Origin of the sequence: Photobacterium sp. NCIMB 13483 (genome assembly GCF_003025475.1) — a bacterium.
Classification (GTDB): Bacteria; Pseudomonadota; Gammaproteobacteria; order Enterobacterales; family Vibrionaceae; genus Photobacterium; species Photobacterium piscicola.
On record NZ_PYLV01000030.1, the window covers coordinates 1 to 51864 of the forward strand.

45 protein-coding genes, 5 tRNA genes and 1 pseudogene are annotated in these 51864 nt (G+C 41.8%); 30 read left to right on the forward strand and 21 right to left on the reverse strand.

The genetic code is table 11. The features are described from left to right. Positions 1–13: 13 nt before the first annotated feature. From C9I86_RS17745 to orn, 6 genes are all read right to left on the reverse strand, one after another. Positions 14–90, reverse strand: a tRNA-Met gene (locus tag C9I86_RS17745). A 71-nt stretch (positions 91–161) separates the two neighbouring features. Next, a tRNA-Gly gene (locus tag C9I86_RS17750) sits at positions 162–237 on the reverse strand. A 51-nt stretch (positions 238–288) separates the two neighbouring features. Continuing rightward, positions 289–364, reverse strand: a tRNA-Gly gene (locus tag C9I86_RS17755). Between the two features lie 51 nt (positions 365–415). Further along, positions 416–491: transfer RNA gene (locus C9I86_RS17760), tRNA-Gly, on the reverse strand. Positions 492–513: 22 nt separating this feature from the next. After that, a tRNA-Met gene (locus tag C9I86_RS17765) sits at positions 514–590 on the reverse strand. Between the two features lie 131 nt (positions 591–721). Next, on the reverse strand, positions 722–1267 hold the full coding sequence (orn, locus tag C9I86_RS17770) for an oligoribonuclease (RefSeq protein WP_080158673.1): 546 nt from the start codon (positions 1265–1267) through the stop codon (positions 722–724). A 72-nt stretch (positions 1268–1339) separates the two neighbouring features. Here orn and rsgA point away from each other — a divergent pair, with 72 nt between their 5' ends. From rsgA to C9I86_RS17785, 3 genes are all read left to right on the forward strand, one after another. Next, positions 1340–2392 (forward strand): small ribosomal subunit biogenesis GTPase RsgA, encoded by a 1053-nt coding sequence (gene rsgA, locus C9I86_RS17775; protein ID WP_080158674.1) that lies wholly within the window; start codon positions 1340–1342, stop codon positions 2390–2392. Between the two features lie 226 nt (positions 2393–2618). Further along, positions 2619–3485 (forward strand): archaetidylserine decarboxylase, encoded by an 867-nt coding sequence (gene asd / locus C9I86_RS17780; RefSeq protein WP_107277089.1) that lies wholly within the window; start codon positions 2619–2621, stop codon positions 3483–3485. A 242-nt stretch (positions 3486–3727) separates the two neighbouring features. Continuing rightward, positions 3728–4453: a carbonic anhydrase gene (locus C9I86_RS17785; RefSeq protein WP_107277090.1), complete on the forward strand. Its 726-nt coding sequence runs from the start codon at positions 3728–3730 to the stop codon at positions 4451–4453. Between the two features lie 287 nt (positions 4454–4740). Here C9I86_RS17785 and epmA read toward each other — a convergent pair whose 3' ends face one another. After that, positions 4741–5712, reverse strand: coding sequence for an elongation factor P--(R)-beta-lysine ligase (epmA, locus tag C9I86_RS17790; RefSeq protein ID WP_080158677.1), 972 nt, complete (start codon positions 5710–5712; stop codon positions 4741–4743). Between the two features lie 551 nt (positions 5713–6263). Between epmA and frdA the strand changes: the two genes are divergently transcribed. Genes frdA through frdD form a run of 4 tightly spaced genes read left to right on the forward strand, consistent with a single transcriptional unit; the run spans position 6264 to position 9589 of the window. Further along, complete coding sequence (gene frdA, locus C9I86_RS17795) at positions 6264–8087, forward strand: fumarate reductase (quinol) flavoprotein subunit (protein WP_080158678.1); 1824 nt, start codon at positions 6264–6266, stop codon at positions 8085–8087. Next, positions 8087–8827: a succinate dehydrogenase/fumarate reductase iron-sulfur subunit gene (locus tag C9I86_RS17800; RefSeq protein ID WP_080158679.1), complete on the forward strand. Its 741-nt coding sequence runs from the start codon at positions 8087–8089 to the stop codon at positions 8825–8827. The genes frdA and C9I86_RS17800 overlap by 1 nt, the downstream gene beginning before the upstream one ends. A 2-nt stretch (positions 8828–8829) precedes the next feature. Further along, positions 8830–9213, forward strand: coding sequence for a fumarate reductase subunit FrdC (frdC, locus tag C9I86_RS17805; protein ID WP_080158680.1), 384 nt, complete (start codon positions 8830–8832; stop codon positions 9211–9213). A 10-nt stretch (positions 9214–9223) separates the two neighbouring features. Continuing rightward, complete coding sequence (frdD, locus tag C9I86_RS17810) at positions 9224–9589, forward strand: fumarate reductase subunit FrdD (RefSeq protein WP_080158681.1); 366 nt, start codon at positions 9224–9226, stop codon at positions 9587–9589. Positions 9590–9730: 141 nt separating this feature from the next. On the opposite strand, the gene efp is transcribed toward frdD, so the two are convergent. Then, a complete protein-coding gene (efp, locus tag C9I86_RS17815) occupies positions 9731–10297 on the reverse strand; it encodes an elongation factor P (protein WP_045038111.1) in 567 nt (188 codons plus the stop codon). A 33-nt stretch (positions 10298–10330) separates the two neighbouring features. Between efp and epmB the strand changes: the two genes are divergently transcribed. From epmB to C9I86_RS17830, 3 genes are all read left to right on the forward strand, one after another. Then, entirely contained in the window at positions 10331–11353 is a 1023-nt protein-coding gene (epmB, locus tag C9I86_RS17820) for an EF-P beta-lysylation protein EpmB (RefSeq protein WP_107277091.1), read from the forward strand. Between the two features lie 463 nt (positions 11354–11816). Further along, positions 11817–12719, forward strand: a complete 903-nt coding sequence (gene rimK, locus C9I86_RS17825; RefSeq protein WP_107277092.1) for a 30S ribosomal protein S6--L-glutamate ligase — start codon at positions 11817–11819, stop codon at positions 12717–12719. 420 nt (positions 12720–13139) lie between these two features. Beyond that, the gene (locus tag C9I86_RS17830; RefSeq protein WP_080158684.1) at positions 13140–13595 is read left to right on the forward strand and encodes a molecular chaperone GroEL; all 456 of its coding nucleotides are present in this window, start codon (positions 13140–13142) and stop codon (positions 13593–13595) included. A 935-nt stretch (positions 13596–14530) separates the two neighbouring features. Here the strand turns inward: C9I86_RS17830 and groL are convergent. After that, the gene (gene groL, locus C9I86_RS17835) at positions 14531–16174 is read right to left on the reverse strand and encodes a chaperonin GroEL (protein ID WP_080158685.1); all 1644 of its coding nucleotides are present in this window, start codon (positions 16172–16174) and stop codon (positions 14531–14533) included. 42 nt (positions 16175–16216) lie between these two features. Beyond that, entirely contained in the window at positions 16217–16507 is a 291-nt protein-coding gene (locus tag C9I86_RS17840; protein ID WP_036788874.1) for a co-chaperone GroES, read from the reverse strand. A 207-nt stretch (positions 16508–16714) separates the two neighbouring features. Between C9I86_RS17840 and C9I86_RS17845 the strand changes: the two genes are divergently transcribed. Further along, a complete protein-coding gene (locus C9I86_RS17845) occupies positions 16715–18070 on the forward strand; it encodes an MATE family efflux transporter (RefSeq protein ID WP_080158686.1) in 1356 nt (451 codons plus the stop codon). An 81-nt stretch (positions 18071–18151) separates the two neighbouring features. Here the strand turns inward: C9I86_RS17845 and C9I86_RS17850 are convergent, their stop codons facing one another. After that, the gene (locus tag C9I86_RS17850) at positions 18152–18646 is read right to left on the reverse strand and encodes an FxsA family protein (protein ID WP_080158687.1); all 495 of its coding nucleotides are present in this window, start codon (positions 18644–18646) and stop codon (positions 18152–18154) included. A 448-nt stretch (positions 18647–19094) separates the two neighbouring features. On the opposite strand from C9I86_RS17850, the gene aspA reads away from it, so the two are divergent. The 4 genes from aspA to C9I86_RS17870 all read left to right on the forward strand — a co-directional run bounded on the left by aspA (position 19095) and on the right by C9I86_RS17870 (position 23386). Continuing rightward, complete coding sequence (gene aspA / locus C9I86_RS17855; RefSeq protein ID WP_080158688.1) at positions 19095–20555, forward strand: aspartate ammonia-lyase; 1461 nt, start codon at positions 19095–19097, stop codon at positions 20553–20555. A gap of 113 nt (positions 20556–20668) precedes the next feature. Then, positions 20669–21976: an anaerobic C4-dicarboxylate transporter gene (locus C9I86_RS17860; protein ID WP_080158689.1), complete on the forward strand. Its 1308-nt coding sequence runs from the start codon at positions 20669–20671 to the stop codon at positions 21974–21976. Positions 21977–22114: 138 nt separating this feature from the next. Beyond that, complete coding sequence (locus C9I86_RS17865) at positions 22115–22618, forward strand: thioredoxin family protein (protein WP_080158690.1); 504 nt, start codon at positions 22115–22117, stop codon at positions 22616–22618. A 123-nt stretch (positions 22619–22741) separates the two neighbouring features. After that, the gene (locus C9I86_RS17870; RefSeq protein ID WP_080158691.1) at positions 22742–23386 is read left to right on the forward strand and encodes a response regulator transcription factor; all 645 of its coding nucleotides are present in this window, start codon (positions 22742–22744) and stop codon (positions 23384–23386) included. An 84-nt stretch (positions 23387–23470) separates the two neighbouring features. On the opposite strand, the pseudogene C9I86_RS17875 reads toward C9I86_RS17870, so the two are convergent. Together C9I86_RS17875 and C9I86_RS17880 are read right to left on the reverse strand one after the other, a co-directional pair. Beyond that, positions 23471–25336: pseudogene (locus C9I86_RS17875) on the reverse strand (PAS-domain containing protein); the annotation flags it as partial. 199 nt (positions 25337–25535) lie between these two features. Continuing rightward, the gene (locus C9I86_RS17880; RefSeq protein WP_107277094.1) at positions 25536–26714 is read right to left on the reverse strand and encodes a 3-phenylpropionate MFS transporter; all 1179 of its coding nucleotides are present in this window, start codon (positions 26712–26714) and stop codon (positions 25536–25538) included. 359 nt (positions 26715–27073) lie between these two features. On the opposite strand from C9I86_RS17880, the gene acs reads away from it, so the two are divergent. From acs to fis, 9 genes are all read left to right on the forward strand, one after another. Next, complete coding sequence (acs, locus tag C9I86_RS17885; protein WP_107277095.1) at positions 27074–29023, forward strand: acetate--CoA ligase; 1950 nt, start codon at positions 27074–27076, stop codon at positions 29021–29023. A 513-nt stretch (positions 29024–29536) separates the two neighbouring features. Continuing rightward, positions 29537–29989 carry a type II 3-dehydroquinate dehydratase gene (aroQ, locus tag C9I86_RS17890; protein WP_080158695.1) on the forward strand — a complete coding sequence of 151 codons (453 nt, stop codon included), beginning with the start codon at positions 29537–29539 and terminating at the stop codon, positions 29987–29989. A gap of 26 nt (positions 29990–30015) precedes the next feature. After that, the gene (accB, locus tag C9I86_RS17895; RefSeq protein WP_080158696.1) at positions 30016–30477 is read left to right on the forward strand and encodes an acetyl-CoA carboxylase biotin carboxyl carrier protein; all 462 of its coding nucleotides are present in this window, start codon (positions 30016–30018) and stop codon (positions 30475–30477) included. Between the two features lie 15 nt (positions 30478–30492). After that, positions 30493–31836, forward strand: a complete 1344-nt coding sequence (accC, locus tag C9I86_RS17900; RefSeq protein WP_080158697.1) for an acetyl-CoA carboxylase biotin carboxylase subunit — start codon at positions 30493–30495, stop codon at positions 31834–31836. Between the two features lie 195 nt (positions 31837–32031). Beyond that, positions 32032–32313, forward strand: coding sequence for a YhdT family protein (locus C9I86_RS17905; protein WP_080158698.1), 282 nt, complete (start codon positions 32032–32034; stop codon positions 32311–32313). After that, entirely contained in the window at positions 32306–33760 is a 1455-nt protein-coding gene (gene panF / locus C9I86_RS17910) for a sodium/pantothenate symporter (RefSeq protein WP_080158699.1), read from the forward strand. Before C9I86_RS17905 ends, panF begins: the two co-directional genes overlap by 8 nt. 165 nt (positions 33761–33925) lie before the next feature. Next, positions 33926–34810, forward strand: a complete 885-nt coding sequence (gene prmA, locus C9I86_RS17915; RefSeq protein WP_080158700.1) for a 50S ribosomal protein L11 methyltransferase — start codon at positions 33926–33928, stop codon at positions 34808–34810. Positions 34811–34986: 176 nt separating this feature from the next. After that, a complete protein-coding gene (dusB, locus tag C9I86_RS17920; RefSeq protein WP_080158722.1) occupies positions 34987–35952 on the forward strand; it encodes a tRNA dihydrouridine synthase DusB in 966 nt (321 codons plus the stop codon). 23 nt (positions 35953–35975) lie between these two features. Beyond that, on the forward strand, positions 35976–36272 hold the full coding sequence (fis, locus tag C9I86_RS17925; RefSeq protein WP_005372656.1) for a DNA-binding transcriptional regulator Fis: 297 nt from the start codon (positions 35976–35978) through the stop codon (positions 36270–36272). An 838-nt stretch (positions 36273–37110) separates the two neighbouring features. On the opposite strand, the gene C9I86_RS17930 is transcribed toward fis, so the two are convergent. Continuing rightward, positions 37111–38289 carry a MalY/PatB family protein gene (locus tag C9I86_RS17930; protein WP_107277097.1) on the reverse strand — a complete coding sequence of 393 codons (1179 nt, stop codon included), beginning with the start codon at positions 38287–38289 and terminating at the stop codon, positions 37111–37113. Positions 38290–38355: 66 nt separating this feature from the next. Next, a complete protein-coding gene (gene malX / locus C9I86_RS17935; RefSeq protein WP_107277098.1) occupies positions 38356–39933 on the reverse strand; it encodes a maltose/glucose-specific PTS transporter subunit IIBC in 1578 nt (525 codons plus the stop codon). Positions 39934–40217: 284 nt separating this feature from the next. Between malX and malI the strand changes: the two genes are divergently transcribed. Beyond that, on the forward strand, positions 40218–41246 hold the full coding sequence (gene malI, locus C9I86_RS17940; protein WP_107277099.1) for a Mal regulon transcriptional regulator MalI: 1029 nt from the start codon (positions 40218–40220) through the stop codon (positions 41244–41246). A gap of 69 nt (positions 41247–41315) precedes the next feature. On the opposite strand, the gene C9I86_RS17945 is transcribed toward malI, so the two are convergent. Next, positions 41316–41597, reverse strand: coding sequence for a pyrimidine/purine nucleoside phosphorylase (locus C9I86_RS17945; protein ID WP_036788928.1), 282 nt, complete (start codon positions 41595–41597; stop codon positions 41316–41318). A gap of 176 nt (positions 41598–41773) precedes the next feature. Between C9I86_RS17945 and C9I86_RS17950 the strand changes: the two genes are divergently transcribed. Continuing rightward, the gene (locus C9I86_RS17950; protein WP_080158704.1) at positions 41774–41980 is read left to right on the forward strand and encodes a hypothetical protein; all 207 of its coding nucleotides are present in this window, start codon (positions 41774–41776) and stop codon (positions 41978–41980) included. Here C9I86_RS17950 and zntR read toward each other — a convergent pair. Continuing rightward, positions 41977–42447 (reverse strand): Zn(2+)-responsive transcriptional regulator, encoded by a 471-nt coding sequence (gene zntR / locus C9I86_RS17955; RefSeq protein WP_080158705.1) that lies wholly within the window; start codon positions 42445–42447, stop codon positions 41977–41979. The genes C9I86_RS17950 and zntR overlap by 4 nt on opposite strands. Before the next feature lie 226 nt (positions 42448–42673). On the opposite strand from zntR, the gene purH reads away from it, so the two are divergent. Together purH and purD are read left to right on the forward strand one after the other, a co-directional pair. Continuing rightward, the gene (gene purH / locus C9I86_RS17960) at positions 42674–44266 is read left to right on the forward strand and encodes a bifunctional phosphoribosylaminoimidazolecarboxamide formyltransferase/IMP cyclohydrolase (protein WP_080158706.1); all 1593 of its coding nucleotides are present in this window, start codon (positions 42674–42676) and stop codon (positions 44264–44266) included. A gap of 109 nt (positions 44267–44375) precedes the next feature. Continuing rightward, a complete protein-coding gene (purD, locus tag C9I86_RS17965) occupies positions 44376–45662 on the forward strand; it encodes a phosphoribosylamine--glycine ligase (RefSeq protein WP_107277100.1) in 1287 nt (428 codons plus the stop codon). A gap of 83 nt (positions 45663–45745) precedes the next feature. On the opposite strand, the gene C9I86_RS17970 is transcribed toward purD, so the two are convergent. Further along, complete coding sequence (locus tag C9I86_RS17970) at positions 45746–46420, reverse strand: DUF1481 domain-containing protein (protein WP_080158708.1); 675 nt, start codon at positions 46418–46420, stop codon at positions 45746–45748. Positions 46421–46463: 43 nt separating this feature from the next. Continuing rightward, a complete protein-coding gene (gene hupA, locus C9I86_RS17975) occupies positions 46464–46736 on the reverse strand; it encodes a nucleoid-associated protein HU-alpha (protein ID WP_036788936.1) in 273 nt (90 codons plus the stop codon). Positions 46737–46964: 228 nt separating this feature from the next. Between hupA and C9I86_RS17980 the strand changes: the two genes are divergently transcribed. Then, entirely contained in the window at positions 46965–48023 is a 1059-nt protein-coding gene (locus C9I86_RS17980) for a CNNM domain-containing protein (RefSeq protein WP_080158709.1), read from the forward strand. Between the two features lie 119 nt (positions 48024–48142). Here the strand turns inward: C9I86_RS17980 and brnQ are convergent, their stop codons facing one another. Together brnQ and C9I86_RS17990 are read right to left on the reverse strand one after the other, a co-directional pair. Further along, a complete protein-coding gene (gene brnQ / locus C9I86_RS17985; RefSeq protein ID WP_107277101.1) occupies positions 48143–49447 on the reverse strand; it encodes a branched-chain amino acid transport system II carrier protein in 1305 nt (434 codons plus the stop codon). 582 nt (positions 49448–50029) lie between these two features. Then, positions 50030–50620 carry a YjaG family protein gene (locus C9I86_RS17990; protein WP_080158711.1) on the reverse strand — a complete coding sequence of 197 codons (591 nt, stop codon included), beginning with the start codon at positions 50618–50620 and terminating at the stop codon, positions 50030–50032. Between the two features lie 67 nt (positions 50621–50687). Between C9I86_RS17990 and C9I86_RS17995 the strand changes: the two genes are divergently transcribed. After that, positions 50688–51599 carry a D-2-hydroxyacid dehydrogenase gene (locus C9I86_RS17995; protein WP_107277102.1) on the forward strand — a complete coding sequence of 304 codons (912 nt, stop codon included), beginning with the start codon at positions 50688–50690 and terminating at the stop codon, positions 51597–51599. Positions 51600–51864 lie beyond the last annotated feature (265 nt).

The window sequence follows — 51864 nt, forward strand, 5'->3', positions numbered from 1 at the left end:
TTAAAAAGAGAATTGGTTGCGGGGGCCGGATTTGAACCAACGACCTTCGGGTTATGAGCCCGACGAGCTACCAAGCTGCTCCACCCCGCGTCCGATTTTTTTCACCATTAAAGTTTGGTGACAACTATTTTTGTTTACCGCCTAAGCCATAAACAATAATTTGGAGCGACACACGAGGTTCGAACTCGTGACCTCAACCTTGGCAAGGTTGCGCTCTACCAGCTGAGCTAGTGTCGCATGGCTAGGTCTTTCACCTAACGTTCACCGCTTACGCTATGAACTACAAATTGGAGCGACACACGAGGTTCGAACTCGTGACCTCAACCTTGGCAAGGTTGCGCTCTACCAGCTGAGCTAGTGTCGCATAGCTAGGTCTTTCACCTAACGTTCACCGCTTACGCCATGAACTACAAATTGGAGCGACACACGAGGTTCGAACTCGTGACCTCAACCTTGGCAAGGTTGCGCTCTACCAGCTGAGCTAGTGTCGCATCACATCTCTTTAAAAAGAGTTGGTTGCGGGGGCCGGATTTGAACCAACGACCTTCGGGTTATGAGCCCGACGAGCTACCAAGCTGCTCCACCCCGCGTCCGATTTTCAACAAAAGGAAACAAACTCGTTATCTCCTTTCGAGGCTGCGCATTATACGACTAAAACTACGGGATGCAATAGTTCTTAAACCAAAAAACGCAGATTATTTTCTAACTGCTTATTTTCACATCAAATATTGAAAATATGCTCACGATAATAGCGTAACTCAGCAATAGAATCATGAATATCATCTAATGCTAAATGGCTACCTTGTTTAGAAAAGCCATCCAGTAGCTCAGGCTTCCATCGGCGAGTTAATTCTTTAAGTGTACTCACGTCAAGATAACGGTAATGAAAATACTGTTCAAGCTTCGGCATATGCTTATATAGGAAGCGACGATCTTGCCCAATACTATTACCACAAATAGGTGAAGCGCCTTTAGGTACCCATTGTTCTAAGAAATCGATAGTTTGAGCAACGGCTTGAGCTTCTGTAATCGTACTTTGACGAATACGCTCGACTAAACCACTATTAGTGTGTGTGTTTGTGCACCAATCATCCATTTTTTCTAATTCAGCTTCTGGCTGATAAATAGCTAAAACAGGGCCTTCTGCCAACACATTAAGCTGTGGATCTGTCACAACTGTAGCGATTTCAATGATTTTATGAGTTTCTGGATCTAATCCGGTCATTTCCAGATCTATCCAAATAAGGTTCTGATCGCTGATTGTCATTCGATATTGCCTCTTTTGTGACTAAACCATGTATGATAATACCGAAAGCCAACCAAACAGAACGATATTCTTGTGGCAAAAAAGAAAAAACTTACTCAAGGTCAGAGCCGACGCGTTCGCTCTAACCAAAATAAGCGCCTAGATCGCGCTAAAAATGAAGTCCAATGGGATGAAGCCCTGTTGGAAAATGCCCGTGAAGGGCTGGTCATTACTCGTTTTGGTCAACACGCTGATGTTGAAGATCCACAAACGGGTATTATTCACCGTTGTAACCTACGTCGTAGTATTCAGAGCCTTGTTTCTGGCGATCGCGTCGTATGGCGTCCCGGTGTTGAAGCATTGCAAGGTATTGCTGGTGTTGTAGAAGCGGTACATGAACGCAAATCAATGTTGACTCGCCCAGACTATTACGATGGTGTAAAAGCTGTAGCTGCTAACGTTGACCGTATTGTGATTGTGTCATCAATATTGCCAGAGCTATCGCTTAACATTATTGACCGCTACATTATTGCAGCAGAAACTATCGGCATTAAGCCATTAATTGTGGTCAATAAAGTTGACTTACTTACACCAGAACAACGGGTTGACGTTGAACGTAAATTAACGCAATACCAAAACATTGGTTATAGCGTACGTTTAGTCAGTACTGATACGGGTGAAGGGCTTGATGATCTTAAAGTTGATTTACAAGATCATGTCAGTATTTTTGCTGGCCAATCTGGTGTAGGTAAATCAAGTATGGTTAATGCTCTGATGCCGGAAGTTGAAGCGGATATTGGTGATGTTTCAACAAACTCAGGTTTAGGCCAACACACCACAACCGCAGCAAGGTTGTATCATTTCGCTGATGGCGGTGATTTAATTGACTCACCGGGAGTGCGCGAATTTGGTTTATGGCATTTAGAGCCTGAACAGATTACAGAGGCTTTTGTTGAATTTCGTCAATATTTAGGTGGCTGTAAATTCCGTGACTGTAAACACGGCAATGATCCCGGTTGTATCATTCGCGAAGCAGTTGAACGTGGTGATATTAGTCGCGATCGCTATAACAGTTATCATAAGATTATTGAAAGCATGTCGGAAAATGTGGCAAATCGCCAATTTTCACGCAATAAGCCAAACTGATAACCAAGATAAAGCCTAAACGAAATTTATTTTTATTTAGGCTTATTTTTTATCTGCTGCGATCCAAATTAGCACCGACAAGCCTAACTTATCCACGACCTCGGTAATGCCAGAATAACTGACATTATTAAAATAGTTCGGTATTATTGCGGGTTGACGTTATTCTTCCAAATAAGCAAAGAATAACTAACTTATTGATTAATTAATATTTACTGGAAGAATAATTGTGTTAGATAAGATTAAGATTGGCCTTCAATATAGTCTACCGAAACATGCTTTAACCCGTCTTGTGGGTAAACTGGCGGCTTTTGAAGGTGGAAAACTCACCACTACCATTATTCGTTGGTTCATCAAGCAATATAACGTCAATATGGCAGAAGCGCGTAATCCTGATCCGAGTGCCTATCCAACCTTTAACGCTTTTTTTGTGCGTGAACTCATGGAAGGGGCTCGTCCAATTAATAACGACCAGTATATCATTAGCCATCCTGCAGATGCTTGCGTGAGCCAATTAGGCCCGATTAAAGCTGGACGTTTATTCCAAGCTAAAGGCCATTATTTTGATGCTTGTGAACTACTTGGTGGTGATCGTACATTAGCGGATGAATTTATTGATGGTGAATTTGCAACACTCTACCTTTCACCAAGTGACTATCACCGTGTGCATATGCCATGTGATGGTGTATTACGCCAAATGATTTATATTCCCGGCGATCTCTTCTCTGTAAACCCACTGACCGCAGCTAACGTGCCAAATTTATTTGCGCGTAATGAACGTGTGGTGTGTGTATTTGAAACTGAATTTGGTCCATTAGCTCAAGTGCTAGTTGGAGCAACGATAGTGGGCAGTATTGAAACAGTGTGGGCGGGAACGGTAACACCACCAACGGGCCCTGAAGTTCGCCGCTGGGATTACCCAACCACGGGTGAACAAGCGATCAGTTTAAAGAAAGGTCAAGAAATGGGTCGTTTCAAACTGGGTTCTACCGTGATCAATTTATTTCCTAAAGACAGCATCCGTTTTGTAGAAAACATGCAGCCTCGTCAAGTTACGCGCATGGGACAACCTTACGCTGAATATTTAGTTAAATAATATAAAGATATTGAGATACGGAGTGAACATTACTCCGTATTCTCATTAACACCCAATACTGAACATCATTATTCCGATAAGTGCCATTATCTCATTTATATTACACCTGCAATTTAGCTCTATTCCCCCATCGTATTTTCAATATCAAATCAAAAGATTACTATGTTAACGTTAGTCCATCGTCTCACTGTTCAAGTGCTACGATTAGGTCGAGATAATTCGCATACTCAAAGGTAATCATCATGAAAAAAAATACAGTATCAGCGTTAGTACTCGCATTGGCGACTTGCTTCTCTCTTTCTGCACACGCCAATGCCGCATGGGGATATGGCGATCAACAAGGTACTGAACATTGGGTTGACAGTTACCCTGCTTGTGGTGGCGAAAACCAAAGTCCGATTGACATCCAATCACCAATTCAAGCCCAAACACAGCCATTACAAATTAACTATGATGGCAAAATCACCAGCTTAACCAATAACGGTCACACGATAGAAGCCAATGTAAGTGGCGATAATACCTTGGTGATTGATGGTGATACGTACACGCTTAAACAGTTTCATTTTCATACCCCCTCTGAAAACTATATTGATGGCAAACAATATCCGTTAGAAGCGCATTTTGTTAACGTTGATGCCAGCGGCCATATTGCGGTTATTTCAGTAATGTTTGAAAATGGACCTCGTGCAAATAATGAATTAACCACCTTATTAAAAACCATTCCAACCAAGGGTGAAACAATTGACTTTAACGGTGATCTGACCCCTAACGCACTACTGCCACGTGAACGTCAGTATTTTCGTTATAATGGATCGTTAACGACACCGCCATGTACAGAAGGTGTTCGTTGGTATGTTATGCAAAGTCATCTCACCAGTTCTGCCGCTCAAATAGAACAGCTTAATCAAATGATGGGAGACAATAATCGTCCATTACAACCCATCAATGCGCGGATTGTGATCGACTAACAAATAACTGTAAATGATAATCAGTTGCAATAACAACAAGGGAGCGGTATAGTTGTTTTACGGTTAAAACGCCTTGAAATCCAACTCGTCGTTTAGCTTAATCATTATTACGCCAAATCAGATCTTCGATATAAAATGCACGTTCCCTCAGTATGAAACGAGTGATTAATCATTACTAATATCAACTGGTGCATACTGGATATTTGATGACAAAAAAGCACGGTTATCATTACCGTGCTTTTTTACGTCTACATCTTTGGAATCAAGCTGTAAGATAAGAATAATATTTACGCTATTTCAATCGGGAAAGCGGTGACTTGATCAATATGATCACGCTCTAATGCCAGCATAATCACGCGATCGATACCTAATGCAACCCCAGCACAATCAGGAAATCCAGCCCGTAATGCTTCAACAAGGTGCATGTCAATCGGCTGAGGTTGTAGCCCCATGCTAATTCGTTTTTGGTTATCATCTTCAAAGCGCTGTAACTGCTCATCACCATTAGCAAGTTCATGAAAGCCATTGGCTAATTCTATGCCTTTGAAATAAACCTCAAATCGCTCAGCCACACGTGAATCTTGCGGATTTATCTGCGCCAAAGCTGCTTGCGATGCGGGAAAGTCATACACAAAAACTGGTACTTTTTTACCGATTTGAGCTTCAACACCAACGCTAAATAATAACTGTAGTAAGGTATCGCGATCTTGCTCTGGTTCTGCAATATCCGCCAACCCAAGTCGAGCAGCAACGGCTTTTAACTCAGCCATAGAACCATCAAGTGGACACACCGCTAACACGTCAATAAAGGCTTGTTGATAGGTCATTTTTTCTGCAGCGCCACAGCCTAATACTTGTTGTAACAACAAATCCATCTCAGCCATTAACTGATGATGATCAAACCCAGGTCGATACCACTCTAGCATTGTAAATTCAGGATTATGATAACGCCCAGATTCTTCATTACGAAATGACTTACAAATCTGGTAAATAGCACCACTGCCCGCTGCCAGTAAGCGCTTCATGTGAAATTCAGGACTGGTCATCAAATACAACGTTTGGCCAGCAGCATAGCCAGGGCCGACAAATTGGGTTTTAAACGCATGTAGATGTACATCCGTTACCGTCGCCTGACTCATCGCAGGTGTATCCACTTCAATAACATCACGATCGGCAAAAAACTGACGAATAGTCGCGAGTAAAACCGCTCGCTGTTTTAATTGAGAGATCTCTGCGGTAGGTTGCCAAGGCTGAGACATAGCCGTTTCTTCTTATATAAAAGGAAATAATGACCTGATTTTAACAAAGTCACGATCTTAACCAAGTATTGCTCTAATTATATTTGCTTATAACCACGAATGATTATGAATATAAATGAACAGCATTAATAAAAAGTCATATTATTATCATCAAAATAGACACTGCCCCCCTCTCGACTTTCATAGTAATAACAAATAACACACAACCACTAGCGTAATAATCGAATTAAACATCCATTCTGTGCAGCCTATGGCTTATTAAATCTTTTGCCACCAAGCATTACAACGACATCATGAAACACATTATTAATGAGCCATAAACAATTGACGCCAAAGAAAACAAACTGTTAACAATGAATAAACATGAAAATTTGTGACAATAATCACAAAGTCTGTAATCAGATTACATTTTTTGATTATTTCGTTAAAAAGACGCGTCTACATCATATTTTCTCTTAATGAGGTTTCATAAAATACGCGCTGGATTTCAAGGATAGGTACGCATGACGTACCTTTTCATTTTTTTACCGTCTTACCTTCGGAGGATAGCTGTGAAGACTATTACCACAGATATCGCTGTAATTGGCGCGGGTGGTGCAGGCCTACGTTCTGCCATCGCTGCTGCAGAAGCAAACCCAGAACTAGAAATTGCACTTATTTCAAAAGTCTACCCAATGCGCTCGCACACAGTTGCAGCTGAAGGTGGCTCTGCTGCTGTTATCAAAGACGAAGATAGCTTTGATAATCACTTCAACGATACCGTTGGTGGTGGTGACTGGCTATGCGAACAAGATGTGGTTGAATATTTCGTAGAGAATTCAACCCGCGAAATGATTCAAATGGAACAATGGGGCTGCCCATGGAGCCGTAAAGAAAACGGTGAAGTGAACGTACGTCGTTTTGGTGGTATGAAAGTTGAGCGTACATGGTTCGCGGCAGATAAAACTGGCTTCCATATGCTACACACCCTATTCCAGACTTCTATCAAATACCCACAAATCAAACGTTACGATGAATATTTCGTGGTTGATCTTCTAATTGAAGATGGCGAAGTTCAAGGTCTAATTGCGATTCACATGGCAGAAGGTGAGCTGGTTTGTATTAAAGCAAAATCAGTGATTCTAGCTACTGGTGGTGCAGGTCGCGTTTACCACTGTAATACTAACGGCGGTATTGTAACAGGCGACGGTATGGCAATGGCGTTCCGCCACGGTGTACCACTACGTGATATGGAATTTGTTCAATACCACCCAACAGGTTTACCAGGCACTGGTATTTTGATGACTGAAGGTTGTCGTGGTGAAGGCGGTATTATCGTTAATAAAAACGGTTACCGTTACCTACAAGATTATGGCATGGGCCCTGAAACACCAGTAGGCGAGCCAAAAAACAAATACATGGAACTGGGTCCTCGTGACAAAGTTTCACAAGCATTCTGGCATGAGCAGCAAAAAGGCAACACTATTCAGCACCCACTAGGTGATGTAGTAATGCTTGATTTACGCCACCTTGGTGAAGAGTACTTACATGAGCGTCTACCGTTCATCTGTGAACTCGCTAAAGCATACGTAAACGTTGATCCAGCAAAAGAGCCAATTCCAATTCGCCCAACCGTACACTACACCATGGGTGGTATTGAAACTAACGGTACCTGTGAGACCCGTATTAAAGGTCTATTTGCTGTTGGTGAATGTGCTTCTGTTGGTCTTCACGGCGCTAACCGCCTAGGCTCAAACTCACTGGCTGAGTTTGTAGTATTTGGTCGAGTTGCGGGTGAACACGCAGTTAAACGCGCTGAAGAATTCAAAGGTTGGAACGATGCTTCAATCAATACCCAAATAGACGCAGTACAAGCACGTATTGATGCCCTAATGGCACAAGAAGGTGATGAAAACTGGGCTCAAATCCGTACTGAAATGGGTCACACCATGGAAGCGGGTTGTGGTATTTATCGTCAACAAGATTTGATGCAAGCAACCATTGATAAGCTAGCAGAACTTAAGCAACGCTTTAAACATATTAGCATTCAAGATAAAGGCCAAGTCTTTAACACTGACCTGCTATATGCCATTGAAGTGGGTTACGGTCTTGATGTTGCAGAAGCAATGGCACACTCAGCGATTCTACGTACAGAATCTCGTGGTGCGCACCAACGCTTAGATGACGGTTGTACTGAACGTGATGATGTAAATTTCCTAAAACATAGTTTGGCATTCTACAACAATGGCGATGCGCCAATTATTGATTATAGCGATGTGAAGATCACGAAATCACAGCCAAAAGCGCGTTTATATGGTGCGGAAGCTGAAGCTCACGAAGCACATGAAAAAGCGCAGCAAGCAGCACAGTCAGAAGCTCAAGAGGAAAAGGCATAATGTCAGACAATCGCATTCAAAAAGTTGAAATTCTGCGTTATGACCCAGCGACAGATGCAGAACCGTATTTACAAGCATTTGAAGTACCGTTCAATGAAACGATGTCAGTACTTGATGCGCTTGGTTACATCAAAGACCACCTTGATAAGCATCTAAGCTACCGTTGGTCTTGCCGTATGGCGATCTGTGGTTCATGTGGCATGATGGTTAATGGCGTGCCTAAGTTGGCTTGTAAGAGCTTCCTGCGTGATTATCCTAATGGCGTTAAAATCGAACCATTAGCTAACTTTGCCATTGAAAAAGATTTAATTGTCGATATGACTCCCTTTATTGAGCGTCTTGAAGCAATTAAGCCTTACATTATCGGCAACGATCGTACGCCTGAAGACGGCACGAACCTTCAGACACCAGAGCAAATGGCAAAGTACAAGCAATTTGCTGGCTGTATTAACTGTGGCCTTTGCTACGCAGCATGCCCACAATTCGGTTTAAACCCTGAATTTATCGGTCCTGCTGCACTAACACTTGCACACCGTTATAACCTTGATAGCCGCGACCATGGTCAACATGAGCGTATGGAATTGATCAACAGTGAAAATGGTGCATGGGGCTGTACATTCGTGGGTTACTGTTCTGAAGTATGTCCAAAGAGTGTTGATCCAGCAGCAGCTGTAAACCAAGGCAAAGTGGAATCATCAAAAGATTTCGTTATTGCAATGTTGAAGCCTCAGGAGGCATAAGGATGAGCAACCGTAAACCTTACGTTCGTGAAATGACGCGTACTTGGTGGAAAGACAGTTCTTTCTACCGTTTTTACATGCTGCGTGAAGCAACTGTATTACCGCTAATTTTCTTTACTATCTGCTTAACCTTTGGCTTAGGTTGTTTAGTAAAAGGTCCTGAAGCATGGCAAGGTTGGCTAAACTTTATGGCTAACCCTATTGTGATCATTCTAAATATTATTGCGTTAGCAGGAAGTTTATTCCACGCACAAACGTTCTTTAGCATGATGCCGCAAGTGGTGCCAATTCGCATCAAAGGCAAGAAACTCGATAAGAAAATTATCGTTCTTGCACAGTGGGCAGTTGTTGCTGTCATCACTGCCATTGTTTTAGCGCTAGTTTAAGGAGCCGCTCGTGATTAATTTACATCCAAAACGTTCCGATGAGCCAGTATGGTGGAGTTTATTTGGTGCCGGTGGTACTTGGTTTGCAATGATCACGCCAGTCACTATTTTAGTGCTTGGCATCATGGTTCCACTGGGTATTATTAGCCCAGAAGCCGTTAGCTACGATCGCGCTGCAGATTTCGCAACCAGCTTTATTGGCGCATTATTTGTGATTGCAACCCTATCACTACCAATGTGGCATGGTATGCACCGTCTACACCATGGTATGCATGACCTTAAGTTTCATACTGGTGTTGTAGGTAAAATCGCTTGTTACGCTGCTGCGTTCTTAGTGACTGCCCTATCAATCATCTTTGTGTTCATGATTAAATAATCACTGATACACAATCTAAAAAAGCACCGCTTGCGGTGCTTTTTTTATGGCTGTTATTTAAAGATTTAAAACATCATAACCCTGAATTTCAGCCAACAAAAAAGGCCGCCAAAGCGACCTTTTTTAAAGCTCAATATGAATTTACTTCACACGGCTTACGTATTCACCTGAACGAGTATCAACTTTGATAACCTCGCCAATTGCGATGAATAAAGGAACACGTACTACAGCGCCTGTAGTTAGTGTCGCTGGCTTACCACCAGTACCTTGTGTATCGCCTTTAAGACCAGGATCAGTCTCTGTTACTTCAAGCTCAACAAAGTTTTGAGGAGTAACAACGATAGGGTTACCGTTCCAAAGCGTTAGCGTACACGCATCGTTTTCTACTAACCATTTCGCATTATCACCAACAGCTTTAACGTCTGCTGCGATTTGCTCAAATGTTTCATTATTCATGAAATGGTAGAATTCACCGTCGTTGTATAGGTAATCAAGTTCAGTATCGATTACGTCCGCAGCTTCAACTGATTCGCCTGATTTAAACGTTTTTTCAAGAACTTTACCTGAAATAAGTTTACGGATTCGTACGCGGTTGAACGCTTGACCTTTACCAGGTTTAACAAATTCGTTTTCGATAATGACACACGGTTCATTATCAAGCATAATTTTCATTCCGCTGCGGAATTCATTGGTGCTGAAAGACGCCATTCTAATCCTCTTAACATCTTCGAGTTGTATTTAATGTCACATATCATACCCCGAAACGTGCCATCTGTTGAGCAAAACTGGCTGAATGATCTAGCTAATGCGATATCTGATCCCTTAAAGCTACTCAATTGGCTTAAAATTGATCCAACACCTTGGCAAAAAGGCCTCGCGGCTAAAAATTCATTCGCACTTCGCGTTCCTGTAAGTTTTGTCGAAAGAATGGAAGTTGGCAACCCATACGATCCATTGTTGCGCCAAGTACTGCCGCTAGAGCAAGAATTTGAGGTTCATCCAGGCTACTCAACCGATCCTCTTGATGAACAAGATAACCCCATTCCAGGGCTATTACACAAGTATCACAATCGAGTGTTGATGATCGTTAAAGGCGGTTGTGCAGTAAATTGTCGTTATTGTTTTCGACGCCACTTTCCTTATCAAGATAACAAAGGCAATAAAACCGTCTGGCAGCAAAGTATTGATTACATCGCAACCCAACCACACATTAACGAAGTGATCTTATCTGGTGGTGATCCACTAATGGCTAAAGATCACGAATTAACATGGTTGCTCGAGCATATTGCCGCAATTCCACATATTAAACGGTTGCGTATTCACAGCCGCTTACCCGTTGTGATCCCACATCGCATCACACCAGCACTGTGTGAGTTATTTGCTAGCAGTCGTTTACAAATTATCATGGTGACCCATATTAACCATGCCAATGAAATCAATAATCAGCTAACCTCGGCGATGACACAGCTCAAGCAGGCTAAGGTTACCTTGTTAAACCAAAGTGTGCTCCTTAAAGGGGTTAATGACTCCGTCACAGCGCTAACAGACCTCAGCGAAGCCTTATTTGATGCTGGAATATTACCGTACTACTTACACGTACTGGATCACGTACAAGGCGCTGCACACTTCTTTGTCAGTGATCAACAGGCACGTATCTTAATGGCCGGATTAATCAATAATGTTTCGGGCTATTTAGTTCCAACATTAACCCGTGAAATAGGCGGTAGAAGCAGCAAAACCCCACTCGATCTTCACCTTGAATAACCGCTATTGATTGATATTCTTGCCCTTCGCCACCTAATTTCTCTGATTATTGCATCGAATTAATGCTGACTTGTTATTACGAGTCAGCAAAATCTCCACCTCAATATTAGCGAAAAACTCACAACGTACAGCTTTTCTAGCTAAAAACACCAAAAACATACACTTGTCTTTTTGCCTATAATAGGCCATACAATAAAGCGACGTAACCCATTGTTTTATAATAACCGTACAGCTTGTACAGCTTTACTAGCTATATATCTCAAAAGCTATTAGCCTATGATATTACTTTTAATTATCTACCAATTTTATTACACTTCACCATTAAAAAAAATCATCGTGGCAGATCTCGATTTTTTACTGATTTACGTGCATAGTCGCGCCTCATACAGCAGCCCTTTATCGTATTAGGCGTTCGCCAAACGTCGTCGCTGCTGCCAACTCGCTCCCTAACATGAGTATCGCAATGAAAATTGGCATTTTGTCACAGGACGCAAACTTATATTCAACCCGCCGTTTGCGTGAGGCTTGTCAACAACGAGGCCATGAAGCGGTTATTATCAATGCCCTTCGCTGTTATATGAATATCAACTCAGTTCAACCATCAATTCATTTTGAAGGTACTGATCTTATTGGCTTTGATGCCATCATTCCCCGTATTGGCTCAGACATTACCTTTTATGGTTGTGCTGTATTACGTCAATTTGAAATGATGGATGTGTTTTCTGTAAATCAATCTATTGCGATTTCACGCTCTCGTGACAAACTACGTTCATTACAATTATTGAGTCGCCAAGGTGTTGGCATGCCAATTACAGGTTTTGCAAGTAAGCCTGATGATGTATTGGACTTGATTAAAATGGTTGGCGGTGCGCCATTAGTTATCAAACTATTAGAAGGCACTCAAGGCATTGGGGTCGTACTTGCGGAAACTCAAAAAGCAGCGGAAAGTGTTATTGAAGCATTTATGGGCTTAAAAGCTCACATCATGGTTCAAGAATATATAGAAGAAGCTGGCGGTGCAGATATTCGTTGTTTTGTGATTGGCGATAAAGTTATCGCTTCAATGAAACGTCAAGCAGCAGAAGGTGAGTTCCGTTCAAACTTACACCGTGGTGGTAGCGCATCATTAGTTCGCATTACACCCGAAGAACGTAAAACGGCTATTGCTGCAGCAAAAGCTATGGGGCTCAGTGTCGCTGGCGTTGATTTATTACGATCTAAACGCGGACCACTGATCATGGAGGTAAATTCCTCTCCTGGTCTAGAAGGTATTGAAGCAGCAACAGGCAAAGATATTGCAGGTATGATCATTGATTATATTGAAAAAAATGCAGGAAAGAGCCGTCGTCACCTACAAAATCAATAAATTACAATCATTATGAATTTAATAAGCAGCCCTCACATGGCTGCTTTTTTTATCATTTAGCTAATAACGATCATGTTTTTAAAAGTAAAACAGCTAAAAGGTGTACATTTTCAATATCTTATTGTAAAAGAAAATGACCTCCATAAGTCATTGATATTAATCAAAAAATAACCGTACAGCTTTTTTTGCTTTTTACTCGATGAACTAAAGCTTTAGATTTATGATGTTACAATTACTCAGTATTGCTATATTATTCAAAAAAATCCGCTTCAATACCGCCCTCAAAAAGACTGTTATCGATAATAAATGTGATCTTTAAAACACTCAGTAATCAAGGTGTTGATTAGTACTACCTCGTACAATCGAATTACGTTAACGTATAAGCCATATAGTGTTCATAAAACAAAGAAAGGATAAGTAATGATTGATTTTAATTATGCCGTTGAAATGGTAGAAGATGAACAGGCATATAGTATGGGGCAGGTAAATACTAATGACGTTCCAGCTGAAGCGCTTACCACTTACACCCAGCTACTTTCACAATTACTGCAACAGCCAGAACAAGGTAAGCGTTATGCCGGCTTTGGCTTTGAAGGCGCAGAAAAATTAGCATTCAGTGCCTTACAAATTACAGAGCACGATCAAATTGGTGCAGGAATGGTCTATAACCCAGATGATAATGGTGACAATTTTGTTTTAATTGGCCGTGTCTTCTTTAGCATCAAAGAAAGCAAGGTTTCATTCAACATGGAACCAAATGCTGATGATGTGCTAGTACAAGGTGATGTTGATTTACGAGGTTACATTCAATCATTTGTGATTTGCTTTATGGCTGCATGGGTCGCTTTAAATCAAGAACATCTACCTAACGAGTAAAAGCTATCTTTTCTCGCATACATATTTAGATTGCCTCTGTTTATTACAGGGGCTTTTTTATGCCGACAAGATTGACTGTCACCGTTGAGCGAATTTCAATCAACATGTACAGCGATATGTGATGATATCAGCTTTTTTATGTACTAATTTAAACATTCCAACTTAACAACTCAATACACAGTTAACTCTTTGATTATAAACAATAAAAAACACGTACAGCTTTTCATGCTTTTTACCACGTGAACTGTCCTTAAGCATGTTGTATTAACTTAGTCGCTATTACCTCTCTGTGAATAATTACATTTACCCCCGTTTTTAACCAGCACTATGAAATTTTAATATAATTTTGTACAGTTCAACTAAATACCTTATTAGCAACTAAAAGCAATACAACTAGCATATTATTATATAAATACAAAATGTAATTAATTAATCAAATATATATATTTAGTTAAAAACTTGAGTAAATTATCAAATAGCATCTAAAACAACTTAAATAATGATAAACAGCAAAAAGATTAAATTAACATATAAAGCTGAGCTTCATTTTATTTTATTTTTTATCCATATACTTAGTCCAATCATCATCCGTTTTAATTTATTAAGCACTTGGCTCTATCTCTATAATAAAGAAATATAATTACGCCTAACCATTAAAACACGATCACCTTTTAATCAAAAAAACAGCTAATAGGTGCACTAATTATTAGAATATTACATTATTACTTAATAACACTATAAGTAATTGTTTTTAATTGATTTTATTTTTGTGCAGCTTTTCGAGGAATATTCCCAATGAACTGTGCACATAAGATAGGTAACAATAAATGAAAGAAGACAAAATAATGGCAATAAAAAAGTCGAGCTATGCTCGACTTTTTTATGACGCGAATTTTTATAACAAAGAGACCGTTATCTCTACTGTTATAAATGGATTACATCATACCGCCCATGCCACCCATACCGCCCATGCCACCCATATCAGGCATAGAAGGAGCATCAGAGGCTTTATCAGTGATCATTGCTTCAGTAGTGATCATAAGACCCGCTACAGACGCTGCAAACTGAAGTGCTGAACGGGTTACTTTTGTAGGATCAAGAATACCCATATCAATCATATCGCCGTATTCGCCCGTTGCAGCGTTGTAACCATAGTTACCTTCACCAGCACGAACGTTATTAGCAACAACAGACTCTTCATCACCCGCATTCTTCACGATTTGACGAAGTGGTGCTTCCATTGCACGAAGTGCTACGCGGATACCCACATTCTGCTCTTCGTTATCACCAACAAGGTTAACAACTTTAGATGCAGCACGAATAAGTGCTACACCACCACCTGCAACCACACCTTCTTCAACCGCAGCACGAGTTGCATGTAATGCATCTTCTACGCGATCTTTCTTCTCTTTCATTTCAACTTCAGTTGCTGCACCGACTTTGATAACAGCTACGCCGCCAGCAAGTTTAGCGACACGCTCTTGAAGTTTTTCTTTGTCATAGTCAGAGGTTGCATCTTCGATTTGTTGACGAATTTGTGCAACACGACCTTGAATCATGGTTTCTTCACCAGCACCATCAATAATAGTAGTGGTTTCTTTAGTGATAGTAATACGCTTAGCTTGACCAAGATCTTCTAGTTGAACTTTCTCAAGCTCTAGACCAATCTCTTCAGAGATAACAGTACCCGATGTTAGGACTGCAATATCTTGTAGCATTGCTTTACGACGATCACCAAAGCCAGGCGCTTTAACAGCAGCAACTTTAACGATACCGCGCATGTTGTTCACAACCAATGTTGCTAGCGCTTCGCCTTCAACGTCTTCTGCAACGATAAGTAGTGGACGAGAAGCTTTAGCTACGCCCTCTAGTGCAGGAAGAAGTTCACGAATATTTGAAACTTTCTTATCAACCAATAGGATAAATGGGCTTTCTAAATCTACAGAGCCCGCTTCTTGGTTGTTAATGAAATACGGTGATAGGTAACCACGGTCAAACTGCATACCTTCAACAACATCTAGCTCGTCTTGAAGTGCTTGACCTTCTTCAACCGTAATAACACCGTCACGGCCTACTTTTTCCATTGCTTCTGCAATAAGGTTACCAACAGTTGTGTCAGAGTTTGCAGAGATAGTACCTACTTGCGCGATTGCTTTAGTATCAGCACAAGGAACAGATAATGCTTTTAGTTCTTCAACCGCAGCAATAACCGCTTTGTCGATACCACGCTTAAGATCCATTGGGTTCATACCCGCAGCAACAGCTTTTAGACCTTCAGCAATAATTGCTTGAGCAAGTACTGTTGCTGTTGTTGTACCGTCACCCGCCGCGTCATTCGCTTGCGAAGCCACTTCTTTAACCATTTGTGCGCCCATGTTTTGGAACTTGTCTTCCAATTCAATTTCACGCGCTACAGATACACCATCTTTAGTGATAGTGGGTGCACCAAATGATTTATCAAGCACAACATTGCGACCTTTAGGCCCTAATGTTACTTTTACCGCATCAGCCAGAATGTTGACACCTTCTAGCATTTTAATTCGTGCGTCGTTACCAAACTTAACGTCTTTAGCAGCCATCTTGGGATTTCCTTTCTTAATTCTTAATTTAATGTGATCGGATTATTCAACGATTGCCATAATGTCATTTTCAGACATGATAAGAACTTCTTTACCGTCAATTTTTTCAGTCTTAGTGCCGTAGCCTTCTGCAAAAATAACCACGTCGCCCACTTGTACATCTAGTGGTTGTACGGTGCCATTTTCTAGAATGCGACCTTTACCTACAGCAAGGATTTTACCGCGAGTAGATTTTTCAGCCGCAGAACCAGTTAACACGATGCCACCGGCAGACTTAGATTCAACTTCTTGGCGTTCAACGATAACTCGGTCGTGTAAAGGACGAATGTTCATTGGTCGTCTCTCCTGATAATTAAGGTAATGTCCATGATTTGAAGCCAACAAGCACTCACTTGTATGACTTTCTATATGGTTAAGATGTTGGGTCTAATTTCTAAATCCCAAGGTTAAGAGCGCTTTTTTTTGTTATTTATTTGAGAAATTTTGCCCGATCACACACTTTGCATTAGGGTATGCAGGCATCCTTATTTTGAGACCATTATGGCAACATTACCCAAGTCAGATAAACATGGATTATTATCGGCTCCCATTCATGACGCATTACGACGTTTAACCGTGCCAATGGTGTTTGGCATGATCGCGATTTTAATGTTCAACTTAGTTGATACTTTCTTCATTTCACGATTGGGCACCAATGCACTCGCCGCCGTCAGTTTTACCTTTCCCGTCACTTTTGGCTTGAACTGTATCACTATGGGAATGAACGTTGGCATATCAACCAGTATTGGACGCATGCTTGGTCAAGGTGATAATCACAGTGCCGCACGTATAACCACTCACGGATTGTTACTGAGTCTATTGTTGATGATCATAGGATCGATTATCGGTTTGCTCACTATTAAACCGTTATTTACTTTAATGGGTGCGTCAGCTGAGTTATTGCCCATTATCGAACAATATATGACAGTGTGGTACATCGCGATCCCATTACTGGTGATCCCGATGGCTGGCAATAGTGCTATTCGTGCCACTGGCGATGCCAAAAGTCCCGCCAAGATCATGGTGATCGCGGGGGTCATGAACGGCTTATTAGATCCATTATTGATCTTTGGTTATGGTCCGGTTCCTGCTTTAGGTGTAAAAGGTGCTGCTATTGCCAGTGGCATAAGTTGGGTGTTTGCGCTTATTGTTTCACTACATCTGCTTTATAACCGCGAAAAATTACTGATTGTTCCGCAATGGCATGCATTAAAAAGCGATTGGCAGCAAATATTACACATTGGTGTACCTGCTGGTTTATCGACAGCCCTAAATCCACTTTCTGGCGCCTTATTAATGGCGATGCTAGCAAGCCAAAGCACAGCTTCGGTGGCCGCTTATGGCGCAGCAATGCGAGTTGAATCATTATTAGTGATAGTGATGATGGCACTTAGCTCTGCATTAATGCCTTTTATGGCACAAAACTTAGGCGCACAAAAGCCACAGCGCGCATTTAGTGCATTATTTGCCGCAATGCATTTTGCTATTGGATTTCAACTACTGGTATTTGTTGCAATGGTGCCTCTGAGCATGCCACTGGCTGCACTTTTTTCAAAAGATGCCATGGTTCAAAATCAGCTGTGGCATTACTTATTAGTGGTGCCTGCAAGTTATGGATTACAGGCAATTTGTATGTTGCTAATTAGCGCCCTCAATGCGCTACACAAAACCATTAATGCTCTATGCTGGAATCTATTACGACTCTTTGTGTTATTAGTGCCTCTCGCATGGTTTGGCAGTCATCTTTATGGTACCAAAGGGCTCTTTATTGGTATCGCCATCGCCAATATGATCAGCGGCATTGGTGCTTATTTATATGCTCGAAAACTACGAAAAAAACAGCTATCACTTGCTTAATTAATATGAATAGCATGAATAAAAAAAAGCAGCCATGGCTGCTTTTTTATTAATACTATATTTGTTTATTTAATGTTGCGGCTACGGTAAACGATGCTGGGAATTGTTATTATCATGATTATCTGTGCGCTCATATTCACCATCAAATACATCACCATTAGCAGCATCATTTGAATGACGATGATGTGAAAAACCGCCACCAAAATGAGTAAAGTTACTTTTTAACGTGACTTTTTGCATTAATAATTGTGCTACTTTAGCCCGTGACGGCGGCAATAATAAAACTAAACCTAACGCATCAGTCATAAATCCAGGTGTTAATAATAAAACACCCGCAACCGCAAGCAACATCCCTTCGACAATTTCTTGGGTTGGCATTTCGCCTTGTTGCAACTTGTTTTGAACCGACGTTAACGTCGCAATACCTTGGCTTCTCACTAACGAAGCGCCAATCACTGCGGTAAAAAAAACAATGGCTATTGTTGGCCATAATCCCAATAAGCCACCCACTTGAATGAATAAGCCAATTTCAACCATTGGCACCACAATAAACAGTAACATTAGTAGTGGAAACACACCCCGCCCCTTATCTTTAAATGATTTTATGCTGATGCTCTACCATAGACATTACCTGATTATCCGTTTAATTACTCATGACAAATTTCATTCTTCACTTCAAATATGTTAACAAATGCAACAAAAACACAATTTGAGTTGGTTCCAAAAAATACAAAGCCACACCTACAATTTGTTCACATCTTGTCGTTTTTATTCATTTTACGTGTAAAATGACGTGCTACTGTTAACAGAAAGTGTGAAAGAGATCGCGTTTCTGTGCAAAGATTAACAAGCCCTCGTAAAAAGTGATCTGGATTATGTTTTTAGCGGTTGAGGGGAGTATTATCGGCACCAATTAAGGTGTCAGGTATGATCATCTCGCCACAACTTTGCGACAATGGATTATCGCTACAACTGTTGGCTTACTTATTGATTTTAATTATGAAGTTTTGCAAAGGGCTATATTATGTCTCAGATGATTGATCTTGAAAAAAATAAAGCAACAATCAATGTCGCAACTCGTATAGAAGAAGATTTACTTGGCGAACGCCATGTTCCTGCAGATGCTTACTGGGGTATTCATACTCTACGCGCAATTGAGAACTTCAATATTTCTAACACAACAATTTCTGATGTTCCTGAATTTGTACGTGGTATGGTTTTCACCAAAAAAGCAGCAGCAATGGCCAACAAAGAGCTTGGCGCTATTCCTTCTGACATTGGTAATTACATTGTTCAAGCCTGTGATCTTATTCTTGAAAGCGGCCGTTGCATGGATCAATTCCCATCAGACGTTTTCCAAGGTGGTGCTGGCACATCAGTCAACATGAACACCAACGAAGTTATTGCTAACCTTGCACTTGAAATCATGGGTGAAGAGAAAGGTCGTTACGACATCGTTAACCCAAATGATCACGTAAACAAATCACAATCTACTAACTGTGCTTACCCAACAGGTTTCCGTGTTGCCGTTTACAACAGCATCATCAGCATGTTAGAAGCACTAGATTACCTAAAAACAGCATTTGATGTTAAAGCAACTGAATTTGCTAGTGTATTGAAAATGGGCCGTACTCAACTTCAAGACGCAGTGCCTATGACGGTAGGTCAAGAATTCCATGCTTACGGCGTACTACTAAAAGAAGAAATCAAAAACCTTCAATACACAGCACAACTACTACTTGAAGTTAACCTTGGCGCAACAGCGATCGGTACTGGTCTAAACGCAGCAACAGGTTACCAACAACTATCAGTTCAACGTCTTGCTGAAATTACAGGTTTACCTGTTGTTGCTGCAGAAGATTTAATCGAAGCAACATCAGACTGTGGCGCTTACGTAATGGTTCACGGCGCACTAAAACGTACTGCCGTTAAATTATCTAAAATTTGTAACGACTTACGTTTACTTTCTTCAGGCCCACGTACTGGTCTAAACGAAATTAACCTACCTGAAATGCAAGCGGGCTCTTCAATCATGCCAGCGAAAGTAAACCCAGTTATCCCTGAAGTGGTTAACCAAGTTTGCTTTAAAGTTATTGGTAACGACACCACTATTACTTTTGCAGCAGAAGCGGGTCAATTACAGTTAAACGTAATGGAGCCCGTTATTGGTCAAGCGATTTTCGAATCAATTAGCCTACTTAAAAATGCATGTATCAACCTACGTGATAAGTGCATCGAAGGCATTACTGTTAATAAAGAAGTTTGTGAAAGCTACGTCTTTAACTCAATCGGTATCGTTACTTACTTAAACCCATTCATTGGCCACCACGAAGGTGACATTGTTGGTAAGATTTGTGCTGAAACCGGTAAGAGCGTACGCGAAGTCGTGCTTGAGCGTGGATTGCTGACTGAAGAGCAATTAGATGATATCTTCTCTATCGAGAACTTAATGCATCCTCAATATAAAGCTAAACGTTATAACTAAACACGTTAACGCCTGAGAATACCAGCGGATTGTCACTTGATTATCCGCTTTTTTTTTGCAACTAAATCCTCTTTTTGATTTTTATCTTTTAAACTTTAGACAGGAAAAATTCTATGACTGGAATTGAACTCTTGGTCGTTCTGGGCTTTATTTATTTAGGTTCGAGAATTGGCGGTATTGGTATCGGTTTTGCCGGCGGTGCTGGTGTGTTGGTGTTATCACTCGTTTTTGGTATGCCCACCAGTGAATCATTAATCCCTATCGATGTTATTCTTATTATCATGTCAGTAATCACCGCTATTGCAGCAATGCAAGTTGCCGGTGGTATGGATTGGCTAGTAGAAATTGCTGAAAACTTCCTTCGAAAACACCCTAAACGCATCACTTTCTATGCACCTATCGTTACTTATTTGATGACAGTATTAGCAGGTACTGGACACACGGCTTTTTCAACACTTCCTGTTATTGCCGAAGTAGCTAAAGGCCAAGGCATTCGCCCTTCACGTCCCCTTTCTATTGCCGTTATTGCATCACAGATCGCGATCACTGCTTCACCTATTTCAGCAGCTGTGGTGTTCTTCTCTGGTATCCTTGAACCTGTGGGTGTGAGTTACATAACTCTACTTGCTATTTGTATTCCAACAACCTTTATTGCTTGTATGGTCGGCGCTTTTGTCGCTAACTTTATGGGTTGTGAACTAAAAGATGATCCCGTTTATCAAGATCGTTTAGCAAAAGGCTTAGTTAACATTGAGCAAAAAGGTAAACGTGAGATTAAACCAACTGCACGCAAAGCGACCTATATCTTTATTACTGCAATTGTACTTGTGGTTTGTTATGCCGCAGCTATCTCTCACTCTATCGGTTTAATTACCGATCCAACACTGGGTCGTAACGAAGCGATTATCGCCGTGATGTTAACATCTGCTGCGGTAACAGTATGGGTAACTAAAATTGATGCAGCTGAAATTCCATCAGCACCAACATTCCGTTCTGGCATGACAGCTTGTATTTGTGTACTTGGTGTGGCATGGCTTGGCGCGACATTCGTAAATGCGCACGTTGATGGTATTAAAGAAGTGGCGGGTTCACTATTAAGTAGCCACCCTTGGATGCTAGCATTAATTCTATTCTTTGCTTCAATGTTACTTTATTCACAAGGCGCAACCACAACAGCATTAATGCCAGCGGCTCTTGCTATTGGCGTAGCACCATTAACTATGGTGGCTTCTTTTGCAGCTGTTAGTGCACTGTTTGTATTACCGACTTACCCAACGCTACTCGCGGCAGTAGAGATGGATGACACCGGCTCAACGAGAATTGGTAATTTGGTCTTTAACCACCCATTCTTTGTTCCTGGGGTTGTTACTATTTCGACATCAGTGGCTTTAGGCTTCTTGTTTGGTAGCTTTATTTTATAATTGGCTATTAATAATGAATGATTAAAAAGCTGCTTTCGAGCAGCTTTTTTTTTGCAGGTCATAAATCATTGCTAAACTGATGATAAGGTCATATGTGCTTACGTATAACCAAACCAACGACAATAAGGATGTTATTGGGTGGCAAATATTAAAACAAAACATGTCTTAGTGATATTAATCATAACAGCTATAACCATAGTGAGTGGCTACTTACTTAATAGTAAACCAAACCCCGTTATACTTACCTTTACAGCGGTTAATTCAATCTCTGAACTCAAACAGGCACTTAAAGTAGCCACTCAACAACAACGTCCAGTACTACTCGATGTTTATGCAGAATGGTGCTCGCCCTGTATAGCTTTAACTCAACAGACATTCCCTGCTGCAAATGTTATTCCTCAACTCAAAAAATTCACGCGCTTGAAAGCCAATGTTACGGCCAATACCCGTGCTGATATTGCATTAATGCATCACCTTAACGTAATTGGTTTTCCCAGTTTATTATTCTGGGATACACAAGGAAATCCATTACCACAAGTAAAAATAAATGGTTTTATTAATGCCGATAGTTTTAGTCGTCATTTACAACAAGCGATCATTTTCCCCACGCCCTCATCAGCCTCACAAAACCATGCGCAATAACCCCTCAAATTACAAAAGCGCGTACTCAAGCATGATCAAGATCCAATCTCAACGGTGAGTAAATTGCGCCTTTGTTACTGAAATGTTAGCGTAAAACACTAATAATAAGAAATAGGCTCAACTATGGACGTTCAATACACCATTGTTATCGCCGATGATCATCCCTTGTTTCGTAACGCTCTCTTGCAGTCGATTCATATGGCCATCAGTGATACCCACCTCCTAGAAGCTGACTCGCAGAATTCGTTATTTTCACTATTAGAGAAAACGAAGGATATCGACTTACTGTTACTCGACCTCAAGATGCCGGGATCTAATGGCATATCAGGTCTGATCCAGTTACGACAACAGTACCCAGAACTGGCTATTGTGGTTATTTCAGCGAGTGAGGAAACGGAAGTTGTGCAGCAAGTTTATAACCATGGTGCATTTGGTTTTATCCCTAAATCGAGTGATATGCAGGTATTGCTAAATGCCTTAAAACAAATCATTAATGGTGAACCTTACTTTCCGACAACCCTCAATGACACCCATTATATCCACCAGCAGTTACCCACTAAAATTGCGACGTTAACCCCACAGCAATATAAAGTATTAACCATGCTGACAGAAGGCTTACTCAACAAACAAATTGCCTATGATCTCAATGTCTCAGAGGCAACAATCAAAGCACATCTAACCGCTATTTTTCGAAAACTTGACGTTAAAAATCGCACTCAGGCGGTGATCTTATTACAACAATTAGAACTTCATTCACTCGCCCAATAATACTCACCAATGCCGCCATTGATCTCACTTTTATCCACTGACCTAATGACGCTCTAATGTGAGCGTCATTACCGGTATTTATCATCAACACTTAACACGCTTACTCAGCAAACATTGATTTAATATCGCCCGTAATTTAAGTGCCTTAACCGGCTTACTTAAAAAACTAAACCCTTGTTGACGAATCAATGTTTGTTTTTCAGTTAGCCTATCAGCACTAATCAAGACCCCTTTAAAAGGAAGTTTAAGTTGAGATCGGCATAGTTGTAATATTTCTAATCCTGTTTGGTGCTTTGCAAGATGATAATCACTGATGATCACCTCAGGCTGCCAACCCTCTGCTAATAACGTTAGAGTCTGTATTTTATTCTCGGCAATACGTACCTCACAATGCCACAATTCTAATAGCGTCATCATCGCATCTAGAATCTCAGGTTCATTATCAATACAAAGTACCTTCAATCCACCTAATGACGAGCTCGATGCTGACGGTGATACCATTGCAGATAGAGGCAAGATTGATGCTGTGGTTCGTGGTACAGATAAAGAAAAGACAGTGCCTTGCTGCGGCCATGACCGTAGCCCTAATGGATGGTGTAATACACGAGATATTCCACGAGCAATCGCAAGCCCTAATCCTAAACCGTGTTCAGCCTCCGTCTGATCCATGCGGGTAAATTCATCAAATATATCAGCCTGCTTCTCACGCTCGATACCCGGACCATTATCCCAAACCTCAATTAAAATCCGTTCACCTTGACGACGTACACCTAATAAAACCCGTCCTTTAGGGTTATAGCGAAAAGCATTAGTTAGAAAATTTTGTAATACTCGCCGAAGTAATTTACAGTCCGAAAGGATCACCGCCTCACTCATCACCACGCTAAAATCGATCTGCTGTTGTTGAGCTAATACACCAAATTCAGCTTGTAATACACTCAATACATCACTGACTCGTAGTGGCATAACGTGAGCTTCCAGCTTACCGGCTTCTAGGCGTGAAACATCTAATAGATCGCCAATCAAATCTTCAGCAGCGCTTAACGCACTAGTGATATGAGCCGCGAGACGAGCACTTTGTGGATCAGAACTTACCTCAACGAGTGATGATGAAAATAATCGAGCGGCGTTAAGCGGTTGCATTAAATCATGGCTGACCGCAGCTAAGAATCGGCTTTTAGAATGCGCTTGAGATTCTGCCTGTTGAGTCGCAACAACCAATTTCTTATTGAGTTGTTCTAATTGTTGCGTACGTTTTTTAACTCGAGCTTCTAGGTTTTCATTTGATTCTTTTAATGCCATTTCAGCTTGGCGAAACACCGTAATATCACTAAAACTCATCACAAAGCCACCACTTGGCATCGGGTTACCTTGCACCTCAATCACCTGTCCATCAGCTCGAACTCGGGATGAAGTATGCGGAGTTCTTTGTTGTAGATGCTGAATTCGCTTGGCTACATGCTGTTCCGAATCACCACTGCCACATAATCCTTGATTAGCGTTATGCCGAATCAAATCAGCAATTGGGCATCCCACCTGAATTAATCCCACCGGAAATGAAAATAATTCAAGGTAGCGTTGATTCCATGCCACCAGCCGTAATTGGTTATCAACCACAGCGATGCCTTGGCTAATATGTTCAATTGCGCCTTGTAATAAGCCACGACTAAAATCAAATATCTCAGACGCTTCATCAACAATGGTTGCCACATCCTCTAATTGCATGTCACGGCCTTGCAATGCCGATGTAAGCACCAACTTTGCTGATAGCTCACCAAAAACAGATGCTAGCACTTGTTCTGTATGTAAAATCATTGCAGGTGATGCTTGCTGTTCAGCAATAAGCTGACATTGTTGCTGCTTGGAAAATTGAGCAAAAGCGTGTTGAATACGTTTACGTCCAACAAACCTTGCTGCTAAGAGTTCAAGCTCCCTTACGGTAATTTGTGCATCCATTCTCAATCTTCCTTCATTGTCCTTGTGCCACTGTAACGGAGTTATTAACCTTGGCTCAATTGAGATCGGTCACAAAAATGAAGCGAAGATGTATTTTCAGCGACCACTAACGGTATTTTTAGCAATAAAAAAAGCGCATCCATTAAAGGATGCGCTCGTTATTACTGTTTAGATTGGACTTACAAGCGTGTACTTAGGCTTGATTCATTTGTGGTGTAAGTGTCTGTGGCTGCTTACCTGGTAATGGTAAACGGATGAAGAATACAGGCACAGCCATAACGGCCATGACCCAGAACACATCAGCCCCCCAATCACCATAAACCCAACCACTGATTGAGGTTAGAATTGCCATCACCGCCCCTAGCGGAATCGCATTATACAATGACTGTAGTGCCACCATATGATTGCTAGGTGAACGCTCGATATAACGAATTGCGGCTAAGTGAGCCGCAGCAAATGTCACGCTGTGTAATGACTGCACCGCAAACATTGCCCATTGATCAGTAATGGTCGCAGTTAACCCCCAACGCACCAATACACCCACAGCAGCTAAACGGAACATATTATTAATAGACCAGTTAGCAAATAAGCGCTTACTTACCAGAAACATGCCGACTTCAGCGGCAACACTAAAACTCCATAAGTAACCAATCACCGATTCATTAAAGCCTATTTTCTGCCAATAAATCGAACTGAAACCATAATATGCGGCATGACTGCCCTGCAATAATGCTGCAATTAGCATTAATTTAATCACTGAACTATCACGCAAAATCTGCATTAATGCAGGACGTGTTTGCTGATGGCTATCAACATCAACAGGCATCACCGCAGGGTTACGGGCTGCCATTAATTGTGCGAAACCTAAGCCTGCTAATGCAACCCAAGGAATAATATCAGCCCCATAACGTTGCGCGAGAATGCCGACAACGGTAGAGCCTGCAATAAAGGCAATAGACCCCCATAAACGGGTACGTCCATAATCTAAATGGCCTTCTTTAGCATAGTGGTTTGTTATTGCATCAGAGATAGGTACGATAGGACCAGCAGATAAATTAAACAACACCGTGACGGCTGCCAGAGCCCAGAGGTTACCACCACACACAATATAAATAATACATGCCACTAACCCTAGTAACGTAAAGCCACGTAAGGCTGGAATTAAATGTTCGACTTTATGGATCCGTGGTGTAATCACTAAATTAGCAATACAACGCACAGCAAAACCTAAGCCTAGTAACAAGCCAATATCAGAATCATCGACCCCTATATGTTTAAACCAAATCGCCCAAAAGGGTAAATAGACCCCATAAGAAAAGAAAAATCCCAATAGATATTGGGATGTCCAGCCATAAGGCTTACTTTTAAACATAATAAATCTCAAAGTGTGGTAGATGAAAAACCGCTCTATTATGCCGTAAATTAACCACAACGCCGCAATGGTTCAGTGATGTTTACTCTAAAATAACAAATATTCACAACCTAATTGCGACAACGATCACACTCAATATCAATCCATTACTCAGTTAATGGCATAAGCAGTGCACAAAATACAATGTAACCCACGTGCAACAGCATAAGCTCATCAAATTACACCGTGATCTCATCCTAAAGTCTAATTGTCGAGACCGTGAGAATCCTCCACTTTAACCATTAATATCACTTAAAACAGTGGTTATTCAATATCACGACCATCACCCCAATAAGGGAAAGAACTCAAGGAGAACAGGGATGAGTGAGGTTCATATTTATCCAGTTGATAATGCAATAGCGAATAACGCCCATATCAACCACGACCAATATCGTGAAATGTACCAACAATCAACGGTTAACCCTCAAGGCTTCTGGCGTCAGCATGGTCAAATCATTGATTGGATCACCCCATACACCAAAGTGAAAAACACCTCATTTGATAGTGGTCATGTCAGCATAAAATGGTTTGAAGATGGTGAACTTAACGTTTCATCCAATTGTATTGATCGCCATCTTGCTGATCGTGGCGATCAAGCGGCGATTATTTGGGAAGGCGATGATCCTAATGATGACGCCACCCTAACCTATAATGATCTTTACCAGCAAGTCTGCCAATTTGCTAATGCCCTTAAAAGCCAAGGGGTACGTAAAGGTGATGTTGTATGCCTTTACATGCCTATGGTCGCAGAAGCTGCGGTTGCTATGCTGGCATGTACTCGTATTGGCGCGGTACATACTATTGTTTTTGGTGGTTTTTCCCCTGAAGCCCTCGCTGGTCGTATTATTGATTCTAATGCAAAAGTCGTGATCACCGCGGATGAAGGGGTGCGTGGTGGGCGAGCCGTTCCTTTAAAACAAAATGTTGATGATGCTCTCGCTAATCCATTGGTTACCAGCATTGAAAAAGTAGTGGTCTTTCAACGCACTGGTGGTGACATTGAATGGCACAGTGAACGTGATGTGTGGTGGCATCAGGCGACCGCGATCGCTTCTAATCATTGTGCTCCTGAGCCAATGAATGCTGAAGACCCACTGTTTATTCTCTACACCTCCGGTTCAACAGGTAAGCCTAAAGGCGTGTTGCACACCACTGGTGGCTATTTGGTTTATGCCACCATGACCTTTAAATATGTTTTTGACTACCAACCCGGTGAAGTCTATTGGTGTACTGCCGATGTTGGCTGGATCACAGGTCACAGCTATTTGGTTTATGGCCCCCTTGCCAATGGCGCGACCACGGTTTTATTTGAAGGTATACCGAATTATCCATCCACTAGCCGAATGAGTGAAGTGGTTGATAAACATCAAGTCAACATCCTCTATACTGCCCCCACTGCAATTCGCGCGTTAATGGCAAAAGGTGATGAAGCGATTGCAGGAACCCACCGTTCATCATTACGGATCATGGGATCTGTCGGTGAGCCAATTAACCCAGAAGCATGGGAATGGTATCACCGTACCATTGGTGATAGCCGTTGCCCGATTGTTGACACCTGGTGGCAAACAGAAACTGGCGGCATTCTTATCAGCCCGCTACCTGGTGCAACGGCACTTAAACCAGGCTCAGCAACGCGACCTTTTTTTGGTGTGCAACCAGCATTAGTTGATAACGTCGGTAATATCCTTGACGGTGCGACTGACGGTAACCTTGTAATGACCGATTCATGGCCGGGACAAATGCGTACATTATGGGGTGATCACGAACGGTTTGAACAAACCTACTTCTCAACCTTTCCCGGAATGTATTTCTCTGGTGATGGCGCTCGACGTGATGAAGATGGTTACTATTGGATCACAGGTCGAGTTGATGATGTGCTAAATATTTCAGGTCACCGTATGGGAACCGCTGAGATTGAATCGGCTTTAGTCGCTTTTGATAAAATAGCAGAAGCGGCGATCGTCGGCGTCCCTCATGCCATCAAAGGTCAAGCGATTTACGCGTATATCACCCTTAATGATGGTGAATATCCAAGTGCTGAATTACATAAACAAGTTAAAGATTGGGTTCGAAAAGAAATAGGGCCCATTGCTACCCCTGATTTTCTTCACTGGACAGATTCATTACCTAAAACTCGCTCAGGTAAAATTATGCGCCGAATTCTACGCAAAATTGCCACAGGAGACACGGGCTCTTTAGGGGATACATCAACACTCGCAGATCCAAGTGTGGTTGATAAACTGATAGCAGAAAAACAACAATTATTCTAAATCGTGCTTATCCCTAAAAAAGCAATCTAACTAAGATCAAAAGACCGCAACTGTGGTCTTTTTTTATGCAGTTATTAATGATAATTTAAATCGAATTCAGCTTAGGATAAGCTAGTTAACGCTAAAATATCGCGTTAACCTATTCGATATTGATAATATTTTTTAAAAAAGCCTCATTAAATAAGCTTATTAATGATCTTTTTTAAGCCCAATTATCACACCGTAATAATAACTGACGAAAACACAGTTTTATTACTAAATTCTTGCACTTAGTTACGTTACATTGACGTAGGATAAACGTATTAACATCTACTAACATTCTTACAACGGCTTACACCTGTTCGCGCAAAAAGTGGTGATTAGACCAGTATTTTGCTGCGATTTGCGTTGAATTCTCTATAATTGGTTCACAATTAATGTTTGGTAGTAAAAAAACGGACACATGGAAGTCAACTTGTAGATAGCCACAAGTTGTTCGAGTTTAACCTCATAAACAAGTGATGAGACCTCAAGATGCCAACCATTAAACGAATTTTACTGATTAATGGACCCAACCTAAATTTATTAGGTCTGCGTGAGCCTGAACATTATGGCCAGCAAACACTCACGCAACTGGTTCAGAAATTAACGACCAAAGCCGTCGATTTAGGCGTGGCATTAGAACATATTCAATCAAATGCGGAACACGAGTTAATTGATGCGATTCACCAAGCCTATGCTAACGTGGATTTCATTATTATAAACCCAGCAGCTTTCACTCACACTAGCGTTGCTATTCGTGATGCCTTACTTGGGGTTGCTATTCCGTTTATTGAAGTACATTTATCTAACGTTCACGCACGTGAACCTTTTCGTCATCACTCTTACTTATCGGATAAAGCGGTAGGCGTGATTTGTGGCCTTGGCCCTGACGGTTATGAATTCGCCCTACAGGCAGCGATTAATCGCCTGCATGCAGATAGCTAACTGAACAATATATAAAGAGAAAAATAATGGACATTCGTAAAATTAAGAAGCTAATTGAACTGGTTGAAGAATCTGGTATTGCAGAGCTAGAGATTTCTGAAGGTGAAGAATCTGTTCGAATCAGTCGTAGTGTTCCCGTCACTGCTATGCCACAACAATATGCTGTTGCTCCTATGGCGGCACCTGTTCAAGCAGCACCTGTAGCAGAAGCTCCTGCATCATTCCAAGCACCAGAAGCACCTGTTGTTGCACCTGGTCATAAAGTGCTTTCACCAATGGTAGGTACTTTCTACCGTGCACCAAGCCCAGAAGCAAAGAACTTCATTGAAGTCGGTCAATCAATCAACATTGGCGATACACTATGTATCGTTGAAGCAATGAAGATGATGAACCAAATTCAAGCAGACAAAGCAGGTAAAATCGTTGCAATTCTTGCTCAAGAAGGCGATGCAATTGAATTCGACCAACCGCTTGTAATCATCGAGTAATCGAGGCTCCTGGCTATGTTAGATAAATTAGTAATTGCGAACCGAGGTGAAATTGCACTTCGAATTCTTCGCGCATGTAAAGAACTAGGTATTAAAACCGTTGCGGTTCACTCAACCGCTGACCGTGATCTTAAGCACGTACTATTAGCAGATGAATCTGTTTGTATTGGTCCTGCTCGTGGTATTGATAGCTACCTTAATATTCCTCGCATTATCAGTGCGGCAGAAATCACTGGCGCAGTAGCGATTCACCCAGGTTACGGTTTCCTGTCTGAAAATGCAGATTTTGCAGAGCAAGTAGAACGTTCAGGTTTTATTTTTGTTGGCCCTAAAGCAGAAACTATTCGTCTAATGGGTGATAAAGTTTCAGCAATTAACGCCATGAAAAAAGCCGGTGTACCTTGTGTTCCCGGTTCTGACGGCCCACTTGATGACGATGAAGCGAAAAATAAATCTTTCGCTAAGCGTATTGGTTACCCAGTTATCATTAAAGCCTCTGGTGGCGGCGGTGGTCGTGGTATGCGTGTAGTTCGTTCTGAAAAAGAACTGACTGAAGCGATTGCGATGACTCGTGCAGAAGCAAAATCTTGCTTTAATAATGACATGGTTTACATGGAAAAATACCTTGAAAACCCACGTCATATCGAAGTTCAAGTTCTTGCTGACGGCCAAGGTGGCGCAATTCACTTAGGCGAACGTGACTGTTCAATGCAACGTCGTCACCAAAAAGTAGTTGAAGAAGCACCTGCACCTGGCATCACTGAAGAAATGCGTAAATACATCGGTGAACGTTGTACACGTGCATGTTTAGAAATCAATTACCGTGGCGCAGGTACATTTGAGTTCCTATATGAAAACGGTGAATTCTACTTCATTGAAATGAACACCCGTATTCAAGTTGAACACCCAGTGACTGAAATGGTAACCGGTGTTGATCTGATTAAAGAGCAATTACGTATTGCGGCAGGTCAACCATTGTCATTTAGCCAAAAAGATATTCAAATTCGTGGTCACGCGGTTGAATGTCGAATTAACGCAGAAGATCCTGAGCGCTTCCTACCTTGCCCAGGTACGATCACACGTTTCCACTCTCCAGGTGGTATGGGTATTCGTTGGGAATCTCACATCTATACTGGTTATACTGTACCGCCTTACTATGATTCAATGATTGGTAAGTTAATCGCTTATGGTGAAAACCGTGATGTGGCTATCTCACGTATGCGTAATGCATTAAGTGAAATGATCATTGATGGTATTAAAACCAATATTCCGCTTCAGCAAGATATTATGGCTGATGAGAACTTCCAAAAAGGTGGCGCTAACATCCACTACCTTGAGAAGAAGCTTGGTTTACAGTAACAACGTTATATGACATCAAAAGGCTGCCTAAGGGTGGCCTTTTTTATTTTTAACGCTGCCATCCCTTATTGGTTGGCGTTCTAGGCGTGGCATAAACCCCTATCTTTTGCCACAATAGCCCCCTTTTTTGACCGCTACCACTGATCCTCATCCTTCAGTAGTAGATTCTTTATCAATAATAACTGGAGAAACCGCATGAAAACGCTTTCTGCCCGCTACCGCCAAGCACATAAAGAAGCGTACTGGGCGATAGGACTCGCGTTAGCTTATTTTCTTTGGTGGTATGTTTCCGCCTATGGGTTTGCCCCCGCTATCAATGATCTCAGTATGCCAACCCTTTATTTTGGTTTCCCATTGTGGTTTTTACTGTCATGCATTGTCGGCCCAATTGTTTTTACCATCCTGTGTGCCTTGATGGTGAAATTTATTTACCGTGATCTCCCTCTTGAAATAACAGACGATAAACCACATGAATAGCCAACTTATCATTCCTTTAGTACTGTATTTAGCCGCTGTTTTTGGCGTTGCACTCTATACTCGCCGTTTTCAAGGTAAAGGGAACTTCTTAACTGAATATCTCGTCGGTGGCCGCAGTATGGGCGGTTTTGTTCTCGCTATGACCCTAGCGGCAACCTATGCCAGTGCCAGTACTTTTATTGGTGGACCAGGAGCCGCTTATAAAATGGGCCTAGGGTGGGTATTACTCGCCATGATCCAACTCCCCGCAGCATGGTTAACATTAGGTGTGCTTGGTAAAAAATTTGCCATTGAATCTCGCCGTCACAATGCGTTAACCCTCAATGATATTTTATATGCTCGCTACCAACACAAAGGCGTAGTGATTTTCGCCTCTTTATCATTATTATTGGCCTTTTTTGGCACCATGGTGGTGCAATTTGTTGGTGGAGCACGCTTACTACAAACCGTCACAGGACTATCTTATACTCATGGTTTAATGCTATTTGCGATCACGGTTGGGCTCTATACCACCATTGGTGGCTTTCGCGCAGTCGTCATGACCGATACCATTCAAGGGATCATGATGATCATTGGTACGATCGCGCTGCTAGTCGGGATCGTTCACACGGGCGGTAGTATTGGTGCACTCGTCACCAAACTACACAGTATTGATCCAGCATTAGTCTCTCCTTACGGACCTCAGCATTTTTTAAGCCAACCTTTTATGCTGAGCTTTTGGATTTTAGTCTGTTTTGGCGTAATAGGTTTACCTCACGCCGCAGTTCGTTGTATGTCTTACAAAGACAGCCGTTCACTGCATAAAGGCATGGTAATCAGCACTATCATGGTTGCCCTATTAATGTTCGGTATGCACTTAGCTGGCGCACTCGGCCGTGCCATTGTGCCTAATATCGCCAGTCCAGACCAAATCATGCCAACCTTAATGGTGACAGTATTGCCACCAGCGGTTGCGGGGATCTTTTTAGCCGGACCGATGGCGGCTATTATGTCGACCATTGACTCTCAATTAATTCAAGCGTCAGCAACCTTACTTAAAGATTTATATATTAATTATATCAATCCTAAGATAGCTGAAGGTGAAGCCGCTGAAACTAAATTACCCAAACTATCACTCTGGGTAACTGCTATTTTTTCGGCACTGGTGTTTGTGGCAGCAATGAACCCACCCAATATGATTATCTGGCTCAATTTATTGGCGTTTGGTAGTTTACAGGCAGTATTCCTGTGGCCATTAGTACTCGGCCTTTATTGGGAAAAAGCCTCAGCAACGGGTGCCTTTGCTTCAATGATTGTCGGATTAACAACCTATCTAGCGCTATCATTAGGCAAGCCTGATATGGGGGGGATGCATGCAATTGTTCCCACATTAATTATTGGTTTACTCGCATTTATCATCGGCAGTTATGTTCGCCCAAATAAATTGAAACCCATCAAGGTTAACTAATATTTCATCGGTAATTACACCAACATAGCCGTAAATTAACCAGAGAGAGCCAATCGGCTCTCTCTTTTTTATCGGTTGTTTAGCATCTGCTAATGGGGATTGGTGAAATTTCATGCTAAACTGCGCCCCCTATGTTCAAGTAGTCACAAAATAAGCGAATAAACCATGCCTTGGATTCAAATTAAACTGAACGCTACTGCAGAGAATGCAGAAGCAATTGGCGACATGCTAATGGAAGAGACTGGTGCTCTATCTGCCACTTTCCTTGACGCACAAGACACGCCAGTTTTCGAGCCAATGCCAGGCGAAACCCGCCTATGGGGCGATACTGATGTGATTGGTTTGTATGATGCTGAAGCCGACATGGATTTCGTGCTGAACATGCTAAAAAACAGCCCACTTATTGCTGATGATTTTGCATATAAAATCGAGCAGTTAGAAGATAAAGATTGGGAACGTGAATGGATGGATAACTTCCACCCAATGCGTTTTGGTCGTCGTTTATGGATCTGTCCAAGCTGGCGTGAAGCACCAGAACCAGAAGCCGTTAATGTACTGTTAGACCCAGGTTTAGCATTTGGTACAGGTACTCACCCAACCACATCATTGTGTCTTGAGTGGCTAGACGGTCAAGATCTAACCGGTAAAACCATCATCGATTTTGGTTGTGGTTCTGGTATTTTAGCCATTGCCGCACTGAAATTAGGCGCTGCAAAAGTGATTGGTATTGATATCGATCCACAAGCTATTTTAGCCTCTCGTGATAATGCTGAACGCAATGGTGTTTCAGATAATCTAGAGCTATATCTGCCACAAGATCAACCACAAGGTATTCAAGCCGATGTGGTAGTTGCTAACATTCTAGCCGGCCCATTGCGTGAATTATCACCAGTGATTAAGAGCTTGGTAAAAAATGGTGGTGACCTAGCAATTTCAGGTGTGCTTGAAAGCCAAGCTGAAGATGTTGCGACTTACTACAGCGATGAAATCACATTAGATCCAGTAATGGCACGCGAAGAGTGGTGTCGTATCTCGGGTCATAAAGCATAAAAATTACGGTAATTGGTTGCTGCTGTTGATTATTATTAATTAATTTAACGGGTCAATTGATTGAAAATCATGCGATTTTGACAAACAAAATCATCATGCTCAATTATTGGCCTTTTCAGCAGCGTAAAAAATGCGTAAAATGCGCGCCCTTACTGGCACAGTCAGGTAGAGACATTTTGCATATCGGTCCATATCAACTTAAAAACCAACTGATAGTCGCGCCAATGGCGGGTGTGACCGATCGGCCATTTCGTGAATTATGCCTTCGCTACGGTGCAGGCATGGCTGTTAGCGAGATGATGTCGTCGAATCCAGATCTCTGGAAAACGTCTAAATCGCTCAATCGTATGGTTCATGAAGGTGAATCAGGGATTCGCTCGGTTCAGATAGCAGGGGCTGATCCAAAATTGATGGCCGAAGCTGCGCAATTCAGTGTTGAGAACGGTGCGCAAATCATCGATATCAACATGGGATGCCCAGCCAAGAAAGTAAATAAACGATTAGCAGGTTCTGCGCTATTGCAGTATCCCAATCTTATCGAAGATATTCTTCGTACAGTCGTGGACGCAGTAGATGTTCCCGTGACGCTTAAAACCCGTACCGGTTGGGATCTGGACAACAGGAACTGTGTCAACATAGCCAAACTCGCCGAACAATGCGGCATACAAGCCCTCGCCCTTCATGGACGTACCAAAGCTTGTATGTACAAAGGTGAAGCGGAATATGACTACATTAGAGCGGTGAAACAAGCCATCTCGATCCCAGTTATCGCTAACGGTGATATCGATAGCCCGGAGAAAGCACGCTTTGTACTCGATTATACGGGTGCCGATGCTCTGATGATTGGCCGACCTGCACAAGGAAAGCCGTGGATTTTTAGAGAAATCCATCATTACTTAACAACCGGTGAACACCTCGCTGCGCCGTCAATTGATGAAGTTAGCGAAATTATGTTGGGGCATGTTAAGGCACTTCACCAATTTTATGGTGATTACCTAGGATTACGCATTGCACGTAAACACGTGTCTTGGTACTTGAAAGAACATGCACCTGCAGGTGATTTCCGCCGGACCTTCAACGCACTCGAGAATGCTCAACAGCAAATCGATGCGCTGCAAGGCTACTTCGAAAACGTTGCATAAATACTAGAAGAGCTTACAGAATTATGTTCGAACAAAATCTGACTTCCGAAGCGTTAACAGTAACAACTGTAACTTCACAAGACCAAATCACACAGAAACCATTACGTGATTCAGTGAAGGCATCCCTTAAAAACTACCTTGCTCAATTAAATGGTCAGGAAGTCGACGATCTGTACGAGCTTGTGCTTGCAGAAGTTGAACAACCACTACTAGACACTATCATGCAATACACTCGTGGTAACCAAACACGTGCTGCAACCATGATGGGTATCAACCGTGGTACGCTACGTAAGAAACTAAAGAAATACGGCATGAACTAAACCACACTGGTTTAATGATTGTAAAAAAGCCCATTTCATCGTGATGATGAAATGGGCTTTTTCATTATAGAAGGAAAAACACACTAGCTATATTTAATTTCAATACGCATATTTGAAAAATTTCTGCACATAATCACATTGGCGACACTGAACAATACGTCGAATAAAAAGGCGCTGGTAAAATTTGCGGTGTATTCTTTCAATATCATATGATTGACAGTTATTGCATTGACTCACATTCACCCCTTTAACATCACAATATACAACGTAAAGCATACTTCAAATACACTCAAAGTAAAACAAGTTGCATAATAATAGCGGTGTTGTTTGGTGCAAATAATGCCATTTAATCATCAATAGAGCGTTAAGCCCCTCTCGACATTAACATTTATTTTTATCATTTGATAAAAACGCCATTCATATAAATAAAATGATCCCTGTACAACAGCGATTTATAACAATAAAAAATGCGCATACGGCTTAAAATATATCAGGCTCAAAATTTAGTTATCTGATTTATTTAAAAACGTATACTTAAAGTCTTTATGGATATGACCGCATTCATTACAAATGGTGACACGTTTAATAAACAAACGTTGGAAGAATTTTCGATGTTTTCTGTCAATATCATAAGACTGACACTTACTGCATTTGCGCATAATTAATCTTCACTTAGTACATAAAAGTGTGCTTAATTATATCGTACCCGCCTAAATATGTATTCACTCAGGATATAGAAGTGCGGCCAATTATACGTTATTGGCCACACTCACTACTGCAACGTAACTTGCCTTAACAAGGCCATCGTCTCAATAACATTAAATATCAATAACAACAATTAACACTTTACCAGTTGATGTAATGCAGCGACCAGCGCTTGTACACCAATTTCCACCTTGCTACGTGGGCATCCAACATTTAAACGCACATGCCCAATTCCTTCCACGCCATAAGTATCACCACGCATAATCGCAACGCGGTACTCATTAATTAATAAATGCTGTAATGCATCCATATCAACATTAAGAGGACGTAAATCAATCCATGCCAAATAGGTTCCTTGCGGTACGCAGTAGTTAAGCTCAGGAAACGCGTATTCAAGCTGCTGTGCCACATAGTGTAAATTCGCTTGTAGATATTCTTTCAAGCTCTCTAGCCATTCCTCACCTTCGTTATAGGCCGCTATATGCCCAATAACACCTAAAATAGACGGTGACGATAAACCATGTGCAGCTTTCAATTGGATTAAATAACGCTCACAAACCACAGAATCCGCAATAAAGGCATAGGCACCTGTTAATGCAGGAATATTAAATGACTTGGAGCCTGAAGATACTAATGCCCAATTATCATCCATTGCGACTGCTGGCCATGGAATATACTCATTAAAAGCCATATCCATATGGATATCATCAGAAATGACTTTCACTTGATGCAACTGGCAGATCTGCGCCATACGACTAAGTTCAGCCCGTGTCCACACCCGCCCTGTCGGGTTTTGAGGACTACACAATAGCAAGACCTTACACTCAGCACGTGCAGCTTGCGCCTCAAACTGTGGCCAATCAATCTCGTAACCACCACGATGAGTTTTCAGTAATGGACTAGTGAGCAACTGCCGTTGGTTGGCCTGAATCATATTCGCAAAGGCATCATAAGCAGGAGTATGAACTAAAATACCATCGCCAGTTTCAGTCCACTGCTGTACCAGCTGCGAAATAATATAAATAACCGATGGTCCATAAACAATATGATCAGGATTTATTTCAGTATGATAACGATGAGAAAACCATCCTGTAATAGCAGACTTAAAATCATGATGGTTCCAACGACTATAGCCAAACACGCCATGAGCTAACCGTGTCGTTAACGCTTGTTGAATACACGGCGCAACAGCAAAATCCATATCAGAAATCGTGAAGGGTAATAAATCATCGCTACCAAAACGATCAGCCACATAGTCCCATTGCGTACAATAAGTACCGTAGCGATTCACAGGCGTAGAAAAATCAAACATAACAACCTCGCAAGTAACCTTAAAAAATGTCAAAAAAAAGCGGAGCGTTAAGCTCCGCTCGTTACGTTATGCGCTAACAGGTAGCAGTCCTTGAATTTCGTTTTTAACCATATGAACCTGTGGCCCAATCACCACTTGTAAGTTATGTTCATCAAGCTTAACCACCCCTAAAGCACCATTAGCCTTTAGAACAGCATCATTGACTAAACTCATATCATTAACCGATAAGCGTAACCGCGTAATACAGTTATCTAACGAGACTAAATTATCAGCCCCGCCTAATGCCGCTAAAATTATATCGCCTTTATAGCCGGTGGTTTTTTCACCCGTTACAGCAAAGGCCAATGCTGCTTCAGTTTCAACTTCACGCCCTGGCGTTTTAAGATTAAAACGCGTAATTGCAAAGCGGAACACGCTGTAATAAACCACAAACAAAATCGCAGCAACTAACGGCACTAAATACCACTTTGTTGCCGTGCCTTGTAGCACACCAAAAATTAAGAAGTCGATGATATTACCATCAGTATTACCAATCGTTACCCCAAGCAAGCCCATCACCATAAAGCCAACTCCAGTTAAAATCGCATGCACGACATACAACGCAGGAGCAACAAACAGGAACAAAAATTCTAATGGCTCGGTGATACCACCAATAATACAAGCAATCACACCTGATAATAATAATGCTTTAACCTTGCTACGATTCTCAAGGCGCGCACAATGGTACATCGCTAAAGCTGCACCAGGTAACCCCCCTAAGAAGACCGGCATTTTACCTTGAGATAAAAAGGCAGTTGCAGAGCCAGAGAAGCCTTGAGACGTTGGACATGCTAGTTCTGAATAGAAAATATTCAGCGCACCACTGACCGTTTTACCACACACTTCTAACGAACCACCCGCCTCAGTAAAACGTACTAAAGCAACTAAAACATGATGCAAACCAAAAGGTAACAACAAGCGTTCACCAGTACCAAATAAGAATGGACCAAACGGACCAGCATGAGAAATCAAGTTACCAATACCAGTAATACCCATCGCGAAATATGGCCACACCACAGGAACGACTAAACCAACCACACCCAAGACTAAAGTTGAAATGATAGGAACAAAACGCGCCCCCCCAAAGAAAGCCAATGCATCCGGCATCTTATAGGTATAAAAACGTGCATGCAGTTTAGCAACGATAATACCGACAATGACCGCTCCTAAAATACCAGTATCAATCGATTCAACCCCAAGAATTGACTTAACCCCATACGCTTTTTCTGCCGTTGGATCGCCAATAACACCCGCAACGGTTAAATAGAAATTAATCGAAAGATTTAATGCGGAATAACCGACAAAGCCAGCAAAAGCAGCGACGCCCTTTTCTTCTCGCGCAAGCCCCAGAGGAATCGCAACCGCAAACATAATAGGTAGATAAATAAAGGCCACTAGACCAATTTTAGTCATCCACATAAACAATAATTGCAAAATGGTGTTATCTAAAAAAGGCATGCTCTCTTTTACAGCAGCACTCGACAGTGAACTACCGATCCCCAATAAAATACCTGAGAACGCCAATAATGCGACAGGAAGCATGAAGGTTTTGCCTAAGCTTTGGAAAAATTCCCACAGCGTCGTTTTAGGTGCAGATTTAGCCATAATAAATCACTCACTACCGATACAGTCAACGTCAATAATAAAGAGGTAAATCGTTTTAGCTCTTTATTGAAAAAAAACGTCGACAAAGATGAGCTCAAGACTTCTGCCAACGCTTTTGATAAATTACGCAATCAATGATAAAACGTTTTACCTATTTTTATCGCTAACAAGATCACGGAAATATAGCGCGTTAGCACCCATTTCCAAATTTGTGATCCTGTTAGAATAATCACTATCAATCTAACATTTTCAAATGCAACAACATGAATAGGAAACATTCACTTATGGCGAGTAAGACACCCAAAATAAAAATAACTGATGTCGCAGCCTATGCTGATGTATCTGTCTCTACCGTCTCATTAGTGCTCAGTAATAAAGGTCGAATATCAACCGCAACCATTGATAAAGTGAATCAAGCTGTCGCTGATTTAGGCTATGTTCGTAATACTGCGGCGGCAAATTTACGCACATCTCACTCCAATTTGATCGGATTGGTATTAGCCGATATTACCGATCCTTTTTATACAGAGATTACCGCAGGTATTAGTGAGGTATTAGAACAACAAGGGTATTTATTATTTTTAGCGCAATCGAATCATAATCCGCAAAAACTAATCCAATGTGTACAATCGATGATTCAGCAAGGTGTCGCAGGTATCGCTTTTAGCCCTGAAAGAGAAGCAACCGCAACGGTTATTACCATGGCACAACAAGCAGGGATCCCTGCCATCTGTTTAGCACGAGCAACAGTTAACAACGACGTTGATTATATCGCTCCAGATAATCACCAAGCTGCTGTTATTGCCAGTCAATATTTAATTAAGCAAGGCCATCGTCATATCGCTTATGTGGGAGGATCTGGGGAGTCTTTAACGCGTGCAGAACGCTTAGGGGGCTTTGGTAGTACATTGATCCAATATGGATTGCCATTTAAAAATGAATGGATCATTGAAGCTGGAAATCAACAATTACATGCAGCAACAACGGTACAGCAGTTATTAACTCAGCACCCCAAAATAACCGCGATCTTATGTCATAGTCCCACTGTCGCATTAGGGGCTATATATGGTGTCAAACGGTGCGGGAAAAGTGTTGGAAAAGATAATTATATTGATCAACAGGTCGCGATCATTAGTTTTGATGATATTGTAGAAGCCACATTAAGCCAACCATCATTGACCGTTGTAAGTTCACCCGTCAGAAATATTGGCTATCAAGCTGGTCAGCGCTTACTTATGCGAATGAAAGCAAATGATAGTGCCGTTCAGCATATAATCCTCACACCACAACTTATCTGCCGCGATTCAGCCTAATAACCGCAACCAATAAAAAAGCTTCGCCATAACGAAGCTTTTTTATTTATAATTTAGCAGCGATATACCTTATAGGTAATCACACAAGTAGGCTGTGGTCTTGGTCACTTTTACATGGAATGCGCTATCACCAGGCACTTCAAAATCATCACCAGCACCATAAGTTTCCCAATCAACATGACCCGGAAGTTTTACGGTAAGCTCGCCTTTTACGACAGTCATACGCTCAGGGGCCGCGGTTGAAAAAGTATATTCACCTGCTACCATCACACCAACACTGGCATGATCACCGGCAGATTCAAAGCCAACAGATTTCACTTGGCCATCAAAATATTCATTCACTTTTAACATTGAATTTCCTTATTGCTAAACAGGTAAAGCAAATTTTAGAAGCCCTGAAACTATCACAATTTCAAATGAACCACTAACGAAAAATATTCGTCAAAAATATGACGCACTGGGCCAGTTTTCACTTGGATCTACACTAAAAAGTACTACACTGGAGCCCATCGCTATTTGTTGGAATTATGACATTGAAAAAGATAACCATCGCAGCCCTTATTATAAGCACCTTTGCTGTAGTCGGTTGTTCAAGCCAAAATAAGCAAGATCTCAAACAAGGCTTAACTGAGGTCGGTCATGCTACTCGTGATGCAACCAAAGCTACTGGTCATTTCTTTCGAGACACAACCAAAGATGTGATCAGTAATGTCAAACAAGCCACCAGCGATTAATGACCACATTGGCATTGCCCTGAATGACAAGGCTCAGGTTTTACTTCAGGGTTTGCCATATCATCACTGTCATTCAACGCACCAAGAATAGAACAATGGCTAGCGTCATCATTACGATGACCACAACAAGCGTCATTGATCTTTTTTAACGCGCCACGGATCCGTTGTAGTTCAGCAATTTTACTATCCACTTCATCTAATTTAGCCTGCGTGATCGCTTTAACTTCAGCACAACTATGTTGACTTGCTTCAAGACGAATATCCAGTAACTCACATATTTCACCGAGACTCAAACCAATCGCTTTTGCCCGTAAAATAAATTTAACCCGTGATAAGTTATCCTCACTATAGAGGCGATAACCACTGTCACTTCTACCCGCAGGTTCAATCAACCCATTCTTTTCATAAAAACGTAATGTATCACTACTGACATTACATAATTTTGCTAGTTGCCCTATTAAATACATTTAAACGTCCTTTCGACTACCTCGATATTTCAGTGATCACACTCAAATAGCAAACGTTTGCGCAATATCGATATTCATGTAGAATAGGCATCAGATTGATACATATCGTTTACTTATTTTTAGCTTTGCTCGATTTTAGCCGAGGATATTTCTCAACGCCAATCTAATCCCAGTAGATTGGTATTGAAAAATATCCTATTCACTGTGTATTAGAGAGATGGTAGCAATGGAAAACGTTCGTCCTATTCGCCGTGCGCTGCTCAGCGTATCAGACAAAACTGGTATTGTTGAATTCGCTCACGCCCTCGCCAATCGCGGCATAGAGATCTTATCTACGGGTGGTACCGCTCGTTTACTTGCAGAACAAAACATTGCAGTTACTGAGGTTTCAGATTACACCCACTTTCCTGAGATGATGGATGGCCGTGTAAAAACCCTACACCCTAAAGTACACGGTGGTGTTTTAGGCCGCCGTGGCATTGATGATGCGATCATGGCACAACACGGTATAAACCCCATTGATATGGTGGTAGTTAACCTCTATCCGTTTGCCGAAACCGTTGCTAACCCTCATTGCAGTTTAGAAGATGCAGTAGAAAATATTGATATTGGCGGGCCAACCATGGTGCGCTCAGCGGCTAAAAACCACAAAGACGTAACGATTGTGGTCAATGCTGACGATTATGATCGCGTCCTTACTGAAATGAGTGCCAATAACGGCTCATTAACTCAGGCGACACGGTTTGATTTAGCTATTGCTGCATTTGAACATACTGCCGCTTACGACGGTATGATAGCCAACTACTTCGGTACTATGGTGCCTTCTTACGGCGATAACAAAGAAGGAGATCAAGAGTCAACGTTCCCCCGCACTTTCAATCAACAGTTCGAGAAAAAACAAGACATGCGCTACGGGGAAAACAGCCACCAAGCAGCCGCATTCTATGTTGAAGCACACCCACAAGAAGCCTCGGTTGCTACAGCAACGCAACTACAAGGTAAGGCGCTTTCATACAACAACATTGCCGATACTGACGCGGCACTTGAGTGTGTTAAAGAATTTGACCTTCCTGCCTGTGTGATTGTAAAACACGCCAACCCATGCGGTGTCGCTCTAGGTGAGAATCTGCTTGAAGCCTACGATCGCGCTTACAAAACCGACCCTACCTCTGCCTTTGGTGGCATTATTGCTTTTAACCGTGAACTTGATGCAGCAACCGCACAAGCTATCGTTGATCGCCAATTTGTTGAAGTGATCATTGCGCCTAAAGTCTCACCACAAGCAACAGCGATTATCGCTGCTAAGAAAAACTTACGCCTACTTGAGTGTGGTCAATGGTCGACTAAAACTACCGGTTTTGATGTTAAACGTGTCAATGGTGGCTTATTGGTTCAAGATCGTGACCAAGGCATGGTATCGGTAAATGATCTCACAGTGGTATCAAAGCGCCAACCAACCGCTGACGAATTACGTGATGCACTATTTTGCTGGAAAGTGGCGAAATATGTTAAATCGAACGCGATTGTCTATGCCAAAGGCAATATGACTATCGGTGTCGGTGCCGGTCAAATGAGCCGCGTTTATTCTGCCAAAATTGCCGGCATTAAAGCCGCTGACGAAAATCTGGAAGTGGCGGGCAGTGTGATGGCATCAGATGCGTTCTTCCCTTTCCGTGATGGTATTGATGCCGCAGCAGAAGCGGGGATTACCTGTGTTATTCAACCGGGAGGCTCTATGCGTGATGATGAAGTCATTGCCGCGGCAGATGAACACGGCATGGCAATGGTGTTTACTGGTATGCGTCACTTCCGCCACTAAGTTGTTATCACTGACTTAAGTGAGCAAACAATGTCGATTTAGTCTCTGCTCTTTTATTATAAAGAGCAGAGATTTTTAAGTATTTAGCGTAAAGCAATAAGGATTAACGATGAAAGTACTGATCATTGGTAACGGTGGCCGCGAACACGCACTGGGTTGGAAAGTCGCACAAAATCCAACGGTAGAAAAAATCTTCATCGCCCCAGGTAATGCTGGCACTGCCCTTGAACCAAAATTAGAAAATATTGATATTAGCGTTGAGAATATTACTGGTTTAGTTGCGTTTGCGCAGAACAATCACATCGAACTGACTATTGTTGGCCCAGAAGTACCATTAGTGATTGGTGTCGTTGATGCCTTTCGTGCTGCTGGATTAGCCATTTTTGGTCCCACTCAAGCCGCAGCTCAACTTGAAGGATCTAAAGCGTTCACTAAAGATTTTTTAGCTCGCCACAATATTCCCACCGCCGATTACCAAAACTTTACTGAAATTGAACCTGCTTTAGCTTACCTAAAACAAAAAGGCGCACCGATTGTAGTCAAAGCCGATGGTCTCGCGGCAGGTAAAGGCGTAATTGTTGCCATGACAGAACAAGAAGCCGAAGCTGCTGTACGCGATATGTTAGCTGGTAACGCCTTTGGTGAAGCCGGACATCGGGTTGTGATAGAAGAGTTTCTTGATGGCGAAGAAGCCAGCTTCATCGTCATGGTCGACGGTAAAAACGTTTTACCGATGGCCACCAGCCAAGATCATAAACGCGTCGGTAATGGCGATACAGGTCCCAACACTGGCGGTATGGGCGCTTACTCACCAGCCCCCGTTGTTACGCAACAAATTCATGATCGCGTGATGAAAGAAGTGATCTATCCTACCGTTGAAGGTATGGCGGTAGAAGGCGCTCCTTACACTGGCTTTCTCTACGCCGGTTTGATGGTAATGGCTGACGGCACCCCAAAAGTGATTGAATATAACTGCCGTTTTGGCGATCCAGAAACGCAACCGATTATGCTACGGATGCAATCAGATTTGGTTGAGCTTTGCTTAGCTGCCATTGATGGCAAACTTGATAGCGTTGAGTCAAAATGGGATCCTCGCGCGGCTATTGGAATTGTACTAGCTGCTGGCGGTTATCCTGCCGATTATAACAAAGGCGATATTATTAACGGCTTACCTCAACAAGAATTAGCGGGAGAAAAAATATTCCATGCAGGTACCACCAATAATGTTCACGGTGATGTCATCACTAATGGTGGCCGAGTGTTATGTGCGACGGCAATGGGTGATACCGTTCTAGCAGCACAACAACGTGCTTATGCATTAGCACAGCAAATCTCATGGAATGGCATGTTCTATCGTGATGATATTGGCTATCGTGCCATTGCTCGCGAACAATAACCCCTCCACGTCAATCCTAAAAAAACGCGCTCACAGGGCGCGTTTTTTTATAACGAATAAATATTGAACAGAAATGAAACAGATCAGTCTTTCAATAAATTCGGTGCTACCAAACACTGCTGCTGTTGGCGTTGCAGTAACACATCATCAACCACCAATTGCTGTTGTCGTAATTGACCACTGACGGCCATATACCCCTGACCTGATAGTTTTTCAGCCGACGCTTGAGCAACTACCTCGATCGGTTGTTGCTGCTGACACGGAATAAATTGCTGCTGTTGCCAATGCCCTTGTACCCATGTTTGCTGACGATCAGACAGTTGTTCGACGGTGGCTGCTAATGCTTGTGCTTGCTGGCGTAATTTATCAATTTTCTCATTGGATAGCGGAAGGATATTTTGCCCTTGCTGGTAACGCTGAAATACCGCTAAACCATGGCTATCAAATCGTAATTGCAACTGAAATGGAATAAGGCTGCCATCGATACGTTGCTGACCCTGTTGATAGAGCTCAAACAGCTGTCCTGAACGCCAACGGTAGTTAGCTTGATATTGTCCTTGATTTGGAGTGAAAACACGCTCACTGAGCGTTATAGGCTGATCAGGACGAAAGGTATACCAATAAAAATGAGGGCCATCAGTTGCCATTTGAGCAACAGTGACAGTTTTAGGCGTAATTACTGCATTTTCAGCCATGTCGCTTGCCGCACAGCCTGTAAGTAAAAATACAACCGCCAGAGAAAGCGTTAGACGTGTCATAAAAAAAACGCCAGTCGCAAATGCAAACCGGCGCTATTTTCAATTACTTTAACGCGTCTTTAAGTGCCTTGCCCGCTACAAACGCAGGAACGTTAGCAGCAGCAATTTGAATTTCCGCACCTGTTTGAGGGTTACGGCCAGTGCGAGCTGCACGATGATTCACTTTAAATGTACCAAAGCCAATTAGTTGAACCTGGTCGCCATCTTTTAGCGCATCAGTAACGCCTTCAAGAGTAGCTTCCAATGCTAATTTTGCTTGTGCTTTCGACAAATCTGCTTTTTCTGCGATCAGGTCAATCAGTTGGGTCTTGTTCATTAGGTTTCCCTTCTAAGGTTTTGGGCTTAATACCGCCCAACTCTAATTCAAAAGAAGCCTGTGTGGCAAAGGTTTGTCGGCTTTTATCTGTCTAAATGGAGACTCTTTAACCATAAACTGAGCTAAAGTTCACAAAATGTTACTAATAACATTCAAAAAAGAGTTGTTTTTATTTCCACCAGCCCCGATTAATATAGCCGAAATTCGCTGATTAATTGACAGGTTGATATGGTACTGCTTACGATTTACATCTCTGTAGCAATAGGGGTGTCGTTTATTTGTTCCGTTTTAGAAGCGGTTTTATTGAGTATTTCGCCGGGATATATCGGTACTTTACGTCAACAAAACCACCCCGCAGCAGCTAAACTTGCCGCACTCAAAGATAATATAGATCGACCCTTAGCCTCAATCTTAACCCTAAATACTGTGGCCCATACCGTGGGTGCTGCAACCGCAGGTGCGCAAGCGACCGTTGTCTTTGGTAGTGAATGGCTGGGGGTATTCTCTGGTGCACTTACCGTTGGTATTTTATTACTGTCAGAAATCATTCCTAAAACTATTGGTGCAACCTATTGGCGTCAATTAGCACCAACCAGTGCCATTTTATTACGTTGGATGGTGATTGTATTAATGCCACTCGTATGGATATCAGAACAAATCACCCGTCGTTTGGCGCATGGTCACGTCCAACCCAAGCTACGAGATGAATTATCAGCCATGGCAATGCTAGCCCACGAATCAGGCGAATTGGGTGCTGGCGAGTCGAAAATCCTCACCAACCTACTGCAATTTAAAGATGTCAGCGTCACCAAGATCATGACCCCGCGTCCGGTATTATTCCGTGTCAATGCTGAGCAAACCATCAACGAATTTTTAACCAAACATAAAAGTAGCCCGTTCTCACGCCCATTAGTGTTCAGCGAGCAAAGCGACAACATTGTCGGGTTTGTGCATCGCTTAGAATTGTTTGCAGAAAGCCAAGCAGGTAAAGGTGGTCAAGAGCTAGGAGCATTAATGCGCCCTCTACCAGTAATAATGAATAATGTCAGTGTACCAAAGGCATTTGAGCGCTTAATGAAAGAGCGTTCACAGTTAATTCTTATCGTTGATGAATACGGCACTGTCCAAGGGCTTGTTACTCTGGAAGATATTTTTGAAAGTTTAGTTGGCGAAGAAATCGTTGATGAAGCCGATAAAAACACCGACATGCAGCAGTTAGCTTATCAACGTTGGGATAAGTGGAAGAAAAAACATAAGATGATTGAAAATAATGATGACGATATTTAAAACACATCATTAATACTAGCCACATTAATACTAGCCACAAAAAAGGGACCATAAACGGTCCCTTTTTATTATTCTTCTTCTGTCATTAATAACGATAACAGCTAATTACAATTTACCGATCAGTTGTTATCCACACAATAACTATAACCACTCAGACGACTCACCATCCAGCCCGCTATCAACACCAATACTGTCGGTAAAACCCAGCCAGCATAATAATGATATAACGGTAAGTGTGCCGTTAAAGCGTTATCAACCGCCGTAGGCATCACACCAAGAATATGAGCCGCATCAACACAACCAAATACCGCAGCGGTTGCCACCACCGTCAATACCGCAGCTTGAGATAATTGATGGCGCAGTGGCGCAATCATTAATAACGCAATCGCAATGGGGTGTAATGCCACCACAACAGGTAAGGTCACTTCTAATAACTGTGCTAAACCAACATTCGCAATAAGACCTGATAGCGCCATAATTACCCACACACTTTTAGAGTAAGTGACTTTACTAAAGCTGCGACTATAAAATTCACTGCCTGCCGTTGTCACACCAATCGCGGTAGTCAAACAAGCTAGCACCAATACCGACCCTAAAATGATGGTACCAAAAGCGCCAAAATGTAAGTTAGTAAATGCCGTTAATATTTCACCGCCATTTGCAAAGCCTGTGCCTAAGTCTGCACTGGTCACACCAATATACGCCAATGACAAATACACTAATGCCATCGCTGATGCATACATGATCGCAGCAATAAAAGTATATTTAGCGATAGCTTTAGGGCACTTAACCCCCATCCCTTCAATCGCTCTAAAGATCACCCAGCCAAAGCCAATCGAACCAAGTGCATCCATCGTCATGTAACCTTGTGTCATTCCCTCAGCCATCGCGCCAGTCGCATAAGGGCCAGAAGCAACATGCACCTCTCCTGATGGGTACAACAACGCAACCACGGCCATAATCGTTAAAATAGTCAACAATACTGGTGTTAACCATTTCCCCAAGCTATTTACCAACTTCCCTGGATATAACGAAAATAAAATCGCCGCGAAACAAAACACAATTGAAAATGGAATTAAGCCACTATCACCAATAAATGGCGCCAAACTAAATTGATAAGCAACGGTAATAGTACGAGGAATAATAAAGGCAGGACCGATAACAATAAACAGCATCACCCAAAAGCTGGTCGCTAACGGTTTAGGTAACGCAGCCGTTAAATTATCAGAACCGCGTACCCAAGCGACAATCACTAACGCTATTGCAGGTAAGCCAACGCCTGTTAATAAAAAGCCCGCCATACCGCTAAGAAAATTATCTCCCGCTTGATAACCTAAATAAGGAGGAAAAATTAAATTTCCCGCACCTAAATACATGGCGAAAGTCATGAAGCCTAAGGCGGCGATATTACGTGCACTTAACATAGTATTCCTTGGTAATTACTTTGCAGCTTGGAGAAAGCGAGATGGGATGTAACGTAAGTAGATCCTGCTAGCTTGCTCACAAGCTGACAGAAAAATAGGTATGGCCTGTCAGCCTTGAATAAGATTCAAAGAGAGCAGGAGGAGCGAAGTCGCCATTGATTTGCAAATAGCAACGATAGTCGAACTGAAGCAAGATATAACAACGTTTACAGTAGAATGTTTCATATTTGCCTCCTTCTAACTAACAGACCACGAATGGCGTAACTGAAGTGCTACGCAATGGTTATGTTATAAACGCCAACGGGCTACGATTACAAGAGCCAAAACAAAATAAGTGGAATGGCGTAAACTTTATCCGCTAAGCAGTCACATTCACTGCTTTTAAAGTTTCAAATTAGCATAAACAACTGAAGTGAATTCAACATTTTTTTAACATAAAATATCCATTGCCTAATTATCACATCATAAACAGCATTTATTCATTACAGTTCAAATAATAATTAACCTAAATTACACTAAAAAAATAACACCAAATAAAAAAAAAGAAGCCCATAGGCTTCTTTTTTATTGAGTCAATAACGATTAATTACATTCAATACCGATATTACTAATTGGCTCATCACGTAACTCCGCACGCAGATCTTTAATTAAATCGATATCACGACGCTCTGCTTCTTTTAGCGCGCGGAAAATTTCCCACTGAGTATCCCACTCTGCGCATACTGCTTCATTTTGTTTTTGATTGTCGTTAGTAATTTCAATGCCTGTTTGTGCAGACTCTAAATCCGCCACAGTTTCGGCAGATAGAGCACTTAACTTAACGACAGTTTCCATCATCAGATCACGATCTAACATCGCATGTAAAAGATCTGCAAGTGCTACACAAGCATCAATCGCGGGGCGCACGGCATACAGATCATAATCGTTTTCACTTGGTACCATGTCTTCTAACTTTTCAAGCTGACTTTCAAAGTTAATTTTGGCATTTTTAACCGTGAGGATCTCCCACACGCTATCTAAGATCACTCGGTAACGTTGACCATCAGTAAACTGTGTTTCAGCACAGAAAAAAGCGTAGTTCGGATACATACGCTCACATAACGACACCATAAAAGTCAGATGTTGCCAAGGTTCTAATTTTTCTAAACGTAACTGGATTGGATTCTTAAGCATGGGATAATCTACAGTAGTGATTTAGGTTGAAGTTTACTTGATAAACGAAAGCTACAAAAGGAAAAGCATGATCAAAGTTAAGATCGTCTCTCGGCAACAGCAACGTTATGTACAATTGCTGACTAACGCACAGCTACCTCTGTTGAAAATAACAGAAGATCCGCAACAAGCCACCGTATTGCTTGCAGATCCTCCATTGATAGCCCCCCATTTAGCAAAATATCCACATCTACAATGGCTACAATCCACTTATGCTGGTATTGATGCGCTGATTAAACCCGAGATTAGACAAAATTATCAACTGACTAATATTCGCGGGATCTTTGGTCCGTTGATCGCCGAATATATTTTAGGCCATATTCTCAACCACCAGCGTCATTTTCATCAATATAAAGTGCAACAACAGCAATCACATTGGCAATCACATCCTTATCAATCCATGGTAGGTAAAACCATGGTGATTATCGGCACAGGCACTATTGGGCAACACTTAGCAAAGGTTGGAACAGTACTTGGCTGCCATATCATTGGTGTAAACCGTAATGGTATCGCTGCCAGCGCTGATTTTCAGCAAACCTATGCTATTACCGACTTAAACACCGCTCTGACTCAAGCCGATTATGTTATTTCAATTTTACCCGCAACCGCTGACACCGATGATCTTTTTGATCAAGATAGCTTTAGTCATTGCAAAAATGCACTATTTTTCAACGTTGGTCGAGGTAATGCTGTTAATGAACAAGCACTAATAATGGCACTTGAGCAACAATATATTGCTCATGCCTTCATTGATGTATTCAAAACAGAGCCGCTTATACCAAATCACCCTTTTTGGCTCCACCCAAAGATCACCATTACGCCGCACATTGCAGCAGAAAGCTTTCCAGAACAAGTATTTACTATTTTTAAAGCTAACTACTTCCGTTTTCAACAACAGCAAAAACTTAACTATCTCATTGATTTTAAAAGAGGTTATTAATAGATTAGACCACTAACTATTAATATTATCAGTAGTTCACATTTCACTAACAACAACGATCCTAGCAAGATCCTGCTTAACCTGCAGTGGTTTTTGAAGCGCCCATAAAATAATGACGAAAAAAAACCACACCGAGATGGCGTAATGCATGTGAATTAAGATAATTTACGCTTCCTTGAAGGCCTAGTCGCATAGCGACTAGGCCTTTTCTTTACTGCCCTTGGATAACTTCTTTCCTGCCTTTCTGGTAGTACAAAGCTTTCTG

What these genes read in the sequence shown, in the direction of transcription:
- C9I86_RS17840 (WP_036788874.1), bottom strand. Translation starts at nt 16,507, where the DNA reads ATGAACATTCGTCCTTTACACGACCGAGTTATCGTTGAACGCCAAGAA.
- epmB (WP_107277091.1), top strand. Translation starts at nt 10,331, where the DNA reads ATGTCACATATCATACCCCGAAACGTGCCATCTGTTGAGCAAAACTGG.
- C9I86_RS17930 (WP_107277097.1), bottom strand. Translation starts at nt 38,289, where the DNA reads ATGTTTGATTTTTCTACGCCTGTGAATCGCTACGGTACTTATTGTACG.
- rimK (WP_107277092.1), top strand. Translation starts at nt 11,817, where the DNA reads ATGAAAATTGGCATTTTGTCACAGGACGCAAACTTATATTCAACCCGC.
- aroQ (WP_080158695.1), top strand. Translation starts at nt 29,537, where the DNA reads ATGCCAACCATTAAACGAATTTTACTGATTAATGGACCCAACCTAAAT.
- C9I86_RS17970 (WP_080158708.1), bottom strand. Translation starts at nt 46,420, where the DNA reads ATGACACGTCTAACGCTTTCTCTGGCGGTTGTATTTTTACTTACAGGC.
- C9I86_RS17880 (WP_107277094.1), bottom strand. Translation starts at nt 26,714, where the DNA reads ATGTTTAAAAGTAAGCCTTATGGCTGGACATCCCAATATCTATTGGGA.
- purD (WP_107277100.1), top strand. Translation starts at nt 44,376, where the DNA reads ATGAAAGTACTGATCATTGGTAACGGTGGCCGCGAACACGCACTGGGT.
- C9I86_RS17785 (WP_107277090.1), top strand. Translation starts at nt 3,728, where the DNA reads ATGAAAAAAAATACAGTATCAGCGTTAGTACTCGCATTGGCGACTTGC.
- fis (WP_005372656.1), top strand. Translation starts at nt 35,976, where the DNA reads ATGTTCGAACAAAATCTGACTTCCGAAGCGTTAACAGTAACAACTGTA.
- orn (WP_080158673.1), bottom strand. Translation starts at nt 1,267, where the DNA reads ATGACAATCAGCGATCAGAACCTTATTTGGATAGATCTGGAAATGACC.
- malX (WP_107277098.1), bottom strand. Translation starts at nt 39,933, where the DNA reads ATGGCTAAATCTGCACCTAAAACGACGCTGTGGGAATTTTTCCAAAGC.
- hupA (WP_036788936.1), bottom strand. Translation starts at nt 46,736, where the DNA reads ATGAACAAGACCCAACTGATTGACCTGATCGCAGAAAAAGCAGATTTG.
- aspA (WP_080158688.1), top strand. Translation starts at nt 19,095, where the DNA reads ATGTCTCAGATGATTGATCTTGAAAAAAATAAAGCAACAATCAATGTC.
- C9I86_RS17845 (WP_080158686.1), top strand. Translation starts at nt 16,715, where the DNA reads ATGGCAACATTACCCAAGTCAGATAAACATGGATTATTATCGGCTCCC.
- acs (WP_107277095.1), top strand. Translation starts at nt 27,074, where the DNA reads ATGAGTGAGGTTCATATTTATCCAGTTGATAATGCAATAGCGAATAAC.
- C9I86_RS17870 (WP_080158691.1), top strand. Translation starts at nt 22,742, where the DNA reads ATGGACGTTCAATACACCATTGTTATCGCCGATGATCATCCCTTGTTT.
- accB (WP_080158696.1), top strand. Translation starts at nt 30,016, where the DNA reads ATGGACATTCGTAAAATTAAGAAGCTAATTGAACTGGTTGAAGAATCT.
- C9I86_RS17800 (WP_080158679.1), top strand. Translation starts at nt 8,087, where the DNA reads ATGTCAGACAATCGCATTCAAAAAGTTGAAATTCTGCGTTATGACCCA.
- frdC (WP_080158680.1), top strand. Translation starts at nt 8,830, where the DNA reads ATGAGCAACCGTAAACCTTACGTTCGTGAAATGACGCGTACTTGGTGG.
- prmA (WP_080158700.1), top strand. Translation starts at nt 33,926, where the DNA reads ATGCCTTGGATTCAAATTAAACTGAACGCTACTGCAGAGAATGCAGAA.
- C9I86_RS17980 (WP_080158709.1), top strand. Translation starts at nt 46,965, where the DNA reads ATGGTACTGCTTACGATTTACATCTCTGTAGCAATAGGGGTGTCGTTT.
- efp (WP_045038111.1), bottom strand. Translation starts at nt 10,297, where the DNA reads ATGGCGTCTTTCAGCACCAATGAATTCCGCAGCGGAATGAAAATTATG.
- accC (WP_080158697.1), top strand. Translation starts at nt 30,493, where the DNA reads ATGTTAGATAAATTAGTAATTGCGAACCGAGGTGAAATTGCACTTCGA.
- groL (WP_080158685.1), bottom strand. Translation starts at nt 16,174, where the DNA reads ATGGCTGCTAAAGACGTTAAGTTTGGTAACGACGCACGAATTAAAATG.
- C9I86_RS17995 (WP_107277102.1), top strand. Translation starts at nt 50,688, where the DNA reads ATGATCAAAGTTAAGATCGTCTCTCGGCAACAGCAACGTTATGTACAA.
- epmA (WP_080158677.1), bottom strand. Translation starts at nt 5,712, where the DNA reads ATGTCTCAGCCTTGGCAACCTACCGCAGAGATCTCTCAATTAAAACAG.
- zntR (WP_080158705.1), bottom strand. Translation starts at nt 42,447, where the DNA reads ATGTATTTAATAGGGCAACTAGCAAAATTATGTAATGTCAGTAGTGAT.
- malI (WP_107277099.1), top strand. Translation starts at nt 40,218, where the DNA reads ATGGCGAGTAAGACACCCAAAATAAAAATAACTGATGTCGCAGCCTAT.
- panF (WP_080158699.1), top strand. Translation starts at nt 32,306, where the DNA reads ATGAATAGCCAACTTATCATTCCTTTAGTACTGTATTTAGCCGCTGTT.
- C9I86_RS17830 (WP_080158684.1), top strand. Translation starts at nt 13,140, where the DNA reads ATGATTGATTTTAATTATGCCGTTGAAATGGTAGAAGATGAACAGGCA.
- C9I86_RS17945 (WP_036788928.1), bottom strand. Translation starts at nt 41,597, where the DNA reads ATGTTAAAAGTGAATGAATATTTTGATGGCCAAGTGAAATCTGTTGGC.
- purH (WP_080158706.1), top strand. Translation starts at nt 42,674, where the DNA reads ATGGAAAACGTTCGTCCTATTCGCCGTGCGCTGCTCAGCGTATCAGAC.
- C9I86_RS17990 (WP_080158711.1), bottom strand. Translation starts at nt 50,620, where the DNA reads ATGCTTAAGAATCCAATCCAGTTACGTTTAGAAAAATTAGAACCTTGG.
- C9I86_RS17905 (WP_080158698.1), top strand. Translation starts at nt 32,032, where the DNA reads ATGAAAACGCTTTCTGCCCGCTACCGCCAAGCACATAAAGAAGCGTAC.
- C9I86_RS17950 (WP_080158704.1), top strand. Translation starts at nt 41,774, where the DNA reads ATGACATTGAAAAAGATAACCATCGCAGCCCTTATTATAAGCACCTTT.
- brnQ (WP_107277101.1), bottom strand. Translation starts at nt 49,447, where the DNA reads ATGTTAAGTGCACGTAATATCGCCGCCTTAGGCTTCATGACTTTCGCC.
- C9I86_RS17860 (WP_080158689.1), top strand. Translation starts at nt 20,669, where the DNA reads ATGACTGGAATTGAACTCTTGGTCGTTCTGGGCTTTATTTATTTAGGT.